Raw genomic sequence first — 55,128 nt, forward strand, 5'->3', positions numbered from 1 at the left:
GAAGACGTTCATCTGGGGAGCGGCGTTGGTGTAGTGGAAGGTGTCGTCGTTCGCCATGACCGCGTTCGGACCCCATACGGGATCGAGACGGCGGACCAGATGTCCCTTGTCCAGCGGGTTGTCCTGGTAGACGGGGTGCCCGGCCTGCTGGGACTCGGGCACACGGGGGTCGAAGCGCCAATCGTCCTCGCGCTCCACGGCGACGAGGTGCGCGCCGTCGATCGTGACGGCCGTCGCCGCGGCCAGTCGGCGGTCCGGGCGGAAGACGACGCTGAAGTTGGTGTAGGGCAGGACGGTCGTCCCGGTATCGGGGCCGGTCGGCCGGGGCAGCGGCAGGGAGGGTCCCAGGAAGTGTTCGTCGTAGCCCTTGCGGTCCACCAGGGACATCGGGCTCGCGGTCGCGGCGTTCTGCGGGGGATCGGGGGGAGTGGCCATGCCGTTGTCGGTACCGTGCCGTCCGATCACATAATCGGACCGGACCTCCCATCCCGCCCGTATGGTCGAGCGGACTCGCCCCACAAGGTCACACCACGTACGACTTCGGCGCCGGCCAGGTGGGAAACCTGGCCGGCGCCGAGCGCTCGAGGGCGAAAGGGTCAGCCCGCGTGGCCGGGCTCCGGCACGTTCGTCCCCGCCGACAGGACCCGGTCCGGGCGGATCGGCAGGTTGCGGTGGCGGACGCCGGTGGCGTGCCACACCGCGTTGGAGATCGCCGCCGCGGCCCCCACGATGCCGACCTCACCGACGCCCTTGATGCCGACCGGGTCGTCCGGGTCGGGGTCGTCCACCCAGTCCGCCTCGACGACCGGCACATCGGCGTTGGCGGCGAAGTGATAGCCCGCGAGGTCGGGGGAGACGAGGCCGCCCGAGGCCCGGTCCCTGACCGCCTCCTCGTGCAGCGCCATGGAAATGCCCCAGATCATTCCGCCGACGAGCTGGTTGCGCGCGGTCAGCGGGTTGACGATCCGGCCCGCCGCGAAGATGCCGAGCATCCGCCGCACCCGGACCTCTCCGCTGGTGACGTCCACGGCCACCTCGGCGAACTGCGCGCCGAAGGAGTGCCGTTCCTTACTAGCCAGGGCGCCGATCGCCTCGGTGGTGTCGGACCGTGCGGTGATCCCCTCGGGCGGGATGTCGCCGCCCAGGGCCAGCCGCTCGCGCAGCTCGCTCACCGCGATCGCCACGGCCCACGCCCAGGAGCGCGTGCCCATCGAGCCACCGGCGAGCATCGCCGGGCCGAGGTCGCTGTCCGCCATGACCACCCGGACCCGCTCCGGATCCACCCCCAGCGCGTCCGCGGCGACCAGGTTGATGGCGGTCCGGGCACCGGTGCCGATGTCCGCCGCGTTGATGCGCACCGTGAAGGTGCCGTCCGCCTCCGCCGTCACGGCCGCCGTGGACGGTCCGGCGCCGGAGTGGAAGCTGGCCGCCGCCATACCGGTCCCGAGCAGCCAGCGCCCCTCGCGGCGCACCCCCGGACGGGGATCCCGGTCGGCCCAGCCGAACCTGCGGGAGCCCTCCTCGTAGCAGGCGACCAGATTGCGGCTGCTGAACGGCAGGCCCGAGACCGGGCCCCGGTCGGGCTCATTGCGGACGCGCAGCTCGATCGGGTCGATGCCGGTCTTCTCGGCGAGCTCGTCCATGGCGCACTCCAGCGCGAACGAGCCGGGTGCCTCGCCGGGCGCGCGCATGAAGGTCGGGCTCGGCACATCGAGCCGTACGACGCGGTCGCTGGTGTAGTGCGCGTCGGCGTCGTACATCACGCGGCCCACCGTGGCGCTCCGCTCGATGAACTCATGGATGGTCGAGGTGACGCACTCGGACCGGTGGTCGAGCACCCGCAGCCGCCCCGACTCATCGGCGCCGAGCCTGACCCGCTGCGCGGTGGGGCTGCGGTAGCCGATCGTCGAGAACATCTGGCGGCGGGTCATGACGACGCGCACCGGGCGATGGAGGACGGTGGCGGCCATGGCGGCGGCCACCTGGTGCGGGCGGGTGGTCTTGGAACCGAAACCGCCGCCGACGTGCTCGGACCGCACCCGCACCGACTCCGGGTCGAGGGAGAAGATCTGCGCGAGCTCGGCGGCCACCATCGTGCTGCCCTGGTTGGAGTCGAAGACCTCGAGCCGGCCGCCGTCCCAGTGGGCCGTCGCCGCGTGCGGCTCCATGGGGTTGTGGTGCTCTTCCGGGGTGGTGTACTCGGAGTCCACCACGAACGTGGACGCGGCGAGCTCGGCCTCGACATCGCCCTTCGACGCCACCGCCGGCCCGAAGGGCGAGTCCGGAGGGGTGTACATGTCCGGGTGTCCGGAGGTGAAGCCGATGTCGTGCGGCTCCTGGTCGTACCGGACGACCAGCGCTTCCGCGGCCTCCCTGGCCTGCTCGGGCCGCTCGGCGAGGACCAGCGCCACCGGCCAGCCCATGAAGGGGACGCGGTCGCTCTGGAAGACCCCGAGGATCGGATCGGGCTTCCCGATCATGCCCATGTAGTCCAGGTTGACCCGCGGGGCGTTCTCATGGTCGATGACCGCGAGGACACCGGGCATGGCGAGGACCGGCTCGGACTCGACCGCGCTGACGCGGCCGCGGGCCACGGTGGACAGCACCATCCAGCCGTGGGCCAGGTCGGGCAGGGGGATGTCGCCCGCGTAGCGGGCCGCTCCGGTGACCTTCTCCCGGCCCTCCACGCGGGTGCGCGCGGTGCCGAAGGCGCCCGTCGTCGTGGTGGTTCCGGTCGTCGTGGTCATCGGGCGGCCTCCTCGGTGAGTTCGGTCAGCAGGGCCACGACGAGATTGCGCATCAGCGGCACCTTGTATCCGTTGTGGGGCAGTGCCTCGGCGGCGGCCAGCTCCGCGTCCGCGGCGGCGGCGAACGCCTCGGCGGTCGCCGGGCCCCCGGTCAGCGCCCGCTCGGCCGCCAGGGCCCGCCACGGCCGGGACGCGACCGCCCCGAAGGCGAGGCGGACCTCCTGGACCACCCCGTCCCGGACGTCGAGGGCGGCGGCGATCGAGCCGATCGCGAAGGCGTAGGACGCGCGCTCGCGGACCTTGCGGTAGCGGGAGTGGGCGGCCACCGGGGCCGGCGGCAGGGTGATGCCGGTGATCAGCGCGCCGGACGGCAGCGCGGTCTCCAGGTGCGGGGTGTCGCCCACGGGCAGATAGAAGTCCGCGAGCGGCAACTCGCCCGGCCCGTCGGCGGTTTCGTACCGTACGACGGCGTCGAAGGCGGCGAGCGCGACCCCCATGTCCGAGGGGTGGGTGGCCACGCAGTGCGCGGAGGCGCCGAGGATCGCGTGGTTGTGGTGCTCGCCCTCGATGGCCGGGCAGCCGCTGCCGGGGAGGCGCTTGTTGCAGGGCCCGGCCACATCGGTGAAGTAGCCGCAGCGGGTGCGCTGGAGGAGGTTGCCGCCGACGGTGGCCATGTTGCGCAGCTGCCCGGACGCGCCGGCCAGGACGGCCTGGGTGAGGGCCGGGTAGCGGCGCCGCACCTCGGGGTGGGCGGCGAGATCGCTGTTGGTGACGGTGGCCCCGATGCGCAAGGCCCCGTCCGGCGTCACCTCGACGTGGTCCAGGGGCAGCTCTCGTACGTCGACCAGGCGTCCCGGCCGCTCGACGCCGGTCTTCATCAGATCGACCAGATTGGTGCCGCCGCCGAGGTAACGCGCGTCGGGGTCGGCGCCGAGCACGGAGACCGCCTCGGAGACCTCGAGGACCCGCTGGTAGCCGAACTCCTTCATGCGAGGGCCTCCTCGGTCCCGGCCGTGCGCGCCTCGGCCGCCCGCGCGACCGCCTGGACGATCGACACATAGGCGCCGCAGCGGCACAGGTTGCCGCTCATCCGCTCCCGGATCTCGTCCGGGCTCAGGGGCGGGGGTCCCGCTTCGGGGCGGACGTCGGCGGTGGCGGCGCTCGGCCAGCCCGCCGCGTGCTCCTCGAGCACGGCCAGGGCGGAGCAGATCTGCCCCGGGGTGCAGTAACCGCACTGGTAGCCGTCGAGGTCGAGGAAGGCCTGCTGCACCGGGTGCAGCTCGTCGCCCTCGGCCACGCCCTCGATCGTGGTGACCTCACGGCCCTCGGCCGCCACCGCGAGCTGGAGACAGGAGACGGCCCGGCGGCCGTCGATCAGCACCGTGCACGCACCGCACTGGCCCTGGTCGCAGCCCTTCTTGGTGCCGGTGAGGTCGAGCTGCTCCCGCAGGGCGTCGAGCAGGGTGGTGCGGTGGTCGACGGGCAGCGTGTGTTTCTCGCCGTTGATGGTCAGCGTGATGACGCTGGACGTCGATGGGGCCATGATCAGCCTTCTTTCGCGGGTGTGGGGCGCGTTGAAGTCGTCCGATGGAGGGGCCCGGGGCCTAGGGAGGGAGTCCCGAGGATATGAGATGCGGGACAATGCCGGTCGGCGCTCGGTTTCGGCCATCCACACTGGCCGGTTCAGCCGGTAAGGTGGACCTAAGCGGACAAGTGTCCGCCGTGCATGAAACTTAGCGGACAGCTGTCCGGTGAGCAAGGTCGGCGCTACGGCGGGCCCGGAGGAGGGCGAGTGCGGGCAGAGAGGGACGCGCGTCTGCGCTCGGACGCGGCCGCGAACCGCGAGCGCATCCTGGAAGTGGCGCTGGCGGAGCTGACGCGCTCGGCGGACGTCCCGCTGAGCACCATCGCGAAGAAGGCGGGCGTCGGGCAGGGCACGCTGTACCGCAACTTCCCCAGCCGCGAGGCCCTCGTTCTGGAGATCTACCGCCATGAGATGCGGCAGGTGGCCGACACCGCGGCCGAGCTGCTGCGCACGCGTGCGCCGGACCAGGCGCTGCGGGAGTGGATGGGTCACCTCGCCCGGTTCGCCATGGCCAAGGCCGGTCTCGCCGACGCGCTGCACAAGGCCATCAGCGCGTCCTGCGGCCAGGAGAAACCGGGGCACGGCCAGATGACCGAGGCCGTGGCGATCCTGCTGCGGGCCAACGAGGAGGTCGGCACCATCCGCCCGGGCGTCACCACCGACGACTTCCTGCTCGCCATCGCCGGCCTGTGGCAGATCGGCCCCGACGCGAACGGGCAGGCACGTGCCCGACGGCTGCTGGACCTCGTCATGGACGGGCTGCGCACGGGTGCGCCCGGGGCGGCCGGGCCGGGGGCGGCGGCCGGCGGGGCGAGCTGAGCCCGGCCGGGCTCAGCTCGCGGATCAGCCCGAGACCGGGAGCGCGGTACGCGGCCGGGGCGGGAACCCGGCGGCGCGGTAGCACGCGTCGATCAGGGACATGGTGGTCAGCGCGTCCTCGGCGTCCAGCGGAAGCGGTGTGCCGTGCCGCAAGTGCGCGGCGTACGCGTCCAGTTGGTAGGTGTACGAGGACCGCTTGCCCAGCTCCTCGGTCCGCTCACCCGCGGGCGTACGCACCACGACCCGGTCGTCCAGATGGGGCTGGACGAAGTTCATGGCCGTCGCCTCACCCCGCGAGCCGACCACCCTGAAGCTCATCCGCCATTCCTCATGTGCCATATGGCAGCGGGCGGATCCGGTGGCACCGCCGGGGAAGGCCAGGTCCGCGTCCAGCCACTCGTCCACGTTCGGTGCGCCGTGCCGGGCGCCGCCCCGGGCGGTGACCAGGCGCGGGGGACCACCGGCAAAGGGGGCCAGCATGGCTTGCGCGTGCAGGCTGTAGCAGCCCAGGTCCATCAGGGCGCCCCCGGCCAGGGGCAGGGACCAGCGGGGGTCGGACCCGGGCGGGGCGGGCATGGTCATCGTCGTCTCGACATGCCGCAGCTCCCCGAGCTCCCCGGAGCCGAGCAGTTCGTGGAGGCGGCGGGTGACGGGGTGGAAGAGGTAGTGGAAGCCCTCCATGAAGACGGTTCCCGCCTTGGCGGCGGCGTCGCGCACCTCGGTGGCCTCCTCGGCGTTGCTCGCCGAGGGCTTCTCGGTCAGCACATGCTTGCCCGCGGCGAGGGCCGCGAGGTTCCACGGCCCGTGCAGGCTGTTGGCCAGGGGGTTGTAGACGACCTCCACCTCGGGATCGGCGATCACCTCGGCGTAGGTGTCCAGGACGCGTTCGACGCCGTGCTCGGCGGCGAACGCATCGGCCCGGCCACGGGAGCGGGCGGCCACGGCGACGAGGCGGTGGCCGCCCGCGCGGGCGGGGCCGACGAGGGAGAACTCGGAGATCCGGGCGGCGCCCAGGACCCCGATGCGCAGCGGCTCGGCTGTCGTCATGCCTTGCGTACCTCTTCCATGGTCACGGGGCGGTGTTCGCGCAACGACAGGGTGCAGGCCTCGGCGATCCAGCCGGCCTCGACGGCGTCGGCGACGGTGCAGGGGGAGGGCCGCAGCCCCGCCGCGACCTCGGTGAAGGCGGTGAGCTCGGCCCGGTAGGCGGCGGCGAAGCGGTCCATGAAGAAGTGGTGCGGTGTGCCGCCGGGGAAGGTGGCGCCCGGTTCGGCGGAGCGCAGCGGCAGCCTGTCCTCCAGGCCCGCGGCCACGCTGTCCGTCATGCCGTGGAGCTCCAGGCGGGCGTCGTAACCGCGGGGGTTGTGGCGGGTGTTGGAGACCACGGCGAGGGTGCCGTCGTCCAGGGTGAGGAGGGCGGAGGCGGTGTCCACGTCTCCGGCGGCCGCGATGTACTCGGCGCCGCGGTTGGCGCCGGTCGCGTAGACCTCGGCGACCTCGCGGCCGGTGATCCAGCGGACGGTGTCGAAGTCGTGCACGGCACAGTCGCGGAAGATGCCGCCGGAGACGGCCACGTAGGCGGCCGGGGGCGGCTCGGGGTCCAAGGTGGTGGACCGCACGGTGTGCAACGGCCCGAGCTCACCGCTGACCACGGCCGCCCGCGCGGCCGCGTAACCGGGGTCGAAGCGGCGGTTGTAGCCGATCTGGACCTCCACCCCACCACCCTCCACCGCGCGGAGGACATCGAGGCTCTCCTCGATCGTGCGCGCCACGGGCTTCTCGCAGAAGACCGGTACGCCCGCCCGCACGGCGGCGAGGATGAGTTCGGGGTGGGCGTCGGTGGCCGCGGCGATCACGACGCCGTCCACTCCGGCCGCGAGCACGGCCTCCGGCGAGTCGACCGCGTGGGCGCCGAAGCGCTCGGCGGCGGCGGTGGCGGCCGCGGCGACCGGGTCGGTGACCACGAGCGAGTCCACCGCGTCGAGCGTGGACAGGGTCTCGGTGTGGAAGGCGCCGATCCGGCCCAGGCCCATGATGCCGATACGCATGGGGAGTCGTTCCCTTTCTGAAGGTGGCGGTTCTGGCGGCGCGGCGGGTCAGCCGAGTCCGCCGAGGACGTTCTGGTCCCAGTCGATGACCGAGCCGGTGACGACGCCGCTGCGGTCGGAGAGGAGGAGGACGACGAAATCGGCGATCTCGTCCACCTGGCCCAGCTTGCCCATCGGCTGGGCGCGGGCCGCCTCCTCGCGCCAGTCGTCGCCCGCGCCGTGGAAGGCGCGCTGGATGGCGTCCTCGCCCTCGGTGTCGGTCCAGCCCAGGTTGAGGCCGTTGACGCGGACGCGATCCCAGCGGTGGGCGTGGGCGGCGTTGCGGGTCAGGCCCGCGAGCCCGGCCTTCGCGGCGGCGTACGGCGCCAGGAACGGATATCCGCCGTGTGCGCAGTTGGAGATGATGTTGACGATGGTGCCCGGGGCCTTCCGGGCGACCATGTCGGCCACGGCGGCCTGCATGGCGAAGAACGGGGCGCGCAGATTGATCGCGACATGTGCGTCGAAGAGCTCGGGCGTGGTGTCCAGCAGCGTGCCGCGCGAGGTGAGCCCGGCGGAGTTGACCAGGCAGTCGATCCTGCCGTGGGCCGCCACCACCTGCTCCACGCCGCCGCGTGCCTGCACGGGATCGGCCAGGTCGGCGCGGAGGAAGGAGGCCGCGAGTCCCTGCGTGGCGAGCTCCCCGGCCAGCGACTCACCGGCGTCGGGTCGGCGTCCGGTGAACGCCACCGTGGCCCCCGCGCGGGCGGCGGCGCGGACGATGCCCGCGCCGATTCCCCGGCTGCCCCCGTTGACCAGGACGATCTTGTCCTGCAACAGGCCCATCAGCGGTCCGTCTCCCTCAGCTCTGGCGGTCTCAGCACTGGCGGTCTCATCTCCGGCGGTCCTATCTCCGGCGGTCTCAGCTCTGGCGGCGCTCGGCGCCGGCCCGCAGTTCGGTACGCAGGGTGTCCGGGGTCCAGTCCCCCTCCAGGGCGCGCCGGAGGGTGTCGGCCTGGGAGTCCGGGGCGAGGCCGCCGACCGGCGGGTCGAGATCGAGATTGGTGGGGAACGGATAGCCCTCGGCGCAGGCCGCGACCACGTTGTGCAGCCAGTCCTCGGTGGCGCCTTCGGCCTTGCGCCGCCGCAGTACGGGGAAGACCGCGTTGGCCACCGCCTCGCGGTCGACGGTCTCCATGGCGCGGCCGAACGCGGAGGAGATCTGGAGCAGGTTGGCCATCCGCCGGATGTCCGCCGAGCGATTGTGCCCGGCGGCGTGGAAGAGCGCGGGGTTGAAGAAGACCGCGTCGCCCGCCTCCAGCGGCAGCTGTACGTGGTGCTCGGCGAAGTAGGCCATGAACTCCGGGCGGCGCCAGGCCAGATAGCCGGGCTCGTACGCCTGCGAGTACGGCAGATAGAGCGTCGGGCCGGACTCGACCGGCATGGCGCAGTGCGCGACCGCGCCTTGCAGGGTCAGCACGGGGGAGAGCCGGTGGACATGGGCGGGATAGGCCGCGGCCCGCGCCTCGGAGAGGAAACCGAGGTGGTAGTCGCGGTGCACGCTCTGGGCCGCGCCGCCCGGGTTGACCTGGTTGATCTGTGAGGTGATCTGGTAGCCGGGGCCGAGCCAGGCGGTGGCCACGAGGGCGATGAGGTCGTTGGCGTAGTAGTCGGCGAAGACCTCCGGCGCGCTCAGGGCCAGCTTCTCCAGCGCGTTCCACACCCGGTCGTTGGCACCGGGCTTGGCGAAGTGGTCACCGCGGTCGGCGCCCGCCGCCCGCTCCCGCTCGATCAGCGCCGTGAACGCCTCGGTGGCCCGGTCCAGGACCGACGCGTCGGGGAAGGCGCCCTTGAACACCACGATGCCGGGGCCGTCCAGCAGGGCGTGGACCAGTTCCGCCTGCGCCTCCCGGCGGCCGGAAGCCGTGGCGGCCCGGGCCCGCAGGCGGTCGCCGTCGTAGACGGGAACGTGTTGCTCCACGGCGTCGGCGCCGGGGTGGTCGGCGGGGTCGGTGGTCCGCTCCACCAGGGTGCGGAAGGCATCGAGGGAGCAGTCGGCCTCGCTGAGCCAGACATGAGACCTCGGAGCGATGAGGGGCATTGCTGTCCGGTCCTTCCCGTGGGCTGCGGCTTTCTGTCAGTGTTGTGATCGGCCGAGCATCGGGCAATCCTCAGCAGCCCATCAAAAACCCCTCAGGAGGCGTGCCGATGGCCCATCCGTATCCCATCCGGGAGATCGCCCGGCAGGCCGGTCTGAGCGAGGCCACCGTCGACCGGGTGCTGAACAACCGGGGCGGGGTGCGCGAGAGCACCACCCGGGAGGTCCATCAGGCGATCAAGGACCTGGACCGGCAGCGCACCCAGGTCCGCATCGGGGGCCGCACCTTCATGATCGATATCGTGATGCAGGCCCCTGAGCGCTTCTCCTCGGCGGTCCGCGCGGCCCTGGAGGCGGAGCTGCCCTCGCTGCGCCCGGCGGTGATGCGGTCGCGCTTCCACTTCCGCGAGACCGGTCCGGTGGCGGAGCTGATCGCCGTGCTGGACCGCGTCGCCCAGCGCGGCGGCTGCCAGGGCATCGTCCTGAAGGCGCCCGACATCCCGGAGGTCACGGCGGCCGTCGGCCGCCTGACGGCGGTGGGCATACCGGTCGTGACCCTGGTGACCGATCTCCCGAGCAGCGCCCGCCGGTCCTACGTCGGCATCGACAACCGCGCCGCCGGAGCCACCGCCGCGTACCTCATGGGCCAGTGGCTCGGCGACCGCCCCGGCAATGTGCTCACGACCATCAGCCGGGGCTCCTTCCGCGGTGAGGAGGAACGCGAGATGGGCTTCCGCGGCGCCCTGCGCAACGCACACCCCGGGCGCACGCTCGTCGAGGTCACCGACAGCGACGGCCTGGACGCCACCCAGCGCGAACTGGTCCTGCGGGCGCTGCGGCGCGACCCGGACATCCGGGCGGTCTACTCGATCGGCGGCGGCAACGCCGCCACGATCCAGGCCTTCGAGGAGCTCGGCCGCGGCTACGAGGTGTTCATCGCCCACGACCTCGACCACGACAACACCCGGCTGCTGCGCGAGCGCCGGCTGTCCGCGGTGCTCCACCACGACCTGCGCCAGGACATGCGCCGCGCCTGCCAGATCATCATGCGGGCGCACGGAGCCCTCCCCGACGACGGCCCCTCCCTGCCCTCGCCCATCCAGGTCGTCACGCCGTACAACATGCCGCCCGACGTGGTCTGAGACGCCTGGTCGCGGCCCCCGCCCGGCACCCTCCGGCCCATTGGCGAGATCCCGTTGAACCATGTCACTCATGCCACTGGGAGCCGTTTCCGCCCTCTCATAGCGTCGGAACAGGGCCAGACGGACTGGCCATCACCGCATGTGAGGGAACAATCTCATGCTCGCCCAGATCGTCCTGTTCGACGGCTTCGACCTCCTCGATGTGCTCGCCCCCTTCGAAGTGCTGCACGCCGGTGGCATGGCTTCCGGAGGCGCGCTGCGCGCGGAGCTGGTGTCCGCCGAGGGGCCGCGTGAGGTGGTGAGCGGTGTCGGCGGCGTACCGCTGCGCGCCACGGCCGCCCTGGAGCCCGCGAGGGCGGATCTGGTGGTGGTCCCCGGTGCCGCCGGCCGCGTTGGAGAGCCCGGCGAGGTCCCCGGCCACGACGCGGACGCCGCCCCGGACGCGGGCGAGTGGCGGGAGGACGAGTTCATCCCCGTCCTGCTGGGCCGCACCCTGAACACCGACCTGCCGGGGCTGCTGAAGGCCGCCATGGACCGCCCGGAGACGACCGTCGCCACGGTGTGCGGCGGCTCGCTCGTGCTGGCCATGGCCGGTCTGCTGGAGGGCCGCTACGCCACCACCCACCACATGGGCCTGGACAAGCTGGACGCCACCGGCGTCAACGCGGTCAGGGCCCGCGTCGTCGACGACGGCGACCTCGTCACCGGCGCCGGTGTCACCTCCGGGCTCGATCTGGGCCTGTACCTGCTGGAGCGCGAACTGGGGCCGCGGATCGCCCACGCCGTCGAGGAACTGTTCGCCTACGAGCGCCGTGGCACCCCCTGGCGCCACCACGGGAGGCCGCCCGTCGCCCTGTGACCACACCGCCCCGCCGCCATCCGCCCCAACCCAACCCAATTCAACCCAAACTCCACCCAACCCAAACCAACCCAACCCAACTCAACCCAACCGTAAGGGAGGGCTGACCCGCGCGGCGAAGAGCGCCGTCCGGCTCAGACGAACTGCTGGACCACCAGCACCGTCGCGCTCGCCACCGCCAGCACCATGGCCACGGCCCTGGTGCGCCGCATGTCCAGCCGGCTCGACAGCGGGCGGGCCAGCAGCACCCCGATCGCCGCGGCCGGGGCCAGCAGGGCGGTGTGCCACAGGCTGTACGAGTGCACCGCCCCCGTCGCCGCCAGGGTGGCCAGGCTCATCACCGAACCGGCCAGGAAGAATCCGCTCATCGTGGCGCGCAGCCGCGGTCCGCTCAGCCGCTGCCAGACCATGGCCATCGGCGGCCCTCCGATGGCGGTCGCCGTGCCCATCAGCCCCGACATCAGACCGGCCAGCAGCACCGACCGCCGCCGCGGCGCGGGCACGAAGCCGCGCAGGCTCACCGCCACGCCCGCGAGGACGACCGCGGCCACCAGGAGGGCGAGGTACCGGGCGGGCAGCACGGCCACCAGCGCCGCGCCGCCCAGCACCCCCGGCACCCGGCCGACCAGCGCCCACCCCGCGCCCCGCAGGTCCAGGTGGCCGCCCTCCAGCACCAGCACCGTGGCCGTGACCCCGGTGGCGAGCAGCAGGACCGCCACCGGGGTGAGCGACGGGTCGAATATCGCGATCACCGGGGCGGCCAGCAGGCCGAGCCCGAAGCCGATGGCGACCTGGAGCAGCGCCCCGACCGCCACGGTGATGAAGAGCAGGGTGAACTCCGGCGAGCTCATGCTTCCATCGGCCCGGCGTCCAGCGGGAAGTGGCACAGGCCCGCATGCGGCTCCCGCCCGGTGTCCGCCGTGCCGTCGCGGATCACGACAGGCGGAGCGAGCTCGGCACACCGGGCCTCGCTCTTCCAGCAGCGGGTGCGGAACCGGCAGCCCGACGGGATGTCGTACGGGGACGGGACCTCCCCGCGCAGCTGAATCTCGTCGCCCTGGGCCTGTTCGGAGACGTCGAGGGTGGGCGCGGCGGACATCAGGGCGGCGGTGTAGGGGTGCACGGGTCGGTCGAAGACGTCCTCGGTGGGGCCGTGCTCGATGACCTTGCCCAGGTACATCACCGTCACCCGGTCGGAGACATGCCTGACCACGGACAGGTCATGGGAGATGAAGACGTAGGAGACACCGAGCCGCTCCCGCAACTCGGAGAGCACATTGAGCACCTGGGCCTGCACCGACAGGTCGAGTGCGGACACCGGCTCGTCGCACACGATGAGATCGGGATCGAGCGCCAGCGCGCGGGCGATGCCGATGCGCTGCCGCTGCCCGCCGGAGAACTCGTTGGGGTAGCGGTGGGCGTCGCTCTCCCGCAGCCCGACGAGGGACAGCAGCTCACGGACCCGCCGCTCCCGTGCCTGTGCCGTGGGCACGATGTCGCGGTGGGTGCGCCACGGCTCGCCGATGAGGTCGGCCGCGGACATCCGGGCGTTGAGCGAGGCGAAGGGGTCCTGGAAGACCATCTGCACCCGGCGCCGCCAGGCCAGCAGCTCCTTGCCCCTGAGGGTGAACGGATCGGTGCCCTCGAAGCGCACGGTGCCCGAGTCCGGCCGCTCAAGACCGAGCACCACTCTGGCCAGGGTCGACTTACCGCATCCGGACTCGCCCACCAGCCCGAGCGTCTGCCCGCGCTCCACCCGCACATCGACGCCGTCGAGCGCGGTCAGCCGCCGGCGGCCGTGGCCGAACCACTTGGTCACGCCGCGGACTTCGAGCAGTGGCGGGGGAGCGGCGGAGCCATCGGCCCGCGGGTCGGCGGCGGTGGCGTCGGTGAGGGGCGTCTCAGGCACGGTCGAGCTCCTCGGAGAAGTGGCAGGCGGCCGAACGCGAGGCCCCGACGGACATCGGACGGGGGCGCTCCTGGGCGCAGCGCTCCTGGGCCAGTGGACATCTGGCCTGGAAGACACAGCCGGACGGGACCGCGCTGAGCTCGGGCGGGCTCCCCGGTACGGCGGGCAGCGGGCGGCCCCTGACGGCGTGTTCGGGGACCGAGTCGAGCAGGCCCTTGGTGTAGGGGTGACGGGGGCGGGAGAACACCTCCGCCACCGGGCCGGTCTCCACCACATTGCCCGCGTACATCACCACGACATCGTCCGCGCGCTGGGCCACCACCGCCAGATCGTGGGTGATCAGCACCAGCGCCATGTCCCGCTCGGTTTGCAGATCCCGCAGCAGCCGCATGATCTGCGCCTGCACGGTGACATCGAGCGCGGTCGTGGGCTCGTCGGCGATGAGCACATCGGGGTCCAGCGCGACGGCCATCGCGATCAGCAGCCGCTGGCGCATACCGCCGGAGAACTGGTGCGGATACGCGCGGGCCCGCAGCCGGGGCTCGGGGATACCGACCCGGGTCATCAGCTCGACCGCCTGCTCCCGGGCGGCGCGGCGCGACATCCCGCGGTGGATGCGGAACGGCTCGGCGAGCTGCCTGCCGACCGGCTGTACGGGGTTGAGCGCGGTCAGCGCGTCCTGGAAGACGATCGACAGCACCGGACCTGCGAGCTTTCTGCGCCCCGCCCGGCCCAGCCGCAGCACATCGGTGCCGGAGACCTTCACGGATCCGCCCGTCACCTCGGCGGTCGGGTCGAGCAGCCCGACGATGGACAGTGCGGTCATCGACTTCCCGCAGCCGGACTCGCCCAGCAGCGCCAGCGTGCGCCCCTTGCGCACCTGGAAGCCGACGTCGTTCACCGCCCGGACGGTGCCGGAGGGGGTGCGCAAGTCGACACAGAGCCCCTCGACTTCGAGCGCGGGGCTGCCGGCCCCGGTGGGCGCGGGCAGGGTGGAGGACTTCACGCGATCATCTCCGAGGGAACAGCGGCCCGGTTGCCGCGCCGCTTCCTGGGCAACGTCAGACGCCAGCGCTGGGCCGGGTCGGTGGCCAGGCGGACCCAGGCGGCGAGCACCGTGGCCGACACCGTGGTGAGCACGATCGCGACGCCCGGCAGCACGGCGATCCACCACGCCGTCTGAAGGTACTGGCGCCCCTGCGCCACCATCAGTCCCCAGCTCACATCGGGGGGCTGGATGCCGATGCCGAGGAAGCTCAGGCTGGACTCGGTCAGCATGACGAAACAGAAGTCGAGCGTGGCCACGGTCAGCAGCGTGGGCAGCGCGATCGGCAGAATGTGCCCGTAGATGATGTTCCGGCTCGGTGTGCCGAAGGTCCGGGCCGCGTCCACGAACAGACGGCTCCTCAGCTCGGCCGACTCCGCGCGGGCGGTGCGCAGATAGACCGGGACGCGCGCGATGGCGAGGATCAGCACGATGTTCATCGCGCTGGGCGCGAAGACATACAGCACGACCACCGCGATCAGCAGGGACGGGAAGCTGAGGATGACATCGGCGACCCGCATCGCGACGTTCTCGCGCACGCCCCCGTGGTAACCGGCCCACAGCCCCAGTGCCGAGCCGATCAGCAGCGAGCACAGCACCGCGGGCACCGCCACGGACAGCGTCGTCCCCGCGGCGTCCACCAGCCGGGCCACCACGCTGCGGCCCAGCACATCGGTGCCGAGCAGCCCGTAGACGCCGTGGTCGAGGGAGGGCGGGCGCAGCGAGGCGCGCAGGTCCTGCCGTACGGCCCGGTCCCCGATGAACAGCCGGCCGAACAGCGCGACCAGGAACACCCCGGCGAGGATGACGGCCGCGACGGCCGCGGCCCGGTCCCGGCCGAGCAGCAGCCACCAGCGGGGCGGACGGGCGCGTGACGGGGCGGTCACCCCGGCGGGGCGGTCGGCGGGGTCGGTCATGGTGGCTCCTTCGCTCACGCCGGCACCGCCTGGCGCACTCGGGGGTCGATCAGGGCGTGGCAGACGTCCACGACGATGTTCAGCGCGAAGATCGTCACCGCCGTGAGCAGGACGGCGGCCTGCAACACCGCGAAGTCGCGCTGGAGAATCGAGTCGATCATGAGCTTGCCGATCCCGGGCCAGCCGAAGATCGTCTCCACCACCACCGCGCCGTTGACGAGACCGACGGTGAGATCCCCGGCCACGGTCAGCACGGGCGTGATGGAGTTGCGCAGCGCGTGTCCGAACACCACGCGCTTGGGGTCGGCTCCCTTGCTGCGTGCGACCTTCACATACGGCGCGGACAGCGCGCCGACCATGCTGCCGCGGACCACCTGCACCAGCACCCCGAACGGGCGGATCAGCAGAGTGGCGATGGGCAGTACCCAGATCTCCGGGCCGCCCAGGGTGCCGGAGGTCGGCAGCCAGTCCAGACCCACGCCGAAGACCAGCACCCCCACGATCGCGAACCAGAAGTCGGGGATGCTGGCCGCCGTCATCGACAGCAGACCGGCGATCCGGTCGATGGGCGAGTTGGGCCGGTACGCGGCGAGGCTTCCGACCAGCAGCGCCCCGAGGATCGCCAGGAGCATCGTCATCCCGGCCAGTTGGAGCGTGACGGGAAACGCCTTGAGCACCATGGAACCGGCCGACTCCCCGGTGCGCAGCGACGTCCCGAAGTCGAGCCGCGCGGCATTGGTGAGGTAGTCCCACAGCTGCACCGGGATGGAGTCGTCGAAGCCGTGGGCGGCGGAGAATTCGGCGCGTTGCTGTGGTGTGGCGCTCAGCGGGAGGTAGAGATCGACGGGGTTGCCGGTCAGCCGGGCCAGGCAGAACACGCCCAGCACCACGAACACCAGGGGTATCGCGCTGGAGATGACGCGATTGCGCAGGAAGGACGCCATCTCAGTGCCTCCCCTTCTTCGCGGGGCCGACCTCGGCCAGCCGCATCTCGTCCCCGGTGGCGGAGTCCGGCCGGTACCGCACCTTCGGCGACAGCCCCAGCAGCCCGCGCATATGGGCCAGATAGGCGTACTGCACGACCGTCTCGTTCTGGTACTCGAGCACTTCGGCGAACGCCTTCTCGCGTGCCTTGCCGGACAGCGCGTCCGCCGCGGCGATGCGCCGGTCGAGCTCCTTGGTGCCGAAGGTGGACTGCGGGCCGTCGCTCACCAGGTACTGACTGGTGGTGAACGCCGCGTCCCCGGCCTGGTTGCCGTGCATGATGAGCAGCGCCACCGGCCCGACGTCGCGGGGGAGCGGACGCAGTTGATACTGAAGGTGGGTGGCGGTGTCCGCCATGCGAATCCTCACGTTCAGCCCCACCCGTGCCATCTCGTACTGGAGGGCCTCGGCCACTTCCGAGATCCCGGCGAACATGCCGTTGCGCGCCACGAGGGTGATCTGCCGGTGCACCGGGACGCCGTCGGCGGCGGCCTGTTTCACCAGCGCGCGGGCGGCGGCCACCTGGTACGGGGCGGGGGCGAGGTCGTCGTTGTGGCCCACCACACCGGGTGGGACGAGTTGTGCGGCGGGCTTGGCCAGTCCGCCGAGGAGGGCGTCGATGATGCCCTTGCGGTCGACGGCCAAGCCGATCGCCTTGCGCACCCGGATGTCGTCGAGCGGCGCCTCGCGGCCGTCCAGACGCAGGGCGGTGGTCTCGTTGTTGGGGTAGGCCACGGTGTTGCCCTTGTCGGCGCTGGTGTGGTCCAGCGCCGTCGCGATATCGGCCTCGCCCTTGTCGATCATCGCGGCGCGGACGCTGGCGTCGCTGCGCCAGACGTACCGGGCCCGGGGGTAGGCGGGCGCCTTCCCCCAGTAGTCCTCGTTGCGGGCGAGTGAGATGGAGACGCCGGTCTGCCATGACGTGACGGCGTAGGGGCCGGTCCCGATCGGTATCCGCACCTTGGCCTTGGTGCTGGTGGTGTGCGGCACGATCTCGACGAAGCTGAGCCGCAGGGGGAGGATGGGGTCGGTCTTCTCGGTGGTGACGGTCAGCCGGGTGGGGCTGACCGCGCGTACCTTGAGCTTCTCGTCGCCGAAGACGTAGCCGTCCACGTTGCAGGCGAGATCGGAGTTGACGGCGCGGTCGATGGAGAAGGCGGCGTCCTTCGCCGTGAACGGCTGCCCGTTCTGGAAGGTCACACCGGGCCGGATATCGAAGGTCCATGTCGTGGGCTTCGTCTGCCGCCACCCGGTGGCCAGCAGCGGATCCAGCTTCCCCGAGGTGGGGTCGCGTTCCACCAGCGGCTCGGTGATGTTGGAGCGGACGACGACACCGGTCGCGGTCAGCGATGACTCGCAGGGCTCCAGCGTCGGGGGCTCCTGGGTGAGGACGACTCGCAGGGTGCGGCCGTCCGCGCTGCCGGCGTCCCCCGCGTCACTGTTCGCCACGGCGCACGCGCTGGTCAGCAGCAGCGTGCCGGTCGTGAGAAGGGCGAGAACTGTATGGGCCCGGCCCCGTTCCCGATGCGGGCCGGAGGGTACGGAGGACTTCATCGTCGGCGTATCTCCGAGGGTGCTGGCGGGTTGCCGCCCGAGAACGACAGTCGACATGGCCTGTCTACACTTACGTACCCGGTCTGCATTTGTGGACGCCGAAGCTAAACCGGAGGTGCCGGGGCGTCAAGAGATCTGACAACAGGCGCAGGTGAAACGGTCCTTGGTGGCCCCCTCCCGATCATTGACAGCCTCATGGAGCGCGTGCACAAATGAAGACAGCGCCTATATATGAGGATGGTGGTCATGGCGAGGACGGCTGCCCCCGGTGGTGACCGGGGGATGCGCATCATGCTCAACCACCGGATCCTGAGCAGGTTCGGCGAGCGGCTGAGGGCGCGGACCGGGAACCGGCACGAGTGGCTGGACGTCTGCGACTGGGACGCCGCGCGGATCGCCGATGCCATCGCCTCCGTCGATGTGTACGTGGGCTCACAGCTCAGCGAGGGCCACGCGCGCCGGGGTCGGCGCCTGCGCCTCGTCCATGTCGTCGGCGCGGGCTACGACGGCATCCCCCTGGAGGCGCTGGGGCCCGATGTGACCGTGGCGAACACCTTCCACCACGGCGCGTCGATCGCCGAACACGTCCTGATGTGCGTGCTGATGCTGTCCCGGCGGGTGCTCGCGGCCGACCGGGAGTTGCGGGCCGGGCGGTGGCGGAACGTGGCCGTCGATGCCACGCTCCCCTTCGGCGACACCCTGCGGGGCCGCCGTGTCGGGGTCATCGGCTTCGGTGAGACGGGCCGGGAGGTCGGCCGGCTGTGCCAGGCGGTCGGCCTGGGTGTACGGGCCGTGCGCCGCGATCCCTCGGCCCCGCTGCCGGACGGCCTGCGCCCCGACTGGGTGGGCGGCACGGACCGGCTCCCGGAACTGCTGGCGGACTCCGACGTCGTCGTGGTGACCGTTCCGCTGAGCCCCGCGACCCGCGGACTGATCGGCCCCGCCGAACTCGCCGCGATGGGCCCTCAGACCCTCCTCGTCAATGTCGCCCGTGGCCCGGTCGTACAGGAGGAGGCGCTGTACGAGGCGCTGTCGGCGGGCACCATCGCCGGGGCCGCCCTCGATGTGTGGTGGGCCGCCCCGCCCCACGCGCCGAGCCGGCTGCCGTTCCACACGCTGCCCAATGTGGTGATGACACCGCACAACTCGGGCCACACGGAAGAGACGTTCGCCGCCCGCGCCACGGAGATCGCGGCCAACATCAACCGCCTGGAGGCGGGGAGCCCGCTCGGCAATGTGGTGCGCGCGGGCCGGGTGCGGGCCGTGCGAAGTCGCCCTCGAGCCGCTGGGTGACGGTTCCCGGTGGGGACGGTTCTCAGACGGCGGGCACGGTGCCGCCGTCGATGACGTGCTCGGCGCCGACGATGGCGGAGGCCCGGTCGGAGACGAGGAAGGCGACGAGTTCGGCGACCTCTTCGGGCCGGTTGGGACGTCCGAGGGGGATGCCGCCGAGGGAGTCCATGAGCGACGCCAGAGCGGACTCCCGGTCACCGGTCCGCTCGGCGATGCGGTCGATGAGCGCGTCGGCCGCGCTGGTCTGGATGAACCCGGGGGACACCGTGTTCACCCGCACCCCGAGCGGTGCCACCTGGTTGGCCAGGCCCTTGCTGTAGGTGGTGAGCGCGGCCTTGGCGGCGGCGTAGGCCAGCGTGCCGTTCCACAGCGGCATCCGCCGCTGGATCGAGGAGACATGGACCACCGCGCCCCCGCCCCGTTCGATCATGCCCGGGATCAGGGCGCGGTCCAGGCGGACGGCGCCGAGCAGATTGTGGTTGAGCTCCTGCTGCCAGATCTCCTCGGACATCGTCTCGAAGCCACCGGCGGGCGCCGCCGAGCCGCCGAGCGTATGGACCAGGATGTCCGTGCCGCCCAGCCGCCGCCGCGCCTCCCGCGCGATGTGCTCCGCGCCTTCCGGGGTGGTCAGGTCGGCGCCGACGAAGTCGTCGTCGCGGACGTCCTCGGGCCGGGAGCGGGCGGTGACCAGCACGGTCGCACCGGCCGTCCGCAGCCGGGCCGCGATCGCCGCCCCGGTGCCCTTGGTGCCACCGGTGACGAGGGCGCGACGGCCGGAGAGGGAGTCATTGGGTGTGGGCAAGGCCGTCCGTTCCGGAGTGCGCACAGGGCACACCCCTTGTGACTGCTAAAATAGAAGCAAGTGACTTTCACATTAGCAGTAACTCGGGAGGGTGTCGCGATGGCAAGCCGGATCCGGCTGGAGGACCGTGAGTGCCCGCTGTCGACCACGGTTCAGCACGTGGGGGAGTGGTGGACGCTGCTGATCCTCCACGACGCCTTCGACGGCTATACGCGCTTCGACCAGTTCCAGCAGAGCCTGAACATCTCCACCAGCATGCTCACCACGCGGCTGAAGACCCTGGTGGCGGACGGCCTGCTGGAGCGGCGCCCCTACCAGACCAACCCGGTGCGCCATGAGTATGTGCTGACCGAGCGCGGCCGTTCGCTGCGGCCGGTGGTCGTCGCGCTGGCCGCCTGGGGCAATCAGCGCCTCGCGCCGGAGGAGCGCGCCATGATCCTGGTCGACGCCCGCACCGGCGAGGAGGCCGAACCCGTCGTGGTGGACGCGCGCACCGGCCGAAGCCTCGACGACAGCGAGACGTACGTGTTCACCGCGGGCCCGGCCGCGAGCGAGGCGATGCGCGCCCGCTACGTCGAACTCGAGCGGCGGCGAGCCGCGCCCGACACTTCCGCGTCCGAGTAGAGGAACAGGCTGGCTGGAAGGCGGCGATCGTGTCAGAAGAGCGTCAGGGCACCACACAGGACCAGGGCACCGCGCGGGGCCAGGATGGAACGGGGAGTCAGGACATCACGCGGGCCGAGTTGATGAGTCGGCCCACGCCGCTGGAGGCCGCGCCACGCCTGGCCCGCGCCATCGGGCTGGAGCCCGACGATCTGTGGATCAAGCGTGACGATCTGATCGGCCTCGGCGGCGGCGGCAACAAGGTCCGCAAGCTGGAGTGGACGGCCGGGGCCGCCCGCGACGAGGGCGCCACCACCCTGGTGACCAGCGGGGCCGCCCAGAGCAACCACGCCCGGCTGACGGCCGCGGCCGGGGCCCGGCTGGGCATGGACGTGGTCCTGGTCCTCGCCGGTGCGCCGACCGAGGGGATGACCGGCAACATCGCGCTCGACGGTCTCTTCGGCGCCCGCGTCGTATGGGCGGGCGAGGTGAGCGAGGCGGAACTCGCGGCGGCCGTGCAGGACGTGGCCCGCGACCTCCGCGAGCGGGGCGCCCGGCCCGCGGTGATCCCCTTCGGCGGCTCCAGTGTGCTGGGCGCCCGGGGCTATGCCGCGGCGGGGACCGAACTCCTCGTACAGGACCCGGACCTGACCACGGCGGTGGTGGCGGTCGGATCGGGCGGCACCATGGCCGGTCTCGTCCACACCCTCGGGGCAGAGCGGGTGCTGGGGGTGCACTGCGGAGCCGTCGCCGATCCCGGGCACACCGTCGGCCACCTGGTCGAGGAGCTGGCCGGACAGCCCGCGGCCACCTCCCTGCGGCTGTGCCTGGATCAAGTCGGGCCCGGCTACTCCGCGCTCACCGAACCGGTCATGGACGCCATCACCACGGCGGCCCGCACCGAAGGCATCGTCCTCGACCCCATCTACACCGGCCGCGCCCTGGCCGGTCTCATCGCGGCCGTCCGCCACGGCCAGGTGCGCCCCGGGCAGCGCACGGTCTTCGTGCACACCGGCGGACTCCCGGGCCTGTTCGGGCACGCCGAGACGCTGGAGCGGGCGCGTTCCGCCGTGGCCGACACCGCCGTACGGTGGCCCCGTGGCTGAGCGCCGCACCGGTACCACCCCGGTGTGCCCGAACGATCCGGGGTCACTCCGCGGGGGACTCCGCTCCCTCGGCGGCATCGGCGGTATCGGCGACATCGGCGGCATCGGCGCCCGCGTCGGCGCACATGGCGAGTCGGCCGGCCAGGGCGCGCACATGGTCGCGCAGGCCGTCCGGACGCTCGATCACGAACGGCAGGTCCAGCCAGGCGAGTACGGAGGGCACCCACTCCAGCCGCTCGGCCCGCAGCTCGACCCTCACCCATGCGCCACCCTCCCCCTCCCCGGAGCGGGCCGCTTCGACGGGAAGTTCCCGTACGGTGGCGAGCCCGGGCGGGAGCCGGTGGCGGACCTGCTCGGCCGTGCCCTGGACCCGTAGCGACACCTCGTGCAGATACGGCACCCCGGCCAGCCCGGACAGCACCCGCGCGGCCGGGTCGAACCCCTCGGGCACATCGAACGACCCCGGTAGCACCGACGCCGTCTCGATCCGGTCCAGCCGGAACGTGCGCACCTCGCCGCTGGCCGAGTCCGCCCCCGTCACATACCAGCGCCCGGAGTGCGCGACGACCCCGTACGGATGCACGGTGCGTTCGCTGCGCCGCCCCTTCCAGGCGGTGTAGCCGATGGCGACGGGCCGGCGGTCCCGCGCCGCTTCCGCGAGCATCAGCAGCACGCCGGTCTCCGGAACGGCCATGGGGCGGGCCGGGGCGGTGAAGTCGGCGGTCGCCAGCAGCGCGTCCAGCCGGCGGCCGAGCGCCTCGGGCAGCACCCGGCGCACCTTGGCGGCGGCGCTCTCCGCCGCCGCGACCGACGTGGTCACCAGCCCGGCCCGGCGGCCGGCGACCAGGCCGAGCAGCACGGCCAGCGCCTCCTCGTCGGTGAGCATCAGCGGCGGCATCCGATAGCCCGGCGCGAGCCGGTAGCCGCCGTAGCGACCGCGCACCGACCGGACCGGGACGTCCAGGTCGATCAGATGGCCGACATAGCGGCGGACGGTGCGCTCGTCCACGCCGAGCCGGTCGGCCAGATCGGCGACGGTACGGGTGCCACCGGCCTGGAGGATCTCCAGCAGGGCGAGCACCCGGGCGGTCGGTCGGTTCATACGGGCAAGTATCCCTGAATACCGGGCGGATCCTGCCCGGTATCCCTTCTAGCGTCTGAGCCATGGCGACCTACGTACTACTTCCCGGGTTCTGGCTCGGGGCCTGGGCCTGGCGCCCGGTGGCGGATGACCTGGGCGGCCGTGGACACGATGTCCACTCCCTCAGCCTGACCGGGATGGGCGAACGGGCGCATCTGGCCCGTCCCGACACCGACCTGGAGACCCACATCACCGATGTGCTCAACCTGATCCACTACGCGGATCTGCGCGATGTGGTGCTGGTCGGGCACAGCTATGCCGGTGCGGTGGTGATCCCGAGCGTGGCGGACCGGATGCCCGACCGGATCAGCCGCCTGGTGTTCATCGACAGCGGACCGCTGCCGGACGGGATGTCCCACCTGGAGTTCGCCCCGCCGGAGGAGCGGTCGCGCGACGCCGAGCGGGTCCGTACGGAGGGGGACGGCTGGCGGCTGCCGCCCCCGCCGTGGCGGCAGCTGGCCTCCGAGGTGCCCGGCCTGCCGGACGACACGCTCGAACGGCTGGTGCGCCTTTCGGCCCCGCAGCCGTGGGCCACCGCCACCACCCCGGTCCGGCTGGCCGGGGCATGGGAGAAGCTGCCACGGCTGCATGTGCTGTGCGGCTTCCCGGCGGCGGAGGTCCGGGCGCGGATCGGGGTCGTCCCGGCCTTCCGGCACATGGCGACCGAGAGCTCGGCGTACCGGGAGCTGCCCGGCTGGCACTGGCCGATGTTCGACCGGCCCGGCGAGCTGGCGGCGATCCTGCACGACGCGGCGGTCTGACGAGCTCCCTGGCCGTTGTTCGCCGATGGCACGGCCCGCTTCACGGCGGCCCGCTTCACGTCGGGCCGTGCCATCGGCCTTCCCGCTGTCATCGGTCCCCGCTGCCCTCGGCTTTCCCGGACCACAGGCGATCAGTTCCCGATGGGAGTGCTTGCGACTCTAGACAGGACTGAACATGTATGGCTAACTTCCGGACATGCCTAAACAGGTCCTCAAGCATCAGCGCATCGCCCGCGTCCTGGCCCGCGAGATCCACAGTGGCGCCCTGGAGCCGGGCAGCAGGCTGCCCGGCGAACACGCGCTCACCCGGCGCTTCGCGGTCAGCAGGGCCACCGTCCGCCAGGCGCTGGACGAGCTCAGCAAGCAAGGGCTGATCTCCACCCACGCGGGCGTCGGCTCGTTCGTCACCTTCGACGGCGGACTGCTGGACAACCGGCTGGGGTGGACCAGGGCGCTGGCCGACCAGGGAGCCCAGGTCACCACCGAGGTGCTCCGTCTCGAAGCGGTGCGCGATGCCCGGCTGGCCGGTGAACTCGGCATCGAGGGGGCCGAGTTCATGGCGCTCGACCGGTTGCGGGTGCTGCCGGAGGGCACTCCGGTCGCGCTGGAGCGCAGCCGGGTTCCGATGGTCCCGGCCCTGGCCGATGTCCCGCTCGGCGGGCTCCTCGACGGCTCGCTGACCAAGACCCTCGCCGCGGTCGGCATCCGGGCCACGCACGGGGACGAGTGGGCGTCCGTGCGCCAACTGGCCACCGAGGAGGCGAGTCTGCTCCGCCGCCAGGTGGGCGAGGTCTGGCTCAACACCCGCCGGGTCAGCCGCGGGGCCGATGGCCGGATCGTCGAGCAGGTGACCAGCCTCCTGGACCCCGCCCGCTTCCAGCTGCATCTCGGCTTCGGCGAGAGCCCCGACGAGACGGCCCTGGGCAGCGGCGATGAGGCATCCGCGAGGAAACAGCCCCGATGAGCCCTGGACCGTGCCCGCCCCAGCCCGACGTACCGCCTTCGCGCACCGAACAGGAAGTCCCGATGAACCACCAGCACGACCGCGCGCTCGGCGCCCTCTACGGCCTGGCGATGGGCGACGCCCTCGGTATGCCCACCCAGATCATGTCCCGGCGGTCCATCGTCGCCCGGTTCGGCACCGTCACCGATTTCGAACCCGGCCCGGAGGACAACCCGGTGAGCGCCGGAATGCCCGCCGGTTCGGTCACGGACGACACCGACCAGGCCGTCATCGTCGGCCGGCTGCTGACCGGGTCCGGCGGCCGGATCGATCCGCTGCGGCTCGCGCACGAGCTCCTGGAGTGGGAGCGCGCCATGAAGGCCAAGGGCTCCTTCGATCTGCTCGGCCCCTCCACCAAGGCCGCGCTGGAGGCCGTCTCCCGTGGCGTACCGCCGGAGGAGGCGGGCAAGGCCGGTGCCACCAACGGCGCGGCCATGCGGATCACCCCCGTCGGCGTCGCCTTCCCCGACACACCCCTGGAGCCCTTCCTCGACCGGGTCGCGGAGGCGTGCCAGGTCACCCATGACACCTCCATCGGCATCGCCTCCGCCGCCGCCGTGGCCGCCGCGGTGAGCCGTGGCATCGGCGGCGGAAACCTGGAGGACGCCTTCGGCGCGGCGATCACGGCGGCCGCGGCCGGTGCCGAGCGCGGCCACTGGGTCGCCGGGGCCGATATCGCCGCCCGCATCGGCTGGGCCGTGGAGCTGGTCCGCGGACTGCCCGAGCGGCAGGCCCTGGACCGCGTCTGCGACCTGGTCGGCACCAGCGTCGCCAGCCAGGAGTCGGTCCCCGCCGCCTTCGCCGTGCTGGCCCTCGCCGAGGGCGAGCCATGGCGGGCCTGCCTGCTGGCGGCCAACCTCGGCGGCGACTGCGACACCATCGGCGCGATAGCCGGCGCCATAGCCGGTGCCGTCAGCGGGGCCTCCGCCCTGCCCGACGACGCCCTCACCACCCTGCGCTCGGTCAACGACCTCGACCTGGAACCGCTGGCCAAGGCCCTGCTCACGCTCCGCGCCGACACGGCCGAATGACCCACACCCCCGCCCCCACATCCGCACCGGAGCGCCCCCGGACAGAAAGACAGGTACCACCATGGCGGCTTCAGAGAACGACCGCGTCGGCTCCGTTGAGACCAGAGGCATCGAGCCGGTTCCCGACGCCGAGCGCCACGGCCACGCGAGCCAGATGTTCTGGACCTGGTTCGCCGCGAACATCAGCATCCTCGGTCTGCCGCTCGGCGCGGCGCTGGTCAGCTTCCGCGGCCTGAACATCTGGCAGGCGGCCGTCGTGGCCATCCTCGGGTCCTTCGGCTCCTTCGCCCTGGTGGGCGCCCTCAGCATCGCCGGGAAGCGGGGCGGAGCGCCCGCCCTCACCCTCTCCCGCGCGGTGTTCGGGGTCCGTGGCAACGCGGGGCCCACGCTGGTCACCTGGATGAGCCGGCTCGGCTGGGAGACCATCAACACCACCACGGCCGCCTTCGCCCTTCTGGCCCTGCTCGACGCCGCCTTCGGCATCCGGCGGAACACCGTCCTCACGGTGGTGTGCCTGTTGGTCTTCATCGGCTGCACCCTGCTGATCAGCGGCCTGGGCCACGCCACCATCATGTGGATCAACAGGTGGGCCAGCTATGTCTTCGGTCTGCTCAACCTGGTGGTGATCGGCTTCCTCGCCACCACCGTGGACTGGGGCAAGGTCTTCCACACCCAGGTCGGCCCGGTGAGCTCGATGGTCGTGGGCGTCGGCATGATCGCCGCGGGTACCGGTATCGGCTGGGCCAACACCGGGGCCGACTACGCCCGTTACCTGCCCCGCCGGATTCCCGGCGGCAGGCTGGTGGCCGCTTCCGCCTTCGGCGCCGGTATCCCGCTGGTGGTGCTGATCTCGCTGGGCTCGCTCCTCGCGGCGGGTGAACCCGATCTGGCCTCGGCCTCCGACCCCGTCTCGGCCATCAACACGATGCTGCCGTCGTGGATGTCCATCCCGTATCTGATCGCCGCGTTCGGCGGACTGCTGCTCTCCAACCACCTGTCCGTCTACTCGGCCGGGCTCACCATGATCACCCTGGGGATACGGGTCCGGCGCACCCTCGCCGTCGGCCTGGACGTGGTCGTCACCTTCGCGGGCGGGATCTACTTCATCCTGATCGCCAAGGACTTCTACGGCCCGTTCATCACCTTCCTCACCCTCCTCGCCGTCCCCATCAACGCCTGGGTGGGTGTCTTCGCGGTCGACCTGATACTCCGCCGGTCCTACGACGGCGCGGCCCTGATGGACGTCGGCCGCTCCAGCCGCTACTGGTTCCGGGGCGGGGTCGCCTGGGCCGCGATGATCGCCTGGGCGGCGGCCATCGTGGTGGGCCTGCTGTTCACCGAGGCCAGCACCAGCGCCACCGACGTGTGGTTCTCCGGGCCGCTCGCCCACAGCTGGATCGGCTCCAACGGGCTGGGCTGGGTGGTGACCCTGGTGCTCGCGGCCGCCGTCTACGCCCTGCTGCGCCGGCTCGACGGCACCGTCCGCGAGGAGGCGTCCGCACAGCCGCCCCAGCAGCAGGTGCTGCCCGCCCCGGCCGCGCGGGAGCTCTCATGAGCGGCCACGACGGCGTCCCCGGCGCCTCCGGCGTGGCCACGGGCGGTCGGCTGGTCCTGCTCGGCAACGCCATCGTCGACCTGGTGATGCGGGTACCCGCACTGCCGGAACGCGGCGGCGACATCGTCTCCCAGGACACCACCCTCACCACGGGCGGCGGATTCAACGTCCTCACCGCCGCCCGCCGCCTGGGGCTGCCGGCCGTGTACGCGGGCGCCCATGGCACCGGGCCGTTCGGCGACCGGGTGCGGGCGGACCTCGCCCGGGAAGGCATCGAGGTGCCGCTGGACCCGGTCACGGAGGAGGACACCGGCTTCTGCGTGGCCTTCGTCGACGGCGGTGGCGAGCGCACCTTCGCCACCAGCCTCGGCGCCGAGGCCCGGCTGACGGAGGCTCATGCGACGGCCGTGCTCGCGGCGCTGCGCCCCGGCGACCTGGTGCAGATCTCCGGATACGGCCTCGCCTACCCGGTGAACGGCCCGGTCCTGGCCTCGCTCGTGGCACGGCTGCCGGAGCACACCCGGGTCTTCCTCGACCCGGGCCCGCTGGCCGACCAGATCCCGGAGGAGGTGCTGGAGCCCGTTCTGGCGCGCTGCGACTGGGTCAGCTGCAACCAGCGCGAGGGGCGGCTGCTGACCGGCCGCGACGACGCCCGGGAGGCCGCGGCGGCGCTCGCCGCCCGGCTGGGCCCGCGCACCGGTGTGCTGCTGCGGGCCGACGCGGACGGCTGCTGGCTGGTCCCGCCCGGCGGAGAGCCCGCGCATATCCCCGGCCGCCGGGTGACCGCGGTCGACAGCAACGGCGCGGGCGACGCCCATACGGGAGCGTTCCTGGCCCTCCTCGGCCACGGACTGGACCTGAGCAGCGCCGTACGGGGTGCCAACGCGGCGGCCGCCTTCGCGGTCACCCGCCACGGCCCCGCCACCGGGCCGACCGTCGGCGAGCTGCTGGCCCTCCTCGACGGCGAGCCGCTCGCGGAGCGGTTGTCCTCGGCGCTCGGGCGGTAGATCCGCGCCTGGGCCCGCCGCCGGCGGGCGGGCACCAGGTGAGTCCGAACCCCTGACGCGAGCACGCCTCACCCGGCGGCTTCGGACGCGTCCTTCCCGTCAGGGGTGTGCTCAGACGCGCCGAGGACGTGCTCGCGCACCGCGGTCAGGATGCGGTCCGACAGATCGTCGCCCGCGCAGGCCCGTGCCAGCACCAACGCCCCGACCATGGTGGACAGTTCGACGAGCACGGACTTCTCGTCGGCCGCCGTGTCTCCGGACGTCCGCGCGTTGCGCTCCATCCCGCCGATCAGATTGCGCACACCCTCGAGGTAGGCCCCCTTGAGCGGGTCGCCGGGCTCCGCGTGTGCGGCGTCCACCGCCAGTGCCGCGGCTGCGCACCCCAGTCCGGGGTTGTCGCGGTGCCGGGCGGACAGATAGGTGGCCAGGAAGGCGGCCCGGGCGCCGCTCGTGTCCTCGCCCTCGGGGGGCTCCGTCATGTCGGCGAGGCGTTCGGCGAACGCCGCCGAGCACGCCTGGGCGACCAGGTCGTCCTTCGAGGCGAAGTGGCGGTAGAAGCCGCCGTGGGTCAGACCTGCCGCCGCCATCGCCTGCGGCACGCTCACCTTGTCGACGCCGTGGGCGCGCACCAGCTCCGCGGTGGCCGCGATCACCTGCTCGCGGTGGCGTTCGGCCTCGGCTCGGGATGCTCGGGGCATGGTCGGTACTTCCTTCTGCGTGTGGTGCCGGACTGGGGTACCGGATGCCGGTACCGCGTCGATGATATTTGCGGCCCATTTTAGATGATGCTAATAATCTATTTCAGTGCGCCGCGGGGCGGCGACCTCATGGGTCACCGTCCCTTGCCGGTTCGTGCGCGCGATTCGACACGTTCGACAACACGTTCGACAGGGAGACCCGACATGGTCGCGATCGATGGTTCCGTGGTGCTGGTGACCGGAGGTCAACGTGGCATCGGCAAGGCGTATGTGGAGGCGCTGCTCCGGCGCGGGGCGGCGAAGGTCTACGCGACGGCGCGAAAGCCCAGCCCCAGCGAGGACCCGCGGGTGGAGGCCGTATCCCTCGATGTCAACGACGCGGACGCGGTGGCCGCTCTCGCCGCCCGGGCCACGGATGTGGACATCGTCATCAACAACGCGGGAGTGCTCCTGCCCTCACCGCTGCTGACGGCGGACATGGCCGATGTGGTGGCCACGTTCGAGACAAACGTGTTCGGACCCCTCCGGGTGGCCCGTGCGTTCGCCCCGGTCCTCGCCGCGCGGGGCGGCGGTGCGCTGGTCGACATGCACTCCGTGCTGTCCTGGGGCGCCGGCGCGGCCGCCTACGGCGCCTCCAAGGCCGCCCTGTGGTCGATCACCAACTCTCTCCGGATAGAGCTGGCGGAGCAGGGGACCCAGGTGGTCGGGGTGCACCTCGGGCTCGCCGACACCGACATGGTCGCCGGGATACCGAGTCAGAAGATCTCCCCGGCCGAGGTCGTGGAGGCGGTCCTGGACGGCGTCGAGAGCGGCGGCGACGAGGTGCTCGTCGACGACGTGACCCGGCAGATGAAGGCGGCGCTCGCCGGGCCGGTGGAGGGCCTCACCGTTCGTCTCGGAGGCTGACCGCTCGCCGCGGACAGCCGCTCGTCACCACCGTTCGTCTTCACTCGTCTTCACTCGTCCTGAAGGAGAGAGCAATGCCCTTGTGGCACGTCTACCATCCGGTCGACGCCTACTCAGCGGAGCAGAAGCGGCAGTTCGCCGCGGACGTCACGGAGTACTACACCCGGGTCGGTCTGCCGAAGTTCTACGTCGTCACCCTTTTCCACGAGGTCCCCGCGTCCTCGTTCCTGGTCGGCGGGGAGCCGTCGGACAACACCGTCCGGGTCGTGGTCGAGCACATCGCCCGCCACTTGACGGACCCCGAGGTGAGGAAGAAGGGCACCGAGGGGCTCAACCGCCTGCTCGCCCCGCACACCCGGGACCGCGGGCTGCACTGCGAGTTCCACGTCGACGAGACGCCCCGGGACCTGTGGATGATCGACGGGATGTGGCCCCCTCCCGCGCGCAGCGAAGCCGAGCAGCTCTGGGCGCGGGAGAACCGCCCGGTGGCGTACTGAACGCGACCCCGACCCCGACCCCGACCGCGACCGCGACTACGACTACGACCGCGACCGCGACGCGGCACCGCGAGGCCGCCGACCTCGATCGGCGGCCTCGATCGGCGGCCTCGCCCCCGGCGAAATCCGTGGCCGAGCGGGGGTGGGTCTGATTGGATCGCGGCATGGCCCAGGAAGACACGCGGAAGATCGGAATCCTGCTGTTCCCGGACGTGGAGGAACTCGACGCCATCGGCCCATGGGAGGTGCTGTCCTACTGGACCCGCAACTTCGCGGAGGACGGATGGCAGGTGTTCTGCTTCTCCGCCGATGGCAACCCAGTGACCTGCGCCAAGGGGCTCACCGTCGCGGCCCATCACGCGATGGCCGACCTGCCCGCGCTGGATGTGCTGCTGCACCCCGGCGGCCAGGGGACCCGGCCCCAGCTAAGGGACGATCAGCACCTGGAGTGGGTACGGGCCCAGCGGCGATCCGTTCCCCTGATGACGAGCGTGTGCACGGGCTCCCTGGTCTACGCGGCGGCCGGACTGCTGGCCGGGCGCCCCGCGACCACGCACTGGGCGTCGCTGGACCGGCTCGCCGAGCTCGACCCGACGATCGACGTACGGCCCGAAGAGCGGTTCGTCGACGACGGTGACCTGATCACCTCCGCGGGGGTCTCGGCCGGTATCGACATGGCCCTTCACCTGGTCGCCAGGCTGGCCTCGCCCGAGCGCGCACGGCAGGTGCGGCGTGGCATCCAGTACGACCCGCGGCCACCGGTGTGAGCTCTCAGCCGGGGCTGGAGCGGCCGTGCCGCCAGTAACCGAAGAACGCGATGTCCGGCTTCGGCACACCGCGGTCGCGCACCAGATGGCGGCGCAGCCCGGTGGCCAGTCCGGCCTCTCCGGCGACCCAGGTGTAGAACCGGCCCGGCCGCAGGGACGACGTCCGGACCGTGTCGAGGGCCAGCCCGCCGGGCAGGGTGCCCGCGCCGTCCCGGGCCAGCCACCGCACCCGTACCCCCTCGGGCGCGGTGATGTCGTCACGGATGTCGGCGGTCCCGGGCACCTCCAGGAAGACCTCCGCCACCAGCGAGGCCGGAGCGTCCTCGAGGATGGAGAGGATCGCCGGTACGGCGCTCTCGTCCCCGACGAGCAGCTGCCATTCGGCATGGGCCGGTGGCAGATAGCTCATGCCCATGTCGAAGATGCCCGCCGGGTCTCCGGGCCGGGCGTGCCGGGCCCAGGTGGTGGCCGGGGTGTCGCCGTGCAGGGCGAACTCGATGTCCACCTCGCCGAGTTCGGGCCGGGTGCGCCGGATGGTGAAGTTGCGCACCCATGGTCGGCGTGACTTCGGCAGCAGGAGTAACTCCGCCATCCACGCGTCGCTGGAGAGCTTGGGCATCCTCAGCCCGTCCTGCCCCTCGCGGGGGAAGAACAGTCGCACCATCTGGTCGAAGCCCATCGGCTTCAGATGCTCCAGTTCGGGTCCGCCGAGGGTGATGGTCGAGAAGGCGGGTGTCAGCGATGTGTTCCGGCGCACCTCCAGCGTGATCATCTGCCGTGATTCGGGCGTGCGCATCTTGGGCAACATGCGTTCCTCGCGTTGGGTTGGGGGCCGCTCGCCGCCTGGTCACAGGTCCACGACGAGCCGCGGGGAGAGGGCGCGGGAGACACAGGTGTACATCCGGCCCGCGGGGGCGCCTATGTCGTCCCGGTGTTCGGGTTCGCCGTCGAGCACGGTCACTTCGCAGCTGCCGCAGACGCCTTCGCGGCATCCGGACGCCACGGGGAATCCGGCGTGGTTCAGGACGTCCAGCAGCGACTCGTCGTCGGGCACCTGGAGCGTCCGCCCCGACCGGGCGCACACCGCCTCGAACGCCGTGTTGGGCGCGAACGCCCTGGGCGCCGGGCGGAACCGCTCCGCGTACAGCCGCCCCGCGGGGAACGCGTCCTCCGCCGCGGCGAGCATCGGCCCGGGGCCGCAGGCGTACACCACCCCACCGGGGCTCAGCGCGGATGCCAGAGCCGCGAAGTCCGGCCTGCCCTGCTGCCGCGTGGCCACGATCCGCGCCCGATCGCCGTAGGAGGAGCGCAGTTCGTCGACGAAGGGCATGGATTCCACCGACTGCCCCAGGTACACGAGCGACGCCGGGACGTCCGACGCGGCCGCCGCCCGCAGCATCGGCAGGATCGGGGTGATGCCGATCCCACCGGCGAGGAAGAGGTACTCCGGCGCGGGGAGCAGCGGGAAGTGGTTCCGCGGCAGCGACACATCGAGGGCGCGGCCCCGGCGCAGAAACCGGTGGACGTACTCCGAACCACCCCGGCTGAGGCGGTCGTGCCGTACCGCGACGCGGTAGGACTCCCGGTCCGCCGGGTCTCCGCACAGCGAGTACTGCCGGGTCAGCCAGTTCGGCAGCGCCAGGTCGATATGGGCGCCCGGCTCCCAGGGCGCCAGCGGGCCGGTGGTGCCCCGCAGGACGAGGGAGACGACGTCTTCGGCGACCCGCTCGATGTGGTCGACGACGGTCTGTTGCATCGTTGATTCACCTTGTGCCGTGGTCAGTAGAGTTTCCGGTAGCCCTCTTCGAGAGCGTGGGTGAGCGCCATCGGGTCGATGTCCATCCCGAACTGGGCGGTGGCGATCTCGCCGACCGACGGGATCTCGTCGGCGAGGGCCTGGCTCGCGGGATCCCACAGCCGGGAGCGGATGAGCGCGCGACCACAGTGGAAGTACGCCTCCGCCACCTCGACGACGATCGCCAGCACCGGATCCTTGGCCTCGGTCTGCATCCTGGCGAGCACATCGGGGTCGTCGGTCGGGTAGGCGCGGCCGTTGACCCGCAGGGTCTCCCGCAGCCCGGGGATGAGGAAGAGCAGCCCGATCCCGTCGTTCTCGGCGAGGTTGCGGAAGGAGTCGGCGATCTTGTTGCCGGGGCGGTCGGGAATCGCGAGCGTGTGGTCGTCGAGGACCTTCACGAACCCCGGGTAGTCGCCACGGGGGGAGCAGTCGGCGCGCCCCGCCGCGTCCGCCGTGGCCATGGACACGAAGGGGGAGTGTGCGATGAAGAGGCGGAAATACTCGTCGATGTGGTCCTGGATCTTGGCCTTGACCATGCCCTCGGGCTCCCCGAGCAGGGCGTGGACCTCGGCCGGCGACAACCGCCGGGGGCGGGTGCTCGTCTGCGTCATGAGGACTCCTTCCGGAAGGGGCGAAGCGGAGCGCGCGGGCCCGTGCCGGTCACCTCCCGCGCCGCTGCCGACGACGGTGGCTCACCGCTCCGTCGCAGTTCATGGCACTATTGTGAGCAATTACTCAGGTCTCGCGCCACTCGCTTTCGGGGCGCTGTGCAGGAGGTGTCATGACGACCGGCGGTCGCGGACTTCAGCCACGTAAACAGCCACGCCAGGCCCGGGCCGAGCTCACCCGGCAGCGCATCCTCACCGCCGCTGCTCACGTTTTCGCGGAGTACGGCTATGCCGCCGGGACCACCAATCGCATCGCCGAGCGGGCGCGGATCTCGATCGGCTCGCTGTACCAGTACTATCCGAACAAGGACGCGATACTGGCCGAGTTGCTGATCCGTCACCTCGACGCCGGGGGCGACGCCATCAGGAGCCGCCAGGACGAGGACGAGCCCGACTCCATGGAAGAGATCATCCGCGGTTTCGCGCGCCCCGTGATCGCGAACCATCTCGACGACCCGCAGCTGCTCCGCGTCATGATGGAACACGGGCCGCGGTCGCCCGAGTTGCTCGAGAAGATCGCCCGGCATGAGCGGGAACGGGTCGCCTACACCCAGGAGTTGCTCGAGCGCCATCCCGAGGTCCGGGTCGAGGACACCTACGTCGCCGCCCGGCTCGTGGTGGCCACGGTCGAGCTCGTCGTCCACCAGCTCATCGCGGCGCCGGACTCCATCGACACCAAGCGGCTGGAGAACGAACTCGTCGCGATGATCACCACTTACCTCACGGCCGCGCCGGGCGGGACCGACGGGGCTGAGCGGCCACGCGACGAGGGACGGGCACCCGGCGGCCCGGATGCCCGTCCCTCGTGAGGTGTGTGGATCAGTCGATCGTGATGACGGGCTTGCGCAGGTCGAACCATGTCGCCAGGTCGAGGGCGCGTTCGATGGTGGCGCGCTGCTCAGTGGTGATGACCTCCGCCGGTGCGTCGAGCGCCTCCCGCAGCGTCTCGGTGCGGCACAGCTCGAGGGCCGGGTGTCCGGAGGTGATGAGGTCGCCCGCCTGCCGCCTGATGGCGGCGAGATAGGCGGGGTCGAAACTGCCGGGGTAACCGCTCTTCTTGCGGTTGGCCACCGACTCGGGCAGCACATCGCGGGTGGCCTCGCGCAGGATGCTCTTCTCCCGCCCGTCGAACGTCTTCAGCGACCAGGGGGTGTTGAAGACATAGGAGACGAGGCGGTGGTCGCAGAACGGCACCCTGACCTCCAGGCCGACGGCCATGCTCATCCGGTCCTTGCGGTCGAGCAGGGTGTTGACCATGCGGGTGAGATGCAGATAGCAGACCTGCCGCATGCGCTTCTCCAGACCGGTCTCGCCGTCCTTGAGCGGGACTTCGTCCAGGGCGCTGAGGTAGTGGTCACGCAGATAGGTGTCCAGGTCGAGCTTCTCGGTGAGGTCCTGGGACAGCAGGCTCTTGGTGTCGCCGAGCGTCAGTCCTCCGGCGAGCCACGGGAAGGTGTCGGCCTCGCGCCGCTCGTCGTGGAACCACGGGTAGCCACCGAAGACCTCATCGGCCGACTCGCCGGACAGGGCCACGGTCGACTGTTCGCGAACGGCCTTGAACAGCAGATAGAGCGAGTTGTCCCGGTCGCCGAGCCCGATGGGCAGATCCCTCGCCGCGATGGCCGCCTGCCTTACCGCCGGGTCGGACAGCGCGGAGCCGTCGAGCACGATGTCCCGGTGGTCGCACTTCACATGCTCGGCGACGGCGTGCACATACGGCGTGTCGACGCTGGGCGCCACGTCGATCGCGCGGAAGTTCTCCGCCTGCCCGGGGAAGTCCACGGCGAAGCTGCGGACGGTCTCGCCGTGTTCGCCGAGCTTGCGGGCGGCGAGCGAGGTCATCGCCGAGGAGTCGAGCCCCCCGGAGAGCAGGGTGCAGCGGGGCACGTCGGCGACGAGCTGACGGGCGATGATGTCCTCCAGCAGCTCCCGCACATGGGCGACGGTCGTCTCCTGGTCATCGGTGTGCTCGGAGACCTCCAGACGCCAGTACGCCTGCTCGCGAAGTCCATTGCGGTCGACGACGGCGATATGGCCGGGGCGCAGCTCCTTCATGCCCTTCCAGATCGCGTGGCCCGGGGTCTTGGCGAAGGAGAAGATCTCCCGCAGCCCGTCCAGGCCGACCTCGGGGGCGGCGAGCGGATTGGCGAGGATCGCCTTGGGCTCGGATCCGAACAGGACGCCGTCGTCGGTCTCGTAGTAGTAGAACGGCTTGATGCCCATCCGGTCCCGGATCATCACCAGCTTCTCGGTGCGGGAGTCCCAGATGGCGAAGGCGTACATGCCGTTCAGCTTCTCGGCGAGGGATTCGCCCCATTCGACATAGCCGCGCAGAACGACCTCGGTGTCGGAGTCGGTGGTGAAGCCATGGCCCCTGCGGCGCAGTTCGTCCCGCAGCTCGGTGAAGTTGTACGCCTCACCGGAGTAGACCATGCTCACGGGGCCGTCGGCCGTGTCGACGACCATGGGCTGCGCCCCGCCGGGCAGGTCGATGACGGCCAGCCGCCGGTGTCCGAGCGCCGCCCTGCCGGTCACCCACGCTCCGGCCGCGTCCGGGCCCCGGCAGGCCATCGTCTCCGTCATGGTGTCGAGGACCTGGCGGTGGGAGGTCAGATCGCGACGGTAGGAGACCCAGCCGGTGATGCCGCACACAGTGATCATCCCTTTCACTCAGCGGGAGATGGTTGCCTGTGAAAACCATCTACCTCCCCGGAGCGGGATCGCTACCGAACGCTGATCACTGGGGGAGTGGTATTTCTCACTGGTAAATTCCTGTTAATGGTAAGTTTCATCATGAACGCTGTCCGAAAAACGACGCCCACTAAGTCGCTATTTTACGGCTGATATCCGTGTCGTAATTCATCAGGGAATGACCGGCGGTATACGAAAGAGAAGGGGTGCCCCCGTGGCGGCCTCGGCTCGCCGCGATCGGTCGCGGCGCATGGGCGGTGGCGGGGGCCAGGCGCCCCGCGTGCCATTCGGTCAGCGTGCGGGAGCCGTGCCGGGAGCCCGCGTGGTGCGGCTGGCCGGGGGCGCCGCCGCCCGCCATGACCTGGGGAGCTAGCATATGAGCGCCACCTAGCTCGAAAGATAAACTTGTGACTCTCAACGAGGACTCGTTCACCAATTGGAAGCACCGCGAGGAGATCGCGGAGTCGATGATCCCCCTCATCGGGAAGCTGCATCGGGAGCGGGACGTCACGGTCCTGCTGCACAGCCGCTCCTTGGTGAACAAGTCGGTCGTCAGCATCCTCAAGACCCACCGATTCGCCCGCCAGATCGCCGGTGCGGAGCTCTCGGTCACCGACACCCTGCCGTTCCTGCGCGCGCTCACCGCGCTGGACCTCGGCCCCTCCCAGATCGACATCGGCTTGCTCGCCGAGGCGCACCGGGCCGATGACCGCGGTCTCTCCGTCGAGGAGTTCACCGCCGAGGCCGTCGCCGGGGCCACCGGGGCCAACAAGATCGAGTGCCGTGAAGGACGCGATGTCGTCCTCTACGGGTTCGGACGGATCGGGCGGCTGGTCGCCCGTCTGCTCATCGAGAAGGCCGGGTCCGGCAACGGTCTGCGGCTGCGCGCCATCGTGGTCCGCGGGAGCGGTGGGCGGGCCGGTGAGGACATCGTCAAGCGGGCCTCGCTGCTGCGCCGCGACTCCATCCACGGCCAGTTCCAGGGCACGATCACCGTGGACGAGGCGAACAGCAAGATCATCGCCAATGGCAACGAGATCAAGGTGATCTACGCCGACGACCCGGCCTCGGTGGACTACACGGCGTACGGCATCAAGGACGCCATCCTCATCGACAACACCGGCAAGTGGCGCGACCGCGAAGGGCTGTCCCAGCATCTGCGCCCCGGTATCGACAAGGTGGTGCTGACCGCGCCGGGCAAGGGCGATGTCCCCAACGTCGTCCATGGCGTCAACCACGACACGATCAAGCCGGACGAGCAGATCCTGTCCTGCGCCTCCTGCACCACCAACGCGATCGTCCCGCCGCTGAAGGCGATGGCGGACGAGTACGGCGTGCTGCGCGGCCATGTGGAGACCGTCCACTCGTTCACCAACGACCAGAACCTGCTGGACAACTACCACAAGTCCGACCGACGCGGCCGCTCGGCGCCGCTCAACATGGTCATCACCGAGACCGGTGCCGCCTCCGCCGTGGCGAAGGCCCTGCCCGACCTCAAGGCGAAGATCACCGGCAGTTCGATCCGCGTCCCGGTGCCGGACGTCTCGATCGCGATCCTCAATCTCCAGCTCGCGCGCGAGACCACCCGCGAGGAGGTCCTGGACCATCTGCGCGAGGTGTCCCTGACCTCGCCGCTCAAGCGTCAGATCGACTTCATCAGCGCTCCCGACGCGGTCTCCAACGACTTCATCGGCTCGCGCCACGCCTCGATCGTCGACGCGGGCGCCACCAAGGTCGAGGGCGACAACGCGATCCTCTACCTCTGGTACGACAACGAGTTCGGCTACTCCTGCCAGGTCATCCGCGTCGTCCAGCACGTCTCCGGGGTGGAGTACCCGACCTACCCGGCCCCGGTGGTCTGACACCCGCCACGAGAACGGTCCCGCTTCCGGATCCGTCCGGAAGCGGTCCGCCTACTCGCCCGTCCCGGCCATGTCGGCCAGCAGCCGTACGATGCCCGCCGGGAGAGCGCGGTCAGCACCGGGGGCGCCGCGTTGCGCGGGACGTGCCGGAAGAGCACCCGCCGCTCGTTCAGGCCCCGGCTGCGCAGGGTGCGTACGAAGTCCTGGCGAGAGGGGGACGGCCCGGCTGCTCGTCGACTGAGGGCTACGGCTCGGTCCGGTACGCCTCGATCACCGCGAGACGGGTGGTGACGGCCTCCGCGGCGTTCCGCAGCGCCGCCAGCGTACGGGGGGCGTTGTGGCGGGCCGTGGCGGCGACGACCGACAGCGCGCCCAGGTAGGCGCCGTCCCTCGGCCCGCGTATGGGCACGGCCACGGCGGAGTAGCCGGGGCGGTGCTCCTCGGAGTCGGTGGCGTAGCCCTGCTCCTGGATGCGGGCGAGTTCGCCGGGGAGCCGGTCGGCGGTGAGGGTGCGGGCGGTCATCCGGCGCATCCGGGGGGCCAGCCGCGCCAGCGGGTACTGGTCGGGCAGCATGGCCAGGGTGAGCTTTCCCGGGGCCGTGCTGTGCAGCTGGAGCAGCCGTCCGCCGATCGAGGCACCGGCCCGGTTGCGGTGGCGGCCGGCGTTGTCGATGCACAGCAGGTCGGTGCCGTTCGGCACGGACAGGCTCACGGGGCTGTCGAGGGCCTGCGCGAGGTTCTCCATCACCGGCCGCGCCGCGTGGCGCAGGGTGCGCTGCCGGGGCGCGCGCAGGCCGATCGCGTACAGCAGCAGGCCCAGCCGGTAGTGGGAGCCGTCCCGCTCCAGCAGCTCACTGGCGACGAGATCCTGGCACAGCCGGTGCACCGTGGCCTTGGCGACCCCGGTGCGCGCCGTCAGCTCCGTGAGGCTGAGGGAGAGGTCGCCGTCGCCGAAGGCCGACAGGATCAGCCCGACCTTGCCGAGGACGGACTTGGGGGACCGCCCGTCCGGCCCGGCTTCCTCGCCGTTGCCACGAGGTACCGCCGCAGTCGTCACGACATGCCCTCCTCGCCTGGCGGTGTGCCTCGATCAAGGCCGCCATGTGTGCTGAGGATGGCCAATATAGATATCTTTTGGCCTGGCAGGAATGGTCGGAGGGGTCGGAATTCGGCGGGGCGACCCGATCCCGCGGCCGGTGGTCCGCTCAACCGCCCGCCACCAGGGCCGTGTCGACACCCAGCGGGCCGACCGCCCCGGCGCCACCGGGGGTGCCCAGCGGGGCGTCCCGGCCGGGCAGGACCTCCTCGAAGAACCGCCGGTTGTCGGCGCGGTGCTCGGGGTCCGCCTTCCGGTCCACGGTGATCGCCTGCTCCGGGCAGGCGACCTCGCAGGCGCCGCAGTCGATGCACTCCACCGGGTTGATGTACAGCTTGCGCTCGCCCTCGTAGATGCAGTCGACCGGGCACTCCTCCATGCAGGACCGGTCCATGATGTCCACGCAGGACGCGCCGATGACGTAGGCCATGTCAGTTCTCCTTCTCGGTGGAATGCCCGGGGAACAGGGCCGCCTCCGGGTCGATGACCGTGGCGGCGTTGTTGACGGCCGTGGCGGCCTCGCCGAAGCCGACGGAGATCAGCCGCACCTTGCCCGGGTAGTCGGTGATGTCGCCGGCCGCGAAGACACGGGGCAGATTGGTGGCCATACGGGTGTCCACGGCGATCCGGCGCGCCCGCAGGGTCAGGCCCCAGTCCCGCAGCGGCCCGAGGTCCGCGAGGAAGCCGAGCGCCGCCACCACGGTCTGTGCCGTCAGACGCGTGGTGTCCTTGGTGATCCGGTGACGGATCTCGACCTCCTCCAGGTGTGCGGTGCCGTACAGGCCGCTGACCTCGGAGTCGGTGAGCATGTCGATGCCGAGCGCCTGGACCTTCTCCACCGACGCGCGGTGGGCGCGGAACCGGGCGGTGCGGTGCACCAGACGGACCGAGCGCGCCACGGGGGCCAGCAGGGCCGCCCAGTCGAAGGCGCTGTCGCCACCGCCGACGACGACCACGTCGTGACCGGCGTGTGCGGTGGGGTCGGGCACGAAGTACACCTGACCGCGGCCGAGGAAGTCCTCCCCGGCCGGGAGCGGGCGCGGGGTGAAGGTCCCCACCCCTCCGGTGATCACGACGGCCCCGGCCCGTACCGCCGTCCCGCGGTCGCTGCGGACCACGGGCAGTCCGTCGCCGTCGTGGTCCAGCGCCACCGCGCGGTGGCCGAGGAGATAGCGGGTGCCGTATGCCTCCGCCTGCGCCACCAGGCTGTCCACCAGGTCGCGACCGCGCACCGAGGCGAATCCGGCGATGTCGAAGATGGGCTTCTCCGGATACATCGCGCTGATCTGGCCGCCCCGCTGGGGCAGCACATCCATCACGGCCACGCGCAAGCCCCGGAAACCCGCGCAGTACGCGCCGTACAGGCCCGACGGTCCGGCGCCGATGATCAGGATGTCCGTCTCGACCACCGCCGCGTCCTCCGCGGCGACCGGCTCATCGTTGAGAACGCTCATGGTCGAGGAGCGTAGGCAGACCGCGATCACGGTCCAATGGAATCGGTCCGCCTGCCGGGACGGCGCCGCGGAACCCGTTCGGCCGCCGCACCCCGGACACGCGGAAGCGGTGGCACCCAAGGCCCCCGCAGCCCTGACCGCCACCGCTCCCGCGCCCGGACGCCCCGGGCCGTCACCCGGCGCGCGTCACCTCCACCGTCCCCGTCACGCACTCCGAGCCGTCCGCCTTGAGGATGCGCGCGTCGAGCCGGATCCGCGCGCCCTCGACCGACGACACCGTCGCGGCCCAGGTCAGCCGCTCACCGGCCACCGCCGTGGCGACGTTGCGCCAGGCCACCGACTCCAGCCGGGCGCCCGGCCCGGCCCACTCCAGGGCGTGCCGGCTGAGCATCTCGCCGTTAAGCGTGGACTGCACGACGGCGCCGGGAAACCCCTCGGTGGCCGCGTACGCGGCGTCGTAATGGATCCGGTGGGCGTTCCACGACACGGCGCTGAAGCGGAACAGCTGCACACTGGTGTGGGCGTAGCGGCGCGGTGGACACTCCGCCCCGACAGCGGGCGCCGTCATCGGTCACCTCCGGTGGCGTCGAGCACCACGATCGTCTCGTCCACGGCCGCCAGCTCGCTCCCGTCCGGGGACAGGAACCGGGTGCGGACCCCCAGCAGGACGAATTCACCCGACCGCCCGCGCTTGTGCCGCGCGGAGACGACCGCGCGGGCCGCCGTGACCCGCGTACCCGCCACCGGGGGCCGGACCAGGCGCACCGACTGGCCGCCGTGCACCTGGCGCACCGGCAGGCCCTCGGTGCACGGCGACTCCCGCCGTGCCAGGCCATCCGGCCGCAGCTCGTCCTCCGTCGGGCCGTCCTCCCAGCTCATGGTGGCCGCGAGGAACAGGGCGGGCGCCTCGACGGGCCGGCCGTCCGCCTCCAGGGCGCGGGCCCGGCGGATGTACCCGCCGTCGTTGAGGGCGGCGGCGTAACGGCAGAAGTCCTTGACCGTCGGGGTGCCGCAGTCCTCGTCCCGCCACCGGTCGATCAGCTCCCCTGCCCGTGCCAGCACCTCTTCCAGGGCGGGCGAGGACACGACCGGAGCCGTCACAGCGCCGACCTCAGTGAGCGGCTGATGCCGAGGCCCGCCGTACGCAGCGCGCTGGCGTGGGCGATCGCGTCCACACGGTAGGTCGGCGCCGTGATCGACAGGGCCCCGGCGAGGGTGTTCTGCCGCCCGAAGACCGGTACCGCCATGCTCATGTAGCCGAGCCGCACCTCCTCCGCCTCCGTGGCGATGCCCTGCTCACGGACGCGGTCCAGCTGGCCGCGCAGCCGGCCGGGCGAGGTGATGGTGTGGCGGGTGAACGGCTTGAGGCCGCTCCTGACCACCTCGCCGAACAGGGTGCCGGGGGAGTGGGCGAGGATCGCCTTGCCGGTGGCCGTGCAGTACAGCGGAAGCCGCCCCGCCACCCGCGACTCCTCGCTCAGCCCCCGGTGGGGCAGGATCTTCTCCAGGTACACCACGTCCAGCCCGTCGTGGATGGCGAAGTGGATGGTCTCCCGCGTGGCCAGCAGCAGATCCTCCATGTACGGCTGCGCCACCTCGCGCAGGATCCGCTGCCGGTGCACCCGCTGCCCGATCTCGAACAGCCGCAGCCCCAGCCGGTAGTTGCAGCCCGCCCGCTCCAGCAGCCCCCATGCGACCAGCTCCTGGGACAGCCGGTGGACGGTCGCCTTCGCCACGCCCGAACGGCGCACCAGATCGGCGAGCGACAGCGAGTCGTCGTCGGGCGTGAACGCCTCCAGGATGGACCGGACCTTGCCGAGGACGGAGTTCATCGAGTCGGGACAGGCTCTGGTGGCGTGGTCGATGGGGACGACGGTCATGGCAGGCACCTCACGATCAGGTGGTGGAGGACGCGGCGAGGAACTCCAGGCTGAGCGGGTTGTACAGATCCGCCTTCTCGTGCTGCGGCCAGTGACCGCACTCGTTGAAGATCTCCAGCCGGGCGCCGGGGATCGCGGTCGCGATGGCCTCGGCCTCCGGTACGTCCCCGAACGGGTTCTTGTTGCCCCAGACCACCAGCGTCGGTGCCTTGATCCGGGCCATGCGGTCGGGCCGCAGCAGATTGCGCTCGCGGGTCTCGGTCTCCTGGAGCGCCAGCAGATTGTGCAGGTTCCGCTGGAAGTCCGGGTGGTGGTAGATCTCGTAGCGGATCCGCGTCAGCTCCTCGCCCAGCTCCTCGTCCCAGTCGGCCCACAGCAGCCGCAGCCGGTCCCGGGTGAAGGAGGTGTCGTCCTCCAGGGAGGCGCTGCGGGTGGACTTCTTCAGCCGCTCCATCACCGCCGGATTGACCTTGGTGCCGCCCATGCAGAGCAGTTGGAGGGAGGCGACCCGGTCCGGGTGCTCGCTCGCGGCCCACGACGCCACCCAGCCGCCCAGCGACTCGCCGACCAGATGGGCGCGCTCGGCGCCGACCGCGTCCAGATAGGCCATCAGGTGCTCGACGTACGCCGGGATCTCGCCCGGGCGGTCGGGCTTGCCCGTGTAGCCGTGGCCGAGCATGTCGATGGAGTGGCAGCGGTAGCGCTCGGCGTGTGCCGGGATGTTCCGTACGAACGCCTCCAGGTGGCCGGTGGTGCCGTGCAGGAACACCACATGCTCGCCGTCCTCCGGGCCGGCCTGGAGCGCGCGGGTCGTGATGTCGCCGGTCTTCACATAGGCGTGCCGGTAGTCGATGCCCGACAGCTCGGTCCAGATGCTCATGACTGCCTTTCGCTGTTCTGTGTCTGCGCGGGGTCGAGCACGGCGACCCCCATGCCGGTGAGCCACTCGGGCATCGGCTCGTAGGCCAGACGCCGTCCCGGGGCGTGGTCGAGCAGCGCGGCCATCAGCAGCCAGGTGCGCAGCTCCTGTGCGCCGTTGCCCGCCACCTTCTCCAGGTCCGCGGTGGTGTACTCGGTGAGGCGGCGGGCCTGTCCGCGTTCCAGCCAGGACAGGAACTCCTCGTCGAACTCCGGGTTGAGCGCCGCCTCGGCGGCCCGGATGATCTCGCGCCGCCGGGCGTCGTAGTCCTGCCAGTTCTTCCGGCCGTCTGTCCAGGCGCTGACCATGAACTCCTCGTCCTCGCCGTGCGGGTCGCGCCAGTCCGGCCAGGGCAGCCGGTGGGAGAGCCCGCCGGAGCCGATGACCGCCACCCGGCGGTCGCCGGGAAACGCCAGGACCGCCTCGCGGATCGCCCGGCCCAGCCGCTCGCAGCGGTCGAGCGTGGGCAGCGGGGGCGCGAAGACGTTCACCACCAGCGGTACGAGGTCGACGTCGAGCCCGTCGAGCAAGTACTGGACGGCGTGCGACTGGCCGTGGTCGATCTGGAGCCGGGCGGAGAACGCCACATCGAAACCGGACCGTTCCACCAGCGCGCCGGCCAGGTAAAGGGCCAGCTCCCGGTCCACCGGCTGCGGGCCCTTCGGGGTGCCGGACTCGCCGCTGGCGAGACACTCGTCGACGCCGAGCGTGAAGCTGGGAATCAGGTCGAGCCAGAACCCCCGGAAGTGGTTGGAGCCGATCAGGACCACCGTGTCGGGGCGGGCCGCGGCCAGCGCCTCGCGCGCCTCGCCGAGCGCGTCCCGGAACCGCTCGGCGCGGTCCTTGTGGTACGTCTCCTCCCAGTGGGTGTTCATCAGCGTGCTGTGCGACGCGCCGACCCCCAGCACGATCTCGGTCATGCCACGGCTCCTTCCTCGGCCTCGGCCACCTCGGCGCGGGACCGGGTGACGGTGTCCACGGCCGTGCGGATCAGATGGCGCGTGAGTCTCTCCATGGCCCGGAGCGACACCGTGTTCATGCCGCGGGCGAAGTCGATCTCGAAGGGTGCCTCCGCCACCTTGGGCATGCCGACGCGCACCGTGGGGATGCCGCGGCCGCGCAGGATGTTGGCGTCGGTGGCACCGCTGTTCCCGGCGATCACCTCGTGCGCACGTCCCTCCAGCGCCTCCCAGGCCGCCGTGGCGCTGCGGTGGATCCACGACCCGCGCGGGGTGCGGGTGCCGGGGATCGCCAGCACCATCTCCGCCCGGACGTCGAGACCGGGCGAGGCGGCCCGCAGGGCGGCCAGCGCGTCCATGAACTCCCGCTTGGCCCGCATCGGTGTGGTGTCCGGGCTGATCCGCAGGTCCACCATCAAGGTGCACACGGCGGGGGTGACCGCCGCCATCCGCGGCCAGCCGCCACGGATCGAGGAGACGATGCCCTGTGGTGCCACCGTGCCCGAGGTGTGCCGCTCGGCGTACTCCTCGAACCACTTCTCCAGATACGCGGCCACCTCCCCGGCGCGGGCGATGGCGTTGTCGTACGGGAGCCGGTGGCGGGAGCCCGCGTAGGTGTGGGTGCCGCCGACCGTCACCTCGAACCAGACCAGTCCGACCTCGTCCCACGAGACGGTCCAGCCGGGCTTGGCGATGACCGCGTAGTCGGTCCACACGCCCTGCTCCAGCAGGAACGAACACCCCACGCCCTGGCCGGTGTTGTGGCGCGCCCCCACCGGCCGGGCGTTGGTGGGCATCCCGCCCGCGCCGAAGGCCGCCACCAGGTCACCGGTGAGCGGGACACCGGCCCGGGAGATCGCCTCGACGGCCATCATCACGCATGCCGCGTGCCCCTTGGGATTGGAGGCGCCGAGCCCGGTCACCAGGTCCTCGTAGACGGTGGCGGCGGGCCGCATGTCCTCCCGCAGCTCCGGGCCGATCCACGGCACGTCCTCGCTCTCCTCGCCCACGGTCAGGGTGTCGATGGGGGCGTAGAGCATGAGGTCGGGGCCGGTGCCGTCGCCGGTCAGCCGCGCCCAGGCGTTGGCCTGCCGGTCGTCGAGGGGCTGAGTGGCGGCGTGGCAGCCGGTGGCGCGCAGAGTGTCCGCGATGTGCGTGGCCAGAGGACCCTCGTCGCCGGTGGGGCTGGGAATGTCCACCAGCCCCGTGATCAGTTCGCGGAGCCGGTCGGCGCTGATGTGGCGGGCGGCGTCGAGCGCCCAGGAGCGCCGCCGCTCGTCCAGGCCCGCCAGGCCCTCGGCGCTCACTGGTTGATCCTGTGGACCTGGGTCATCGTGGTCCGCGCGACGCGCTTCGTGGCCAGCGGGATACCGACGGCGATCGCCGCGCCCAGCAACAGGGTGAACAGGGTACGGAACATGTCATGCCTTCTCTTCGGATGCGGATGCGGATGCGGATGCGCCGTCGACCGCGGCCAGCTTCTTGCCGTACTCCTCCTCGCTGAGGTTCCGCCAGGCGGTGAGCGAGATGTCGGGCCGGTAGAGCTTCTCCGGCGGCGCGTCGGTGACATCGACCATCCACGCGTCCTGGCCCGAGAACTGGCCGTGGAACAGCCAGCGGATCGCCCCGAGGTACTTGGCGTAGAAGCGCAGGGTGTCCCAGCCCTCGGTGAAGTTGACCATCACCCCGACGTAGCGGTGGTTGTCCTCGTCCACCGGCACGTAGAACTCGTAGTGGATGAACTTGGGGTACGCGATGCGCAGCACACCCGGCATCGACAGGGAGGCGAAGCCGGGGAACTCCTGGGCCTCGATCGTCGGGTCGACCTGGTCGGCCTTGCCGGTGTTGCCGATGTTGAAGGTCTCCTTCGGCGGCTGCATCTTCCACCAGCGCTTGTTGGTCCAGCGGCCCACCCCGGGGTACTCGGCGTCCCAGTGGACCTCGTCCTGGACCCGGAAGATCCAGCGGCCACGCGGCACGATCCGGGTGATGTTCCACGTCGGCATGGGCTTGAACAGCCGCCACAGGGCCGTGCGGTGCAGATACTTGGCGTGGCCCTCGTCGAAGCCGTTCTCGCAGGCGAACCGCCAGTTGCCACCGCGCGGCTCGATCCGTCCGCCCATCACGAACGCGTTGCCGACCAGCTCCTCCGGCAGCTGGGAGTCGATCGGATGCGGCTCCTCGTCGGCGATCGGGATGTACACCCACACCATCCCGAGGCGCTCCTCGACCGGATAGGTGCGCACGCCCAGCTTCCCGGTCAGCCGACACCCGGGGCCGTCGGTGATGACCGCGGCCAGCCGCCCGGTGGGCAGGTCGAAGGTCCAGCCGTGGTACGGGCAGCTGACCGTGCCGGGAAACTGCTGATTGCCCTCCGACAGCGGCACACCGCGGTGCGGGCACCGGTTGTGCAGGGCGTACGCGGTGCCGTTGTCGCGGATCAGCGCGATCCGCTCGCCGCAGACGGTGAACGGCAGCGGCTTGCCCGTGATCTGGCTGGACCAGGTGACCGGGTACCAGTAGCCGCGGAAGCCCGCGGCCGCACCGTCGTAGTGGGGCCAGGACGACCAGTCCTGGCGGCCGGGTTCGGCCGGTTTTCCGCGGCGGCTCCGGACGGGGGTGGCCGTGTCGGGAGAGTCCTCGACCGTCATCGTGCGTGTCCTCCTGCTGCCGGTGTTCGGTGGACCCGAGCATCCGGCCCGGCGCGGATCCGCCCAAGGGATCCGGTCCACTGAGCAGACCGCGTCTCCCCGGCGGGCGACCGGACGGCGGGGCGACCGGACGGTGCGGCGACCGGACAGCGGCGGGCGACCGGACGGCGGCCGCGGCGGTGCGTCCCGCTGAGCGGACCCCGCCCGGTGCGCGGACCGGGTGGCGCGGTCTAGCGTGCGCCGGGTCCGCCCCTCGCCGAACCGGGCCGTGAGCCCGTGATACGGAGCGAAAACGTGAGCCACCCGACGTCACAGTCCCTGGTGCTGGAGGAGTTCGGCACCCTGCCGCGGCTCGTCGAGCGGCCGGTACCCGAGCCACGCCCCGGCCACACCCTGGTGCGGATCGAGGCGGCCGCCGTCAGCCACCTCGACCTGAACGTCATCGACGGCAAGTTCGGTATCCTCCCCGACCTGCCGTCGGTGCCCGGAACCGCGGGCAGCGGAATCGTCGTCGCCTCCGACACCCACCCCGAGGGGAGCCTCGTCCGCCTCAGCGGCAAGGCACTCGGACTGCGCCGTGACGGCACCTGGGGCGGCCACGCACTGGTCCCGGACGCCGCCGTGGAGGCCGTGCCCGATGGTACGGACCCCGCCCTGGCCTGTAGCTTCTTCTCCCCCGCGGGCACGGCGTGGGCCTCGGTGCACACCGTGGCGGGCGTCCAGCCCGGGGAGCGGGTCCTGGTGACCGGGGCGGCCGGTGCGGTGGGCGCGCTCACCGTGCAGCTCGCGGCCCGGGCCGGGGCGGAGGTGATCGGTGTGGTGGGCCGCACCGCCAAACTGCCGCATGTACCGGCCCCCGCCAAGGCGCTGCTCGCCGCCGACCTCTCCGCCGACGCGATCGGCGGCCAGGTGGACGTCGTCGTCGACACCGTGGGCGGGCCGGTCCTGCGCGACTCCCTGCCGCTGGTGCGCCCGCGCGGCCGGGTCGCCCTCGTCGGCTACACCGCCGGCCGTGAGTTCACCGTGGACCTGGCCGACTTCCTCCTCGCCGATGTGTCGCTGCTGCCCGTGAACCTGATGACCCGGGGGAAGGAAGTGGCCGCCGACACCCAGCGGCTGCTCGGCGACCTCACCTCCGGCGAGCTGACCCTGCCCGTCGAGCGCCATCGCATCGACGGGCTGGCGGAGGCCGTGGCACGGCTGCGGTCCGGGGAGGCGGTGGGCAAGGTGGTCCTCGACCTGGGTTGAGTCGCCCTGGGCTGAGTCGACCTCGGCTGAGTCGACCTGGACTGACTCGACCTGGACTGACGCGACCTCGGCTGAACGGTCCCGCGGCGTGGCGGGGCTGTTCACCGCCGGGGCGGGGCCGTTCACCCCATCAGGACCACGGCCCGACCCCGGCAGCACACCACATCGCCCCGCCCACCGTGCTCGACCAGATCCAGGGTGACCCGCCCCGTCGCCGGATCGACGGCGCCGACCGATCCGCTCACCACGAGCCGCTCCCCGGCCAGGGCCGGTGCCCGGTTCTGCCACTCGACCTCCAACACCCGTCCGTCCGGCCCGGCGAACGCCATGGCGGCGCGGTGCATCAGACAGCCGTGCAACTGCGCCATGACGACCGGGCCGTCCAGCCCTTCGGACCGCGCGAACCCGGTGTCGTAGTGGATGCGGTGGGCGTTGCGGGTGACCGCCCCGAACCGCAGCAGCGTGACGGCGTCCGGGGTGAACTCCACCGGTGGTACGGGCTGGCCCGTGTGCACCTTCATCGGACTCATCGGACGATGAACCTCTCCCGCACCCGGGCGAGCGTGGACCGCTCCGCCGTGTACGTCTTCTCGACCGTCAGCAGCAGGAACGGGGCACCGCTGCCCTTGCGTACGACGTCCGTGAGGACACGGCGGACCCCGATCCGGTCGCCCGCCCGCACCTCGCCGGTGAACCGGACCTCCTGGCCACCCGCCATCAGCCGTACGTCCAGGCCGTCGGTGCCCGGGACCTCGTCGCGGTACATCCCGTCCGGCCGGAACTCGCCCCGGTCGGCGCCGCCCGCGCCGCGCAGCAGACTCGCCACGTACAGCGGATGGACGGTGAATCCGGGGTGGCCGGGATCGATCAGCCGCGGGCTGGTCTCCCCGGCCGCGCGGGCGAACTCCGCCGCGTCCTCGGCCCGTACGACCCCCAGATCCCGGTGTTCCGGGCGGCCGATCATCGCCCTGGCCCGTTCCTCGGCCACTTCCCACGCGGACATGTACTGCCTTTCTGCGCACGACTACCGCGGACACGCTGGACCGGGAGGCTAGCCACCGCCCGGAGGCGGTCACCACGGGACCGGCCCGCTCAGCGGACCGGTCCGCTTGGGCGGAGATCACCGGCCGCACACCATCGGGACATGGACCTCATGACCATCCAGAAGCCGCCGGAGGGCGCCCACGCGGAAGCGGACGGCGTCACGTACCACTACCTCGAACTGGGCACGACGGGCAGGCCGACGGTCTTCCTCCACGGCGGCGGCCCCGGGTGCACGGGCTGGTCCGACTTCGGGCAGGTGGCACCGCTGTTCGCCGAGGACCGCCACTGCTACCTCGTGGACATCCTCCAGTACGGCAAGTCCGCCAAGCCCGTCATCGAAGGCCCGATGTGGGACTACCACGCCGCCAAGACGGTCGCGCTGCTCGACACCCTGGGCATCGAGCGCGCCGACTTCGTGTGCAACTCATGGGGCGGAACCATCGCGCTGAACCTGGCCGCGAAGTACCCCGAGCGGACCCGGTCGTTGACCATCACCGGCAGCATGCCCGTGTTCCACGGCCCGCTGGCCCCGCTGCCGGAGGGCGGCCGGCGTGGCCGCAACGCCCGCGATGTGTACTACGGCGGCACCGGCCCCTCCTGGGAGAAGATGCGGGAGCTGATCGCCCGCCTGGAGTGGTACGACCCCGCCGCGATCCCCGATGACACCGTCACCCTGCGCTATGAACAGAGCCTGGACCCGGAGGAGACCGCCCTCGCCGGAGCCTCCGACAACCCGCGCGGCGACTGGCAGGACCTCACCGCCGAACTCGGCACCATCCAGGCCCCCACCCTCTTCGTCTGGGGCATGTACGACGCCTTCCTCACCCCCGACTATCCGCTGATGCTCGCCCGCATGGTCCCCAAGGGCAATCTGCACGTGATGCACCACGCCTCCCACCACCCCCAGGAGGAGCGGCCGCACGCCTACTACACCGCGGTCACCGGCTTCCTGAACCAGCAGCACGACTGAGCATCCCGCGGAGGACAAGTGAGCAACCCGGCCGTACGCGTCGTCGAACTGTCCAGCCTTTTCACCCGGTTCGCGGGCCGGCTCCTGGTCGGCCTCGGACACGAGGTCGTCCTGGTCGAGCCCGAGGAGGGCGATCCGACACGGCGCGAACTGAACGGCGATGCCTTCGTCCACTGGCACGCCGGCAAGCGGTCCGTCACCCCCGCGTCCCCGGAGGAGCTGCGGCGCCTGGTGGCGGGAGCCGACGTGCTCCTCGACGGGACACCGGACGGCGCTCCGGAGGCCGTCGCGGGACTCGACCACCTCGTCCACGTCCGCGTCACCCCCTTCGGGACCGAGGGGCCACGCGGCCACTGGCAGGGGACCGATCTGGTGGTCGCCGCGCTCGGCGGGATGCTCGCGCAGGTCGGCGACCCGGACGGGCCGCCCCTGCGCCTCCCGGAGAACCAGGCGGAGCAGCTCGCCGGGGTGCACGCCGCGATCGCCGCGCTGCTCGGACTGCGGGCCAGGCGCACGGGCCCGGGCCAGCTCGCCGACGTGTCCGCCCAGGCGTGCGCGGCCGCCGCCCTGGAGGCGGGGGCCCTCGCCTATCTGCACGAGGACCGGGTGCCCGCGCGCCCCGGCCGGGTGCATCCGCTGGTGCCGCACGGGCTGTTCCGGGCCGCCGACGGCCATCTGGGCGGTGGCCTCGGCGGCAGCCCCCGCATGTGGGACGCGCTGCTCGCCTGGCTGCGCGAGGAGGGTGCCGAGGCCGACCTCGCCGAGCCGCGCTGGCAGGACCCGGTGGAGCGCAAGAAGCACCAGGAGCATGTCTTCGCGGTGGTGCAGGAGTTCGCGGGCCGGTGGCCGAAGGCCGAGTTCGCCGAGCTCGCCCAGTCCAGGAAGCTGCCGTGGGCGGCGGTCGACCTGCCGCACGAGCTGCCCGGCAACCCGCAGCTCGCCGCCCGTGACTTCTTCCTCCGCGCCGGGGACCGCACCGATCTGGGCTTCCCCTTCGCGTTCCCCGAAGGCCACCGGATCAAGGAGCTGGACGTCCCGGAACGGGGCGCGGACCGAAGCCTGCTGCACGAGCGTCGCGCGGTCCCGAAGGTGCCCGAAACGCGGGAACCCGCGCGGCCCGCCCTGCACGGCGTCCGCGTCCTGGATCTGACCTGGGTGCTCGCCGGGCCGTACTGCACCAAGGTGCTCGCCGACCACGGCGCCGATGTCATCAAGGTCGAGTCGCTCGGCCGTCCCGACCCCACCCGGTTCGCGCCCTTCATGCATCTCTCGCGCGGCCCGCACACCGATCCGAACACCAACGGCTACTTCAACGAGGTCAACCGCAACAAGCGCAGCCTGGCCCTCGACACCCGCACCGAGGACGGCATCGCCGTACTGCGCGACCTCATCGCCTCCTGCGACGTGCTGGTGGAGAACTTCAGCGCCACCGTCATGACCAAACTCGGCCTGGGCTACGACACCCTCCGCGAGATCAACCCCCGGCTGGTGTACACCAGCATGTCCGGCATGGGACACACCGGCCCGCGCAGCGGCTGGGTGTCGTACGCGGACACCGTGTCCGCCAGCTCGGGGCTCACCGGCCTGACCGGATGGGGCCCGGACGACGTGGTCGGGGTGATCTACGGCCACGGCGACATCGTCGCGGGGCTACAGGCCGCGCTCGCCACCGTCGCCGCCCTGGAGCACCGCGAGGAGACCGGGCGCGGACAGCACATCGACCTGTCCCAGCTCGAGGCGATCGCCTCCCATATGGGCACCAGCCTGCTCCACCCCACCGGGCCCGCCGGGAACACCGATCCGCGGTGGAGCCCGCAGGGCGTGTACCGCTGCCTCGGTGCCGACAGCTGGCTGGCCGTCAGCGTCCGCGACGACACCGAATGGGCCGCGCTGTGCACGGTGATCGGCCGTCCCGGCCTCGTCACCGACGAACGCACCCGCGCGGCGGAGCGGCGCGCACACCACCGCGAACTGGCCGACGACGCCCTCGCCACCTGGGCCAGGACCCTGCCGGCCGACGCCGCCGCCGAACTCCTCCAGGAGCACGGCATACCCGCGGGCCCGGTGCGGGACGGCCGCGACCTCGTGGAGCACGATCCGCAGCTGCGGGCCAGGGGCTTCTACGTCCGCGCGGAACACCCGGTGGCGGGGGCCTTCCTGCACGAGGGGCCGCCCGTCCGGCTCGCCCGCACACCCGGCGGCATCCGCAAGGCGGCACCCGTGCTCGGCGCCGACACCGACGAGGTGCTGCGCGACGTCGCGGGCCTGTCACCGGAGCGGATCCGCGCACTGCGCGAGCGCGAGGTGCTGCGGTGACCTCGCTGACGATTCCCGGGCTGCTCCGGACCGCGGCCCGGGACCACGGGGACCGCCCCTTCCTGCGGATCGGCACCACGGTCCGCACCTACCGCGAGACGCGGGACGCCGCCGCCACCATGGCGGGGGCCCTCGCGGTCCAGGGCTGCCGCCCGGGCGGGCGCGTCGCCGCGATGACGGGCAACCGGATCGAGCTCGTCGACCTGTTCCTCGGCGCGGCCTGGCTCGGCGCCGAGCTCGTCCCCCTCAACACGGGGCTGCGCGGCGGCGGGCTGCGACACGTCCTGGACCAGGCCCGCCCCGCCCATCTGCTCGCGGAGGACGAGACGGCCGAGCGCGTGCGGGCGGCCGGGTACCGGGGGACGCTGTGGCGCGCGGGAGCGGACGGCACACCCCGGCCGGGTGGCGGCCCGGCCTTCCCGGCGGCGCCCGTACGCCCGGAGGACACCGCGTGCGTCCTGTTCACCTCCGGGACCACCGGCACGTCTCGCGGGGTGCGCTGCCCCCACGCCCAGTTCGTCTGGTGGGGGCGCAACGTCTCCGACGCGCTGCGCCTCACCGCGGACGACGTCCTCCACACCTGCCTCCCGCTGTTCCACACCAACGCCCTGAACGCGCTGGCGCAGGCGATGACCGTGGGGGCGTCGATCGCCCTGGCGCCCCGCTTCTCGGCCTCCCGGTACTGGAGCGAGGCGGCCGGAGCCGGGGCGACCGTGGTCTATCTGCTGGGCGCCATGGTGCCGATGCTGCTGGCCCAGCCCCCGGGCCCGCAGGACCGTGCGCACCGGGCCGTCCGCGGACTCTCCCCGGCGACACCGGCCCACGCCTGGGGGCCGTTCCGCGAGCGGTTCGGCGTCACGCTGGTCGACGGATTCGGCTCCACCGAGACCAACCTGGTCATCGGCACGACCGCCGAGGAGCAGCGGCCCGGCTATATGGGCACCCTGCGCGAGGGCTTCGACGCCCGCGTCGTGGACGAACTGCTCACGCCCGTCCCCGACGGCACCCCGGGTGAGCTGGTCGTACGCAGCCACCGGCCGTACGCCTTCGCCACCGGCTACCTGGGCGAGCCGGCGGAGCCGGTGGACGCGTGGCGGCACACCGGGGACCGGGTGGTCCGTGAACCCGACGGCTGGTTCCGGTTCGTGGACCGCATCAAGGACGTGATCCGCCGCCGGGGGGAGAACATCTCCTCGTGCGAGGTCGAGACGGTCGTCCGTGGCCATCCCGAGGTGGCCGACGCCGCCGTCTTCCCGGTGCCGTCCGAGCTGGCGGAGGACGAGGTCATGGTCGCCGTGGTGCCCCGCGCGGGCGGCACGCTCGACCTGGCCGATGTGATCCGCCACTGCGAGCGCGAGCTGCCCCCGTTCGCCGTCCCCCGTTACGTGGACACCCTGCGCGAACTGCCGCTCACCGAGACCGGCAAGGTGCGCAAGGCGGCGCTGCGCCGTCGGGGTGTCACCGGGACGACGTGGGACCGGGCCACCGCCGGTGCCGGTCCACCCACGCGGTGACGACATCGGCGAACTCCCCGGGCAGCTGCTCGGGCGCCGGTACATGGCCGCCGGACAGGACCGCGGTCTCGCAGCCGAGCGCCGCCGCGAACCTCTCCAGCGCGGGCAGCGAGTAGTGGTCCTCCGGCGCGCACACGGCGAGCACGGGGGCGGTGATGTGCGCCAGCCGCTCCTCCATCCGGTACCGGTACACCGCCTCGTGTCCCTCCTCCACCCGGTCCAGCACGGTCAGCGCGTCGATCACATAGCGGTGCAGCGCGGCCTCCTCGCCCGCCCGGTAGAAGCCGCGGCGCCGGTTCCACACCTCCACCAGGTGTGAGCCGTCCGGCCTGGGGTCGACATGGTCGACCGGCGGGCGCGCGGGAGCCGCCGCGCGCTTGGCCTCGTCCACGAAGGCCGTGGCCGAGAGCAGCAGTCCGCTGACGCGGTCGCCCAGCCGGGCGGCCACCTCCACGGCCACCACCCCGCCCGTGTGATGGCCCACCAGGTGGAAGGCGTCCAGCCCGAGCGCGTCGGCCAGCGCCTCCACCCCGTCGGCGAACCGCTCGATCGAGTGCGGCCCCTCGGGTTTGGCCGAGGCGCCGAACCCCACGGTGTCCATGGCGATCGCCCGGTGCGCCCGGCCCACCAGGGGCAGCACATCGGCGTACTCGGTCCAGGAACGCGGGGTCTGATGCAGCAGGAGCACCGGCTCGCCGGACCCGCACTCCGCGTAGTGCAACTGCCCGAAGTGGCTGGGCGCATAGCCCCGCCGCACCGTGTCCGCCATCGCTGTGCCCCGCCTTCCGGTTGACGCGAACCGCCCGCCCACTCTCGTCGCCACACAGCCGGCCGGGCCAGGCGGACGTTCCGCTGTCCGGACCCCAGACGGCCACAGCGTCCGTCGGCCGCCTACTTCGGTGCGGCGGCGAGCCGTACGGCCAGCCCGGTGAACACCGTGCCGCTGAAGACGTTGAGCCCCCGCGCCACCCGGCGGCTGCGGCTCAGCAACCCGGCGAGCTTCCCCGAGAGCAGGCCGATGGACCCGTCGACGCAGAAGCCCATGACCACGAAGGTGATCCCCAGGAACATGAACTGGCCTGGCACATGGCCGAGTTCGGGGTTCACGAACTGCGGCAGGAAGGCGATGTTGAAGAGGATCACCTTGGGGTTGAGCAGGTTGATGAGAGCGCCCTGCCAGAAGGCGCGCCGGTGCCCCGGGC

General features: G+C 71.9%; 55 protein-coding genes (2 of these 55 running past the window's edge). 20 read left to right on the forward strand and 35 right to left on the reverse strand.

Annotation, left to right across the window (positions count from 1 at the left end):
- The 4 genes from ABD329_RS21025 to ABD329_RS21040 form a co-directional block, all read right to left on the reverse strand.
- On the reverse strand, positions 1–435 hold the 5' portion of the coding sequence (locus ABD329_RS21025) for a DNA/RNA non-specific endonuclease (RefSeq protein WP_198278880.1). It extends 450 nt beyond the left edge of the window; 435 of the gene's 885 nt are visible here — the first part of the coding sequence; its start codon is at positions 433–435; the stop codon falls past the left edge of the window.
- A 161-nt stretch (positions 436–596) separates the two neighbouring features.
- Positions 597–2,747, reverse strand: coding sequence for a xanthine dehydrogenase family protein molybdopterin-binding subunit (locus ABD329_RS21030; protein WP_198278879.1), 2,151 nt, complete (start codon positions 2,745–2,747; stop codon positions 597–599).
- On the reverse strand, positions 2,744–3,736 hold the full coding sequence (locus ABD329_RS21035) for an FAD binding domain-containing protein (protein WP_198278878.1): 993 nt from the start codon (positions 3,734–3,736) through the stop codon (positions 2,744–2,746). The genes ABD329_RS21030 and ABD329_RS21035 overlap by 4 nt, the downstream gene beginning before the upstream one ends.
- On the reverse strand, positions 3,733–4,290 hold the full coding sequence (locus ABD329_RS21040) for a (2Fe-2S)-binding protein (protein ID WP_044567454.1): 558 nt from the start codon (positions 4,288–4,290) through the stop codon (positions 3,733–3,735). The genes ABD329_RS21035 and ABD329_RS21040 overlap by 4 nt, the downstream gene beginning before the upstream one ends.
- 249 nt (positions 4,291–4,539) lie before the next feature.
- On the opposite strand from ABD329_RS21040, the gene ABD329_RS21045 reads away from it, so the two are divergent.
- Positions 4,540–5,151, forward strand: coding sequence for a TetR/AcrR family transcriptional regulator (locus tag ABD329_RS21045; RefSeq protein WP_198278877.1), 612 nt, complete (start codon positions 4,540–4,542; stop codon positions 5,149–5,151).
- A 24-nt stretch (positions 5,152–5,175) separates the two neighbouring features.
- Here the strand turns inward: ABD329_RS21045 and ABD329_RS21050 are convergent, their stop codons facing one another.
- From ABD329_RS21050 to ABD329_RS21065, 4 genes are all read right to left on the reverse strand, one after another.
- Positions 5,176–6,198: a Gfo/Idh/MocA family protein gene (locus tag ABD329_RS21050; RefSeq protein WP_344316749.1), complete on the reverse strand. Its 1,023-nt coding sequence runs from the start codon at positions 6,196–6,198 to the stop codon at positions 5,176–5,178.
- The gene (locus ABD329_RS21055) at positions 6,195–7,199 is read right to left on the reverse strand and encodes a Gfo/Idh/MocA family protein (RefSeq protein ID WP_198275139.1); all 1,005 of its coding nucleotides are present in this window, start codon (positions 7,197–7,199) and stop codon (positions 6,195–6,197) included. Before ABD329_RS21055 ends, ABD329_RS21050 begins: the two co-directional genes overlap by 4 nt.
- A gap of 48 nt (positions 7,200–7,247) precedes the next feature.
- A complete protein-coding gene (locus ABD329_RS21060; RefSeq protein WP_198275138.1) occupies positions 7,248–8,024 on the reverse strand; it encodes an SDR family oxidoreductase in 777 nt (258 codons plus the stop codon).
- 76 nt (positions 8,025–8,100) lie between these two features.
- On the reverse strand, positions 8,101–9,279 hold the full coding sequence (locus ABD329_RS21065) for a phytanoyl-CoA dioxygenase family protein (RefSeq protein WP_198275137.1): 1,179 nt from the start codon (positions 9,277–9,279) through the stop codon (positions 8,101–8,103).
- 107 nt (positions 9,280–9,386) lie between these two features.
- Between ABD329_RS21065 and ABD329_RS21070 the strand changes: the two genes are divergently transcribed.
- Together ABD329_RS21070 and ABD329_RS21075 are read left to right on the forward strand one after the other, a co-directional pair.
- Positions 9,387–10,418 (forward strand): LacI family DNA-binding transcriptional regulator, encoded by a 1,032-nt coding sequence (locus tag ABD329_RS21070; protein WP_198275136.1) that lies wholly within the window; start codon positions 9,387–9,389, stop codon positions 10,416–10,418.
- A gap of 157 nt (positions 10,419–10,575) precedes the next feature.
- Positions 10,576–11,277 (forward strand): DJ-1/PfpI family protein, encoded by a 702-nt coding sequence (locus ABD329_RS21075; RefSeq protein WP_198275135.1) that lies wholly within the window; start codon positions 10,576–10,578, stop codon positions 11,275–11,277.
- Positions 11,278–11,411: 134 nt separating this feature from the next.
- Here ABD329_RS21075 and ABD329_RS21080 read toward each other — a convergent pair whose 3' ends face one another.
- Genes ABD329_RS21080 through ABD329_RS21105 form a run of 6 tightly spaced genes read right to left on the reverse strand, consistent with a single transcriptional unit; the run spans position 11,412 to position 17,686 of the window.
- Positions 11,412–12,128, reverse strand: a complete 717-nt coding sequence (locus tag ABD329_RS21080) for a sulfite exporter TauE/SafE family protein (protein WP_198275134.1) — start codon at positions 12,126–12,128, stop codon at positions 11,412–11,414.
- Entirely contained in the window at positions 12,125–13,186 is a 1,062-nt protein-coding gene (locus ABD329_RS21085) for an ABC transporter ATP-binding protein (RefSeq protein ID WP_198275133.1), read from the reverse strand. The genes ABD329_RS21080 and ABD329_RS21085 overlap by 4 nt, the downstream gene beginning before the upstream one ends.
- Complete coding sequence (locus ABD329_RS21090) at positions 13,179–14,192, reverse strand: ABC transporter ATP-binding protein (RefSeq protein ID WP_198275132.1); 1,014 nt, start codon at positions 14,190–14,192, stop codon at positions 13,179–13,181. Before ABD329_RS21090 ends, ABD329_RS21085 begins: the two co-directional genes overlap by 8 nt.
- Positions 14,189–15,148 (reverse strand): ABC transporter permease, encoded by a 960-nt coding sequence (locus ABD329_RS21095; protein ID WP_198275131.1) that lies wholly within the window; start codon positions 15,146–15,148, stop codon positions 14,189–14,191. The genes ABD329_RS21090 and ABD329_RS21095 overlap by 4 nt, the downstream gene beginning before the upstream one ends.
- 14 nt (positions 15,149–15,162) lie before the next feature.
- On the reverse strand, positions 15,163–16,092 hold the full coding sequence (locus ABD329_RS21100) for an ABC transporter permease (protein ID WP_198275130.1): 930 nt from the start codon (positions 16,090–16,092) through the stop codon (positions 15,163–15,165).
- A gap of 1 nt (position 16,093) precedes the next feature.
- Positions 16,094–17,686, reverse strand: coding sequence for an ABC transporter substrate-binding protein (locus ABD329_RS21105; RefSeq protein WP_198275129.1), 1,593 nt, complete (start codon positions 17,684–17,686; stop codon positions 16,094–16,096).
- Positions 17,687–17,932: 246 nt separating this feature from the next.
- On the opposite strand from ABD329_RS21105, the gene ABD329_RS21110 reads away from it, so the two are divergent.
- The gene (locus ABD329_RS21110) at positions 17,933–18,979 is read left to right on the forward strand and encodes a 2-hydroxyacid dehydrogenase (protein WP_246618134.1); all 1,047 of its coding nucleotides are present in this window, start codon (positions 17,933–17,935) and stop codon (positions 18,977–18,979) included.
- A gap of 22 nt (positions 18,980–19,001) precedes the next feature.
- Here the strand turns inward: ABD329_RS21110 and ABD329_RS21115 are convergent, their stop codons facing one another.
- Entirely contained in the window at positions 19,002–19,781 is a 780-nt protein-coding gene (locus ABD329_RS21115) for an SDR family oxidoreductase (RefSeq protein WP_198275128.1), read from the reverse strand.
- Between the two features lie 99 nt (positions 19,782–19,880).
- Here ABD329_RS21115 and ABD329_RS21120 point away from each other — a divergent pair, with 99 nt between their 5' ends.
- Both ABD329_RS21120 and ABD329_RS21125 read left to right on the forward strand, forming a co-directional pair.
- Positions 19,881–20,405, forward strand: a complete 525-nt coding sequence (locus ABD329_RS21120; RefSeq protein ID WP_198275127.1) for a winged helix-turn-helix transcriptional regulator — start codon at positions 19,881–19,883, stop codon at positions 20,403–20,405.
- Between the two features lie 29 nt (positions 20,406–20,434).
- Positions 20,435–21,490 carry a D-cysteine desulfhydrase family protein gene (locus tag ABD329_RS21125; protein ID WP_425574362.1) on the forward strand — a complete coding sequence of 352 codons (1,056 nt, stop codon included), beginning with the start codon at positions 20,435–20,437 and terminating at the stop codon, positions 21,488–21,490.
- A 43-nt stretch (positions 21,491–21,533) separates the two neighbouring features.
- Here the strand turns inward: ABD329_RS21125 and ABD329_RS21130 are convergent, their stop codons facing one another.
- Positions 21,534–22,592 carry a helix-turn-helix transcriptional regulator gene (locus ABD329_RS21130; protein ID WP_198275126.1) on the reverse strand — a complete coding sequence of 353 codons (1,059 nt, stop codon included), beginning with the start codon at positions 22,590–22,592 and terminating at the stop codon, positions 21,534–21,536.
- 62 nt (positions 22,593–22,654) lie between these two features.
- Between ABD329_RS21130 and ABD329_RS21135 the strand changes: the two genes are divergently transcribed.
- The 5 genes from ABD329_RS21135 to ABD329_RS21155 all read left to right on the forward strand — a co-directional run bounded on the left by ABD329_RS21135 (position 22,655) and on the right by ABD329_RS21155 (position 27,988).
- A complete protein-coding gene (locus ABD329_RS21135) occupies positions 22,655–23,392 on the forward strand; it encodes an alpha/beta fold hydrolase (protein WP_198275125.1) in 738 nt (245 codons plus the stop codon).
- Positions 23,393–23,588: 196 nt separating this feature from the next.
- Complete coding sequence (locus ABD329_RS21140) at positions 23,589–24,356, forward strand: GntR family transcriptional regulator (protein ID WP_198275124.1); 768 nt, start codon at positions 23,589–23,591, stop codon at positions 24,354–24,356.
- A gap of 62 nt (positions 24,357–24,418) precedes the next feature.
- Positions 24,419–25,426, forward strand: coding sequence for an ADP-ribosylglycohydrolase family protein (locus ABD329_RS21145; protein WP_198275123.1), 1,008 nt, complete (start codon positions 24,419–24,421; stop codon positions 25,424–25,426).
- A gap of 61 nt (positions 25,427–25,487) precedes the next feature.
- Positions 25,488–26,981 carry a purine-cytosine permease family protein gene (locus ABD329_RS21150; protein ID WP_198275122.1) on the forward strand — a complete coding sequence of 498 codons (1,494 nt, stop codon included), beginning with the start codon at positions 25,488–25,490 and terminating at the stop codon, positions 26,979–26,981.
- Positions 26,978–27,988, forward strand: a complete 1,011-nt coding sequence (locus tag ABD329_RS21155; protein WP_198275121.1) for a PfkB family carbohydrate kinase — start codon at positions 26,978–26,980, stop codon at positions 27,986–27,988. Before ABD329_RS21150 ends, ABD329_RS21155 begins: the two co-directional genes overlap by 4 nt.
- A gap of 68 nt (positions 27,989–28,056) precedes the next feature.
- Here ABD329_RS21155 and ABD329_RS21160 read toward each other — a convergent pair whose 3' ends face one another.
- Positions 28,057–28,686: a TetR/AcrR family transcriptional regulator gene (locus ABD329_RS21160; protein ID WP_198275120.1), complete on the reverse strand. Its 630-nt coding sequence runs from the start codon at positions 28,684–28,686 to the stop codon at positions 28,057–28,059.
- A gap of 204 nt (positions 28,687–28,890) precedes the next feature.
- Here ABD329_RS21160 and ABD329_RS21165 point away from each other — a divergent pair, with 204 nt between their 5' ends.
- The 3 genes from ABD329_RS21165 (at position 28,891) to ABD329_RS21175 (ending at position 30,856) form a co-directional block, all read left to right on the forward strand.
- Positions 28,891–29,592, forward strand: coding sequence for an SDR family oxidoreductase (locus ABD329_RS21165; protein ID WP_198275119.1), 702 nt, complete (start codon positions 28,891–28,893; stop codon positions 29,590–29,592).
- A 74-nt stretch (positions 29,593–29,666) separates the two neighbouring features.
- Entirely contained in the window at positions 29,667–30,089 is a 423-nt protein-coding gene (locus tag ABD329_RS21170; protein WP_198275118.1) for a tautomerase family protein, read from the forward strand.
- Between the two features lie 164 nt (positions 30,090–30,253).
- Entirely contained in the window at positions 30,254–30,856 is a 603-nt protein-coding gene (locus tag ABD329_RS21175; RefSeq protein WP_198275117.1) for a DJ-1/PfpI family protein, read from the forward strand.
- Between the two features lie 4 nt (positions 30,857–30,860).
- Here the strand turns inward: ABD329_RS21175 and ABD329_RS21180 are convergent, their stop codons facing one another.
- Genes ABD329_RS21180 through ABD329_RS21190 form a run of 3 tightly spaced genes read right to left on the reverse strand, consistent with a single transcriptional unit; the run spans position 30,861 to position 33,265 of the window.
- Positions 30,861–31,652 carry a siderophore-interacting protein gene (locus tag ABD329_RS21180; protein WP_246618133.1) on the reverse strand — a complete coding sequence of 264 codons (792 nt, stop codon included), beginning with the start codon at positions 31,650–31,652 and terminating at the stop codon, positions 30,861–30,863.
- A 51-nt stretch (positions 31,653–31,703) separates the two neighbouring features.
- The gene (locus ABD329_RS21185; RefSeq protein ID WP_198275115.1) at positions 31,704–32,612 is read right to left on the reverse strand and encodes a PDR/VanB family oxidoreductase; all 909 of its coding nucleotides are present in this window, start codon (positions 32,610–32,612) and stop codon (positions 31,704–31,706) included.
- Positions 32,613–32,635: 23 nt separating this feature from the next.
- Complete coding sequence (locus ABD329_RS21190; protein WP_198275114.1) at positions 32,636–33,265, reverse strand: MSMEG_1061 family FMN-dependent PPOX-type flavoprotein; 630 nt, start codon at positions 33,263–33,265, stop codon at positions 32,636–32,638.
- 170 nt (positions 33,266–33,435) lie between these two features.
- Between ABD329_RS21190 and ABD329_RS21195 the strand changes: the two genes are divergently transcribed.
- On the forward strand, positions 33,436–34,131 hold the full coding sequence (locus ABD329_RS21195; RefSeq protein WP_198275113.1) for a TetR/AcrR family transcriptional regulator: 696 nt from the start codon (positions 33,436–33,438) through the stop codon (positions 34,129–34,131).
- Positions 34,132–34,141: 10 nt separating this feature from the next.
- Here the strand turns inward: ABD329_RS21195 and asnB are convergent, their stop codons facing one another.
- Positions 34,142–35,974, reverse strand: coding sequence for an asparagine synthase (glutamine-hydrolyzing) (gene asnB / locus ABD329_RS21200; RefSeq protein WP_198275141.1), 1,833 nt, complete (start codon positions 35,972–35,974; stop codon positions 34,142–34,144).
- 446 nt (positions 35,975–36,420) lie between these two features.
- Here asnB and ABD329_RS21205 point away from each other — a divergent pair, with 446 nt between their 5' ends.
- On the forward strand, positions 36,421–37,875 hold the full coding sequence (locus ABD329_RS21205) for a glyceraldehyde-3-phosphate dehydrogenase (RefSeq protein WP_198275112.1): 1,455 nt from the start codon (positions 36,421–36,423) through the stop codon (positions 37,873–37,875).
- Positions 37,876–38,119: 244 nt separating this feature from the next.
- On the opposite strand, the gene ABD329_RS21210 is transcribed toward ABD329_RS21205, so the two are convergent.
- From ABD329_RS21210 to ABD329_RS21255, 10 genes are all read right to left on the reverse strand, one after another.
- On the reverse strand, positions 38,120–38,932 hold the full coding sequence (locus tag ABD329_RS21210; RefSeq protein ID WP_198275111.1) for an IclR family transcriptional regulator: 813 nt from the start codon (positions 38,930–38,932) through the stop codon (positions 38,120–38,122).
- A 148-nt stretch (positions 38,933–39,080) separates the two neighbouring features.
- Entirely contained in the window at positions 39,081–39,401 is a 321-nt protein-coding gene (locus tag ABD329_RS21215; RefSeq protein WP_198275110.1) for a ferredoxin family protein, read from the reverse strand.
- Between the two features lies 1 nt (position 39,402).
- Positions 39,403–40,425 (reverse strand): NAD(P)/FAD-dependent oxidoreductase, encoded by a 1,023-nt coding sequence (locus ABD329_RS21220; protein ID WP_198275109.1) that lies wholly within the window; start codon positions 40,423–40,425, stop codon positions 39,403–39,405.
- Positions 40,426–40,597: 172 nt separating this feature from the next.
- Positions 40,598–40,993: a hotdog family protein gene (locus tag ABD329_RS21225; protein ID WP_198275108.1), complete on the reverse strand. Its 396-nt coding sequence runs from the start codon at positions 40,991–40,993 to the stop codon at positions 40,598–40,600.
- Entirely contained in the window at positions 40,990–41,526 is a 537-nt protein-coding gene (locus ABD329_RS21230; RefSeq protein ID WP_198275107.1) for a MaoC family dehydratase N-terminal domain-containing protein, read from the reverse strand. The genes ABD329_RS21225 and ABD329_RS21230 overlap by 4 nt, the downstream gene beginning before the upstream one ends.
- Positions 41,523–42,305, reverse strand: a complete 783-nt coding sequence (locus tag ABD329_RS21235) for an IclR family transcriptional regulator (RefSeq protein WP_198275106.1) — start codon at positions 42,303–42,305, stop codon at positions 41,523–41,525. Before ABD329_RS21235 ends, ABD329_RS21230 begins: the two co-directional genes overlap by 4 nt.
- A 16-nt stretch (positions 42,306–42,321) precedes the next feature.
- Entirely contained in the window at positions 42,322–43,185 is an 864-nt protein-coding gene (locus ABD329_RS21240) for an alpha/beta fold hydrolase (RefSeq protein ID WP_198275105.1), read from the reverse strand.
- Complete coding sequence (locus ABD329_RS21245; protein ID WP_198275104.1) at positions 43,182–44,144, reverse strand: DODA-type extradiol aromatic ring-opening family dioxygenase; 963 nt, start codon at positions 44,142–44,144, stop codon at positions 43,182–43,184. Before ABD329_RS21245 ends, ABD329_RS21240 begins: the two co-directional genes overlap by 4 nt.
- Entirely contained in the window at positions 44,141–45,490 is a 1,350-nt protein-coding gene (locus ABD329_RS21250) for a peptidase dimerization domain-containing protein (RefSeq protein ID WP_198275103.1), read from the reverse strand. Before ABD329_RS21250 ends, ABD329_RS21245 begins: the two co-directional genes overlap by 4 nt.
- Positions 45,491–45,604: 114 nt before the next feature.
- The gene (locus tag ABD329_RS21255; RefSeq protein ID WP_198275102.1) at positions 45,605–46,834 is read right to left on the reverse strand and encodes an aromatic ring-hydroxylating oxygenase subunit alpha; all 1,230 of its coding nucleotides are present in this window, start codon (positions 46,832–46,834) and stop codon (positions 45,605–45,607) included.
- A gap of 294 nt (positions 46,835–47,128) precedes the next feature.
- Here ABD329_RS21255 and ABD329_RS21260 point away from each other — a divergent pair, with 294 nt between their 5' ends.
- On the forward strand, positions 47,129–48,082 hold the full coding sequence (locus ABD329_RS21260) for a quinone oxidoreductase family protein (protein ID WP_198275101.1): 954 nt from the start codon (positions 47,129–47,131) through the stop codon (positions 48,080–48,082).
- Between the two features lie 122 nt (positions 48,083–48,204).
- Here ABD329_RS21260 and ABD329_RS21265 read toward each other — a convergent pair whose 3' ends face one another.
- Complete coding sequence (locus ABD329_RS21265; RefSeq protein ID WP_246618132.1) at positions 48,205–48,603, reverse strand: hotdog family protein; 399 nt, start codon at positions 48,601–48,603, stop codon at positions 48,205–48,207.
- Between the two features lie 5 nt (positions 48,604–48,608).
- Positions 48,609–49,085, reverse strand: coding sequence for an FAS1-like dehydratase domain-containing protein (locus tag ABD329_RS21270; protein WP_198275099.1), 477 nt, complete (start codon positions 49,083–49,085; stop codon positions 48,609–48,611).
- A 141-nt stretch (positions 49,086–49,226) separates the two neighbouring features.
- On the opposite strand from ABD329_RS21270, the gene ABD329_RS21275 reads away from it, so the two are divergent.
- The 3 genes from ABD329_RS21275 to ABD329_RS21285 are packed head-to-tail and all read left to right on the forward strand — an operon-like array spanning position 49,227 to position 53,926.
- Complete coding sequence (locus tag ABD329_RS21275; RefSeq protein WP_198275098.1) at positions 49,227–50,096, forward strand: alpha/beta fold hydrolase; 870 nt, start codon at positions 49,227–49,229, stop codon at positions 50,094–50,096.
- An 18-nt stretch (positions 50,097–50,114) separates the two neighbouring features.
- On the forward strand, positions 50,115–52,412 hold the full coding sequence (locus ABD329_RS21280; RefSeq protein ID WP_198275097.1) for a CaiB/BaiF CoA-transferase family protein: 2,298 nt from the start codon (positions 50,115–50,117) through the stop codon (positions 52,410–52,412).
- Positions 52,409–53,926: an AMP-binding protein gene (locus ABD329_RS21285; RefSeq protein WP_198275096.1), complete on the forward strand. Its 1,518-nt coding sequence runs from the start codon at positions 52,409–52,411 to the stop codon at positions 53,924–53,926. The genes ABD329_RS21280 and ABD329_RS21285 overlap by 4 nt, the downstream gene beginning before the upstream one ends.
- On the opposite strand, the gene ABD329_RS21290 is transcribed toward ABD329_RS21285, so the two are convergent.
- The gene (locus ABD329_RS21290; RefSeq protein ID WP_198275095.1) at positions 53,871–54,695 is read right to left on the reverse strand and encodes an alpha/beta fold hydrolase; all 825 of its coding nucleotides are present in this window, start codon (positions 54,693–54,695) and stop codon (positions 53,871–53,873) included. The genes ABD329_RS21285 and ABD329_RS21290 overlap by 56 nt on opposite strands.
- A gap of 122 nt (positions 54,696–54,817) precedes the next feature.
- Positions 54,818–55,128, reverse strand: partial view of a LysE family translocator gene (locus tag ABD329_RS21295; protein WP_344316755.1) — the final stretch only. 316 nt of this gene lie beyond the right edge of the window; only the last 311 of its 627 coding nucleotides appear in the window; the start codon falls outside the window, past its right edge; it ends in the stop codon at positions 54,818–54,820.

Source organism: Streptomyces javensis, assembly GCF_039525925.1.
GTDB classification, from domain to species: Bacteria; Actinomycetota; Actinomycetes; order Streptomycetales; family Streptomycetaceae; genus Streptomyces; species Streptomyces asiaticus.

What these genes read in the sequence shown, in the direction of transcription:
- ABD329_RS21195 (WP_198275113.1), top strand. Translation starts at nt 33,436, where the DNA reads ATGACGACCGGCGGTCGCGGACTTCAGCCACGTAAACAGCCACGCCAG.
- ABD329_RS21075 (WP_198275135.1), top strand. Translation starts at nt 10,576, where the DNA reads ATGCTCGCCCAGATCGTCCTGTTCGACGGCTTCGACCTCCTCGATGTG.
- ABD329_RS21165 (WP_198275119.1), top strand. Translation starts at nt 28,891, where the DNA reads ATGGTCGCGATCGATGGTTCCGTGGTGCTGGTGACCGGAGGTCAACGT.
- ABD329_RS21040 (WP_044567454.1), bottom strand. Translation starts at nt 4,290, where the DNA reads ATGGCCCCATCGACGTCCAGCGTCATCACGCTGACCATCAACGGCGAG.
- ABD329_RS21080 (WP_198275134.1), bottom strand. Translation starts at nt 12,128, where the DNA reads ATGAGCTCGCCGGAGTTCACCCTGCTCTTCATCACCGTGGCGGTCGGG.
- ABD329_RS21160 (WP_198275120.1), bottom strand. Translation starts at nt 28,686, where the DNA reads ATGCCCCGAGCATCCCGAGCCGAGGCCGAACGCCACCGCGAGCAGGTG.
- ABD329_RS21050 (WP_344316749.1), bottom strand. Translation starts at nt 6,198, where the DNA reads ATGACGACAGCCGAGCCGCTGCGCATCGGGGTCCTGGGCGCCGCCCGG.
- ABD329_RS21130 (WP_198275126.1), bottom strand. Translation starts at nt 22,592, where the DNA reads ATGAACCGACCGACCGCCCGGGTGCTCGCCCTGCTGGAGATCCTCCAG.
- ABD329_RS21240 (WP_198275105.1), bottom strand. Translation starts at nt 43,185, where the DNA reads ATGAGCATCTGGACCGAGCTGTCGGGCATCGACTACCGGCACGCCTAT.
- ABD329_RS21225 (WP_198275108.1), bottom strand. Translation starts at nt 40,993, where the DNA reads ATGACGGCGCCCGCTGTCGGGGCGGAGTGTCCACCGCGCCGCTACGCC.
- ABD329_RS21175 (WP_198275117.1), top strand. Translation starts at nt 30,254, where the DNA reads ATGGCCCAGGAAGACACGCGGAAGATCGGAATCCTGCTGTTCCCGGAC.
- ABD329_RS21235 (WP_198275106.1), bottom strand. Translation starts at nt 42,305, where the DNA reads ATGACCGTCGTCCCCATCGACCACGCCACCAGAGCCTGTCCCGACTCG.
- ABD329_RS21290 (WP_198275095.1), bottom strand. Translation starts at nt 54,695, where the DNA reads ATGGCGGACACGGTGCGGCGGGGCTATGCGCCCAGCCACTTCGGGCAG.
- ABD329_RS21095 (WP_198275131.1), bottom strand. Translation starts at nt 15,148, where the DNA reads ATGACCGACCCCGCCGACCGCCCCGCCGGGGTGACCGCCCCGTCACGC.
- ABD329_RS21105 (WP_198275129.1), bottom strand. Translation starts at nt 17,686, where the DNA reads ATGAAGTCCTCCGTACCCTCCGGCCCGCATCGGGAACGGGGCCGGGCC.
- ABD329_RS21245 (WP_198275104.1), bottom strand. Translation starts at nt 44,144, where the DNA reads ATGACCGAGATCGTGCTGGGGGTCGGCGCGTCGCACAGCACGCTGATG.
- ABD329_RS21170 (WP_198275118.1), top strand. Translation starts at nt 29,667, where the DNA reads ATGCCCTTGTGGCACGTCTACCATCCGGTCGACGCCTACTCAGCGGAG.
- ABD329_RS21035 (WP_198278878.1), bottom strand. Translation starts at nt 3,736, where the DNA reads ATGAAGGAGTTCGGCTACCAGCGGGTCCTCGAGGTCTCCGAGGCGGTC.
- ABD329_RS21140 (WP_198275124.1), top strand. Translation starts at nt 23,589, where the DNA reads ATGCCTAAACAGGTCCTCAAGCATCAGCGCATCGCCCGCGTCCTGGCC.
- ABD329_RS21220 (WP_198275109.1), bottom strand. Translation starts at nt 40,425, where the DNA reads ATGAGCGTTCTCAACGATGAGCCGGTCGCCGCGGAGGACGCGGCGGTG.
- ABD329_RS21030 (WP_198278879.1), bottom strand. Translation starts at nt 2,747, where the DNA reads ATGACCACGACGACCGGAACCACCACGACGACGGGCGCCTTCGGCACC.
- ABD329_RS21070 (WP_198275136.1), top strand. Translation starts at nt 9,387, where the DNA reads ATGGCCCATCCGTATCCCATCCGGGAGATCGCCCGGCAGGCCGGTCTG.
- ABD329_RS21135 (WP_198275125.1), top strand. Translation starts at nt 22,655, where the DNA reads ATGGCGACCTACGTACTACTTCCCGGGTTCTGGCTCGGGGCCTGGGCC.
- ABD329_RS21100 (WP_198275130.1), bottom strand. Translation starts at nt 16,092, where the DNA reads ATGGCGTCCTTCCTGCGCAATCGCGTCATCTCCAGCGCGATACCCCTG.
- ABD329_RS21275 (WP_198275098.1), top strand. Translation starts at nt 49,227, where the DNA reads ATGGACCTCATGACCATCCAGAAGCCGCCGGAGGGCGCCCACGCGGAA.
- ABD329_RS21060 (WP_198275138.1), bottom strand. Translation starts at nt 8,024, where the DNA reads ATGGGCCTGTTGCAGGACAAGATCGTCCTGGTCAACGGGGGCAGCCGG.
- ABD329_RS21120 (WP_198275127.1), top strand. Translation starts at nt 19,881, where the DNA reads ATGGCAAGCCGGATCCGGCTGGAGGACCGTGAGTGCCCGCTGTCGACC.
- ABD329_RS21185 (WP_198275115.1), bottom strand. Translation starts at nt 32,612, where the DNA reads ATGCAACAGACCGTCGTCGACCACATCGAGCGGGTCGCCGAAGACGTC.
- ABD329_RS21145 (WP_198275123.1), top strand. Translation starts at nt 24,419, where the DNA reads ATGAACCACCAGCACGACCGCGCGCTCGGCGCCCTCTACGGCCTGGCG.
- ABD329_RS21265 (WP_246618132.1), bottom strand. Translation starts at nt 48,603, where the DNA reads ATGAAGGTGCACACGGGCCAGCCCGTACCACCGGTGGAGTTCACCCCG.
- ABD329_RS21110 (WP_246618134.1), top strand. Translation starts at nt 17,933, where the DNA reads ATGGCGAGGACGGCTGCCCCCGGTGGTGACCGGGGGATGCGCATCATG.
- ABD329_RS21180 (WP_246618133.1), bottom strand. Translation starts at nt 31,652, where the DNA reads ATGCGCACGCCCGAATCACGGCAGATGATCACGCTGGAGGTGCGCCGG.
- ABD329_RS21150 (WP_198275122.1), top strand. Translation starts at nt 25,488, where the DNA reads ATGGCGGCTTCAGAGAACGACCGCGTCGGCTCCGTTGAGACCAGAGGC.
- ABD329_RS21190 (WP_198275114.1), bottom strand. Translation starts at nt 33,265, where the DNA reads ATGACGCAGACGAGCACCCGCCCCCGGCGGTTGTCGCCGGCCGAGGTC.
- ABD329_RS21215 (WP_198275110.1), bottom strand. Translation starts at nt 39,401, where the DNA reads ATGGCCTACGTCATCGGCGCGTCCTGCGTGGACATCATGGACCGGTCC.
- ABD329_RS21065 (WP_198275137.1), bottom strand. Translation starts at nt 9,279, where the DNA reads ATGCCCCTCATCGCTCCGAGGTCTCATGTCTGGCTCAGCGAGGCCGAC.
- ABD329_RS21270 (WP_198275099.1), bottom strand. Translation starts at nt 49,085, where the DNA reads ATGTCCGCGTGGGAAGTGGCCGAGGAACGGGCCAGGGCGATGATCGGC.
- ABD329_RS21155 (WP_198275121.1), top strand. Translation starts at nt 26,978, where the DNA reads ATGAGCGGCCACGACGGCGTCCCCGGCGCCTCCGGCGTGGCCACGGGC.
- ABD329_RS21055 (WP_198275139.1), bottom strand. Translation starts at nt 7,199, where the DNA reads ATGCGTATCGGCATCATGGGCCTGGGCCGGATCGGCGCCTTCCACACC.
- ABD329_RS21255 (WP_198275102.1), bottom strand. Translation starts at nt 46,834, where the DNA reads ATGACGGTCGAGGACTCTCCCGACACGGCCACCCCCGTCCGGAGCCGC.